We start from the raw sequence: 52511 nt of genomic DNA, 5'->3' as shown, positions 1-52511 counted from the left end.
ACCTTCTCCCTAGGGGAGAAGGCGGGACCCGCGCCGCAGGCGTGGGGGGATGAGGGGTGAAAGCGGTCGACGGGCAGTCCCCTCACCCTCCCATCGCTCCGCGATGGGCACCGCCCTCTCCCGCTGGGAGAGGGTGTCTTTGGACCGCCTCCATCCCCAGGATCGCCGCCTTGCGGGCTAGCCCCCAGTGATACCCCGTGAGCTTGCCGCTCTTGGCGATGGCGCGGTGACAGGGGATCAGCAACGAGATCGGATTGGCGCCGATCGCGCCCCCGGTCGCCTGGAACGCGCGGGGCTTGCCGGCCCAGGACGCCACTTGGCTATAGGTGGCCGTCTCGCCCGCCGGAATGTTCAAGAGCGCCTTCCAGACCTGGATGTGGAACGGCGAGCCGATCAGCACCACCGGCAACGGCCCCTCCCCGCCCGCGAAGGCGCGCAGGGCCATGCCTTGGGCGGTCGCGTCGTCCCGGATCCAGTCGGCGGCGGGGAAGCGGCGGTGCATGTCGGCGAAGGTCGCCGCGTCGTCGCCGTCCGAAAAGGCCAGGCCCGCCAGGCCCCGCTCGGCGATCACGAACAGGCCCCGGCCGAACGGCGTCGGCGCCCAGCCCCAGCGCAATCGCATCCCCGCCCCGCGCCGACGCACCTCGCCGGGCGTCGCCGCCTCCTGGGCGATGAACAGGTCGTGCAGACGCGAAGGCCCCGAGAGGCCCGCGTCGAAAGCCGCGTCCAGCACCGTGCCGCCGGCTTCCAGCGAACGCCGGGCCTCGGCATGGGCGATCGCGGACACGAAGCTCTTCGGGCTGACCCCGGCCCAGCGGGTGAAGATGCGCTGGAAGTGGAACGGCGACAGGCCCACGGCCTGGGCGGCCTCGTCGAGCGAGGGATGTTCGGACCACCGCTCCGCCAGCCAGTCCAGGGCCTTGGCCATGCGGTGATAGTCGACCGAGCGTTCGGCCAGACGGAGCAATTCCTCGCTCGCGGCGGACAGGTTGGGGGCGTCGTAGGCCATGCTCACAGGCTAGGCCCCTTCCAGACTGAACGCCGCCCGGTTCTTGCGGTCATGACCACCGCTCGTTCCGGGCCGCGCGAATGGCCTCCCGCAGGGCGTCGGCGAAGTCCATCCGGTCGTCCGGGCTGAGCGTCCGCCCCACGGTCAGGCGACGGCGGTGGATCATAAGACGCACGCGGGTGTCGTGCTCGCCGGGCTGGTCGACCTCCACCCGGGTGAAGGCGGTCGGCGAGGTCCAGATGGTTCGCGCGCCCTTCTCGTCCTCGCGGCTGACGGTGACGACCTCGGCGGTGACATGGACCCGCTCGATACGCCGCGCGGCGCGGGCGCTGGCCCGCAGCGCCAGCCAGATCCCCAGGACGTCCAGACCCAGGAACGGCAGCACCACGGGCGCGTGCAGAACCAGCAGGAACAGCGCCACCAAGGCATTGAAGGCGATGACGATCCCAAGCACGACCTTCATGCCCCGATCGCTCAGCGACCGGTTCGGGGTGATCTGGGCGTCCATGTAGATCGGCGCGGTCATCGCTCGGGAATTTAGGGATCCGCGCCGCGCTTGGCGAGGCGTCCTTCTTGGCGAGATCGGCGCATCACGGCATGGTCGCGCCGATGGCCAAGTCCCCTGTCCCGAAGAAGAAGCCCGCCGCCAAGCGGATCAGCCCCGCCGAGCGCGAGCGCGTCGAGATCCTGTTCCGCAGGTTCGAAAGCCTGGACCTGCATCCCAAGACCGAGCTCAACTACTCCAACCCCTACGAGCTGGTCACCGCCGTGGCCCTGTCGGCCCAGGCCACCGACGTTCAGGTCAATAAGGCGACTGGCCCGCTGTTCCAGGTCGCCGACAGCGCCGAGAAGATGCTGGCGCTCGGCGAAGAGGGCCTGATCAAATACATCGCCTCGATCGGCCTCTTCCGCACCAAGGCCAAGAACGTCATCGCCGCCGCCCACATCCTGATGAACAAGCACGGCGGCCAGGTCCCGCTGAACCGCGCCGATCTCGAGGCCCTGCCGGGCGTTGGCCGCAAGACCGCGTCCGTCGTGCTGAACGAACTGGACATCGAACCGGCCATCGCCGTCGATACCCACGTCTTCCGCGTCTCGCACCGGCTGAAGCTGTCGAAAGGCAAGACGCCCGACGCGGTCGAGCAGGATCTGATGCGGATCGTGCCCGGCCCCTACCAGACCCGGGCGCACCACTGGCTGATCCTGCACGGGCGCTATGTCTGCGTGGCGCGAAAGCCGAAGTGCGAGGTCTGCAAGATCAGCGATCTTTGCCCGTCGCGGGAGCTGTTTCTGGGGGCGTAGGCCTGCTCGGTTCCTCCCGCGTCGCGGGGGGTGGGCAGCTTGTCTTAACTACCCGATCGCCCGCGCCACCGCTTGGGCGAACGCCGCGCCATGGTCGTGGGCGTGTTCGAGAAAGAGGTCCGGCTCGATGGCCTCCAGCTCCATCAGCTGAGGCGTATGGTCCAGCCCCCGGATCAGGTCGACGCGGGCATAGGTCAGGTCGCCAGGCGCGGCGCTCAGCACCATCTCGGCCGCGCGCAGAGCCTCGGGCTCGGGGGCGATCTCGCTGACCCGACCGCCAAACCGCGGCTGAACGCGGAAATCGCCCTCGACCGCCACCTTGGCCACGGCGTGGCTGAAATGACCGTCGAAATAGAACAGCGACAGCTCGCCCTCTTCGCTCACCGCCGGCAGAAACGGCTGGATCAGCGCCGGACTGCTGGGACAGCCGTCCAGCGCGCCATGACGCTTGATCCGGACGGTGTCGCGCGCGCCGGCCGAGACCTGCGGCTTGACCACCAACTCTTCCACGCCAAAGGCGTCGAAAGCCGCCGCGATCGCCTCGGACGTGAGCTTGTCGTGCGCGTGGGTCGGCACGACCGGCGCGCCCCGCTCGGCCAGTTCGAGCAGATAGGTCTTGGTCGAATTCCAACGCAGCACCGAGACGGGATTGGCGACGCGGACGCCGTCGCGCTCCAGCCGGTCGAGGACGCCTAACCACTCGGCCTCGCGACCGTGATAGCCCCAGGCCAGGGACGGCGTGACCAGCCGCGCGCGGCCCTTGTCGAAAGCGTCCGTCCAGGGCTGGGCCTCGACGGTCAGGCCCCGCGCGCGCAGCGGCGCGGCCAGGCGCTCGAACTGCGGGCGCCAGCTGTCCTCGGGCCGGGGGTCGTCACGGGCGGGGACCAGGATCAGGACGTCCATCATCGGTTTGCTCATGTTGGGCGGGAATTTGCGGCTAGAATGTCGCGGTCCGCGAGGCAAGCCTTGCGTTGCCTTGGACGACCACTTCCTTTAATCGCCTGCTGTTTGCGCCTTTCGGCCCGTTCTTTCAAAGGTTTGCTCCGCTCCATGACCGCGCTTTACGACGTCGCCGGCATCGGCAACGCCATCGTCGATGTCATCGCCCAGTGCGACGACGCCTTCCTGGAGAGGGAGGGCCTGACGAAAGGCGCGATGGCCCTGATCGATCCGGCGCGCGCGGCCAGCCTGTATGAGGCCATGGCGGCGGGCATCGAGGCCTCGGGCGGCAGCGTCGCCAACACCATGGCCGGCATCGCCAGCTTCGGGGGCAAGGCCGCCTATATCGGTAAGGTCGCCGACGACCAGCTCGGCCGGGTCTTCCGCCACGACATGAAGGCGATCGGCTGCGCCTTCACAACGCCGCCGCTGGCCGAGGGACCGGCCACGGCCCAGAGCCTGATCAATGTGACCGCCGACGCCCAGCGCACCATGTCCACCTATCTGGGCGCCTGCGTCGAGCTGACGTCCGCCGACGTCGACCCCGAAATCATCGAGGCGGCCCAGATCTCGTATCTGGAAGGCTATCTGTTCGATCCGCCCGAAGCGCGCCGCGCCTTCGCCAAGGCCGCCGCCCTGGCCCACGGCGCCGGGCGCAAGATCGCCATGACCCTGTCCGACAGTTTCGTGGTCGACCGCCACCGCTCGGCCTTGCTCGGGTTCGTCGAAACCCAGTGCGACATCGTCTTCGCCAACGCGAGCGAGGTCTGCGCGCTGTTCGAGACCACCGACTTCGAAGAGGCCGTCAAGGCTTTGGCCGATCGCTGCGAGATCGCCGCCGTCACCCGCAGCGAAAAGGGCTCGGTGGTGGTCGCCAACGGGCAGTTGCATGAAATCTCGGCCTATCCGGTCGAAAAAGTCGTGGACACGACCGGCGCGGGCGACCAATACGCGGCGGGTTTCCTCTACGGTCTTTCCCAGGGCCGCCCGCTGCCTATCTGTGGCCAGCTGGGCAGTCTGGCCGCCGCCGAGGTGATCGACCACTACGGTCCGCGTCCGCAGGTCTCCCTGCGCGCGCTGGCCCAGAAGAACGGACTTTAGAACTCAGATGGCCCGCACCGCTGAAGTGGTCCGCGAGACGAAGGAGACCCAGATCCGGGTCTGGATCGATCTCGACGGAACCGGCGTCTCGACGATCTCCACCGGCATTGGTTTCTACGACCATATGCTGGAGAGCTTCGCGCGCCACGGCGGCTTCGACCTGAAGGTCGAGACCAAGGGCGACCTGCACATCGACATGCACCACACGGTTGAGGACACCGGCATCGTGCTGGGTCTGGCGGTGAACAAGGCGCTGGACGGCTTCAAGGGCATCCGGCGCTTCGGCTCGGCCTATATCCCGATGGACGAGACCCTGACGCGCTGCGCCATCGACCTCTCGAACCGCCCGTACCTGGTCTGGAAGGTCGAGTTCAAGCGCCCCAAGGTCGGCGAGATGGACACCGAGCTCTTCAAGGAGTTCCACCACGCGTTCGCGATGAACTGCGGGGCGTGCGTGCATCTGGAGACCCTGTACGGCGACAACACCCACCACGTCGCCGAAAGCGGCTTCAAGGCCCTGGCCCGGGCGCTGCGTCAGGCGGTCGAGATCGACCCGAAGACCGGCGGCCAGGCTCCGTCCACCAAGGGCGTGCTGTAAGGATACTCCATGCAGACCGTCGCCCTGATCGACTACGGGTCGGGCAACCTGCGTTCGGCCGAGAAGGCCCTGCGTGAGGCGGCCCGCCGCCGCGCGCTCGACGCCGACATCGTCGTCACCGCCGATCCCGACCTTGTCGCCAAGGCCGATCGTGTCTTCCTGCCCGGCGTCGGGGCCTTTGCCTCCTGCCGCGCCGGCCTGGACGCCACCGGCGTCTACGAGGCGATGAACCAGGCCGTCCACGGCCGCGGCGTCCCGTTCATGGGCATCTGCGTCGGCCACCAGCTGCTGGCCACCGAGGGCCTCGAGTTCGGCGTCACCCCCGGCCTCGACTGGATCCAGGGCCAGGTGAAGAAGCTCGAGCCCGACGATCCGTCGCTGACCATCCCGCACATGGGCTGGAACGCCATCGCGTTCACCCGCGCTCATGCCCTGTTCGCGGGCATCGAGGACGGCGCCCACATGTACTACGCCAATTCGTTCGCCCTGACGCCTTCCAACCCGGAAGATGTCGTCGCGACAACCGACCACGGCGGACCGTTCACGGCCGCGGTGGCCAAGGACAATGTCGCGGGCGTACAGTTTCACCCCGAAAAGTCACAAGCCTCAGGGCTCGCCCTGCTCGCCAACTTCCTGGAATGGCGCCCATGATCCTCTATCCCGCCATCGACCTGAAGGACGGCCAGTGCGTGCGCCTGCTGCACGGCGACATGGAGAAGGCCACGGTCTTCAACACCTCGCCCGCCGACCAGGCCCAGCGCTTCGTCAAGGACGGCTTCTCGTGGCTGCACGTCGTTGACCTGAACGGCGCCATCGAGGGCAAGTCGGTCAACACCGCCGCCGTCGAGCATATCCTGGAGTCGATCTCCATCCCCGTGCAACTGGGCGGCGGCATCCGCACGCTGGAGGGCGTCGAGGCCTGGATCGAGGCGGGCGTCTCGCGCGTCATCCTCGGCACCGTGGCCGTCCACGACCCCGAACTGGTCAAGAAGGCCGCTCGCCTGTGGCCCGAGCAGATCGCCGTGGCCGTCGACGTCCGCGACGGCAAGGTCGCCGTCGACGGCTGGACCGGCCTGTCGGACCTCTCCGCGATCGACCTGTCGCGCCGCTTCGAGGACGCTGGCGTGGCGGCCCTGATCATCACCGACATCAGCCGCGACGGCGCCCTGACCGGCGTCAATGTCGAGGGCGTGGGCGAGCTGGCCGACGCGGTCTCGATCCCGGTCATCGCCTCGGGCGGCGTCGCCTCGGTGGCCGACATCGAGCGGCTGAAGGCCCGCAAGGGCGTCGAGATCGCCGGCGCCATCCTGGGCCGCTCGCTCTACGCCGGCACGATCAAGCCGGCCGAAGCCCTGATCGCGGCGGCCGCCTGATGCTGAAGACCCGGATCATTCCCTGCCTCGACGTGAAGGACGGGCGGGTGGTCAAGGGGGTCAACTTCGTCTCCCTGCGCGACGCCGGCGATCCGGTGGAGCAGGCGAGAGCCTATGACGCCGCCGGCGCCGACGAGCTGATGTTCCTCGACATCACCGCCTCGAGCGAGGGCCGGGGCCTGATCCTGGACGTCATTTCGCGCACCGCCGAGGTCTGCTTCATGCCGGTTTCGGTGGGCGGCGGCGTTCGGCAAGTGCCGGACATGCGCCGCCTGCTGCTGGCCGGCGCCGACAAGGTCTCGGTCAACACCGCGGCCGTCGAGAACCCCGACCTGATCGCCGGGGGCGCCGACGCCTTCGGGGCTCAATGCGTGGTCGTGGCCATCGACGCCAAGGCCCGCGAGGACGGCTCGGGCTGGAACGTCTGGACCTATGGCGGCCGCAAGGACACCGGGATCGACGTGGTCGAATGGGCCGCCAAGGTGGTCGAGCGCGGGGCCGGCGAAATCCTGCTGACCTCGATGGACCGCGACGGCGCCAAGATCGGCTACGACATCCCGCTGCTGAAGGCCGTCACCGCCGAGGTCACCGTGCCGGTGATCGCCTCGGGCGGCGCGGGCAAGACCGAGCACCTGGTCGAAGCCGCCCGCGACGGCCACGCCGCCGCCGTGCTGGCCGCCTCGATCTTCCACTTCGGCGAGATCTCGATCGGCGAGGCCAAACGGGCCATGGCCGAGGCCGGCATCCCCGTGCGTCTCGACGCCCTGAAGGAAGTCGCATGAGCCAGCGCCTGACCGACGTCCTGCAACGCCTGTCCGCCACGATCGAGGCCCGAAAGGGGGGCGATCCGGCGGTGTCCTATACGGCCAAGCTGCTGAACGACCCGGCCCTGGCCGCCAAGAAGCTGGGCGAGGAAGCCGTCGAGACGGTGATCGCCGCCGTGGCCCAGGGCCCGGATGCCTTGGCCGCCGAAAGCGCCGACCTGCTCTACCACTGGCTGGCCCTGATGGCCGCTTCCGGCGTCCCGCTGGACGCCGTGGCCGAGAAGCTGGAAGCTCGCGAGGGAACCTCCGGCATCGCCGAGAAGGCGTCGCGGAAGGGCTAGACCCGCCGCTTCAGCGCCACGTACAGCGCCCCCTCGCCGCCGTGGCGGCGGTCGGCGGTGGAGACGCCGGCGATCATTTCGCGCAGGGACGGGTCGGCCAGCCACTCGGGCGTGCGGGTGCGCAGGACGCCCTGCCCCACCTTGCCCTTGCCGGTGATCACCAGCACCGCCCGGTGGCCCTGGCTGAACGCGCGGCGGATGAAGGCCTCCAGCGTGGCGCGAGCCTGGTCCTGGTCGAGGCCGTGCATGTCTAGCCGCGCGCCGATCGGGTCGCGCTCCTTGACGATCCGCAGCTTGCGATTGGGCTCGATGTGGCCCGCCGGTCCCTTGAGCGGCTTCGGCGCGGGGGCCTTCAGATCCTCCGGATCCAGCCGCAGCGGCGCGATCGAGACCAGGCGCGTCGGCGGATCGGCGGGCAAGGCGGTGTCGGCCTTCAAAGACGGCCGGATCCGCGCCTTGGACCGCATCTTCTCGGGTTTCACCGGCGCGCGCGGCGTCACCGTCGACGCGACGAGCTTCCAGAGCCGCCTGTCGTCGTCCGGACCGGGTGGCGGCTTCCTGGCCACGTCAGGATCGCGGAGTCGGCACGAGCCGATAGAGCCGCAGCGCGTGGCGCACGCGCCCGGCCTCGGCGCCGGCCGCGTCGCCCGTGCCCATATAGAGGTCGGCCCGGACGTCGCCCTTGATCGCGCCGCCGGTGTCCAGCGCCATGGCCAGACGGCGATAGGCCGGGAAGGCGCCCGACAGCTTGGGCGTCGCGGCGTCCAACCAGTAGAGGCCTCCCATCGCGTGGCGGCTGGGATCGACGGCGATGGCGCGGCCAGGCGGCAGCGATACGCCGGCCGAGCCGACCGGCTCCTTGCCGTCGTCCGGCGTTGTCCGGAAGAACACATAACGCGGGTTCAGCCGCATGATCGCGTCGGCCTCGGGGCCGCGATGGGCGGCCAGCCAGGATCGGATCGCCTCGCCCGAGGTGTTGTTGTCGGGCAGCAGGCCCTTGTCGCGCAGGGCGCTGGCGATGCCGACGAACGGCTTGCCATTCGTGCCGGCGAAGACCGCCCGCACCCGGCGCCCGTCCGGCAAGACCAGCACGCCCGAACCCTGGATCTGCAGAAAGAACAGGTCCTCGGGCCGCATCCAGGCCAGGGGCTTTTCGGTCGGGACCGCCTCGATCTCGCCGCGGTCGGGATAGGGGACGAAGGTCGGCCCTTCGACATGGCCGGTGATCTTCTTGCCCACGAACGCCGGATCGAAGGGGCCAAGATCCACAACGGCCAGGTCGGAGGGCAAGCCGCGCATCGGGGCCGAGAACTCGGCGTTGCGCGACATGCGCGCGTCGTAGCGGGGGGCGAAATAGGCGGTCAGCAAGCCCTCGTCGCCGACCGGCTCGGGCCGGAAATTGGCCTCCAGAAACGCCCGCGCGCCCGGCTCGTCCTCAATCACCGTCGCCTTGGCCAAGCGGCAGACCTGGGCCATGGCCGGTTCCTTGGCTACGCCGCAGCCCGCGCGAAAGGCGTTCAAGGCCGCCAGGTGGTCTTCCTCGCTCCAGCCCGTCAGGCCGGAGAACGACAGAGCGGGCGAAGTCGAAGGCGAAGGCGCGGGCGGCGAAACGGTCGCTGGGGGCGGAGCGACGGCTCCCGAGCTCGCGGACGGCGGCGGCGCCGTACTCGCGCAGGCGCTCAGCAGCATGGCCGCCAGGGCCAGCGGCGCGACGGCGCCGGGAACGGCGATACGACGTGTCATTACGCCTCGGCGGCGGCGACGAACGCCAGGCGCCAGTTCGGATTGGCGCTCTTGACCTCGCGCTCGAAGGTCCAGAGCTCCGCCGTGCGACGGTCGTCGACGCCCTCGCCGCGCTCGTCCTTGGTGCGGGTGCGGACCTCGGCCAGGATGCGCACCACGGCCTTGGCGACGTCCCCGATCACATCGACCTTTTCGAGATCCAGGCGCGGCGCGGTCAGGAACTCGACCTTCTCGGCGCGGCCGGCGGTCTCGCGGGCCGCCATGGCCTGCTCGAAATTGTCCATGACTTCCTGGACCAGAAGCGGCTTCAGCGTCTCGCGGTCGCCGGCGGCGTAGGCCGTGACGATCTGCTCGTAGGCCGAGCGCGCGCCGGACAGGAACTTTTCCGGGTCGAAGTCCGGCTGCTTGGCCTTCAACGTGGCCACGCCCTCGATCGCGTGTCCCGGGTTGGCTTGCGGCGCGGGACTGGGCGAGCCCGGAATCGCCCCGGCGGGCGCGTCCTCGGGCTGACGCCCGACCCGGCGGCCCAGGGTGGCGTAGAGCTGGTACAGGACGACGGCGGCGACGGCCGCGAGGAACAGGATCTGGAGCACTTCAGGGTCCGGCGGCGGGCTTTCGAGCCCTTGGGATGGTGTCTATATAGGCGAGAGACGCTCTTCCGTCAGGCGCCTGGCGTTGCGCCAGAACAGCCCGCATGGTAGCAGCGCCCACCTTTTCTCAGGCGTTCTAGCCGCCGATTACGGATTTTATCCTAATGACCGACACCACCGCCCCCAATGGTACCCCTGGGGCGACCCCGGAAGGCGCCGAGGCCGGCCAAGCGGGCATCCGCATCCTGGCCCAGTTCGTCCGCGACTTCTCGTTCGAAAACCCCCTGGCGCCCGACAGCCTGCGGGCCGGCGCGACCCAGCCGGCCATCGACATGGGCGTTGAGATGAACGCCCGGGGCCGTCCAGACGGTCTCTTCGAAGTGGACCTGAAGCTGTCGGCCCGCGCCCTGCGCGAGGAGCAGGCGGTGTTCCACGTCGAGGTGGTCTATGGCGGTCTGTTCCACATCGAAGGCGTCAGCCAGGAAGATCTGGAGCCGGTGCTGCTGATCGAGTGCCCCCGCTTCCTGTTCCCCTATGCCCGTCGTCTGATTTCGGACGTCACGGCCGAGGGCGGCTTCCCGCCGTTCCTGATCGACCCGATCGACTTCGCCGGCGTCTACGCCGCGCGCAAGGCCCAGGCCGAAAACGGCGGCGTGGTCGGCAACGCCTGAGGCGTTGGACCAAGGTGATCCAAGAGGGGCTCGGCCGAAAGGCTGGGCCCTTTTCTTTTCTTTCCAAGCCTAAGGCTGCAGCCTGTACCCGCCCATCTCGGTGATCAGAATCCGCGCCACGGCCGGATCGGGCTCGATCTTCTGACGCAGACGGTAGACGTGGGTCTCCAACGTATGGGTGGTGACGCCCGCGTTGTAGCCCCAGACCTCGGTCAGCAGCTCCTCGCGCGACACGGGCTTGGAGCCCGCGCGGTAGAGGTACTTGAGGATGTTGGTTTCCTTCTCGGTCAGCCGCACCTTCTTCTGCTTCTCGTCGATCAGCAGCTTGGCCGAGGGGCGGAACTCGTAGGGGCCGATGCGGAACAGCGCGTCTTCCGAAGCCTCGTAGACCCGCAGCTGGGCGCGGATGCGGGCCAGCAGCACGCCAAAGCGGAAGGGCTTGGTGACATAGTCGTTGGCGCCGGACTCCAGGCCCAGGATCGTGTCGCTGTCGCTGGCCGCGGCCGTCAGCATGATCACCGGGGCGGTGACGCCGTTCTTGCGCATCAGGCGGCAGGCCTCGCGGCCGTCCATGTCGGGCAAGTCCACGTCCAGCAGGATCAGGTCGGGCTTGATCTCGCGCGACATCCGCACGCCTTCGCCGGCGCTGGCGGCCTCGGCGACCGCGAACTCCTCGTGAAGGGCCAGTTGCTCGGCCAGGGCGCCGCGCAGGTCGTCGTCGTCATCAATGAGCAATAGGGTCTTGCGTTGCGCCATAAGGGGAAACATGCACCGCTGCGCCCCTTCGGGACAAGCCCGAGCAAGGCCTTAAGTCCGGGAGTCGACCGATCATGCCGTTTCGCGCCCATGCCGATGGCCGTTTCGAGCTGGAAGGCCGCGTCGTGCGCTGCGCGATCGGCAAGGCCGGCGTCATCGCCGCCGCCGACAAGCGCGAGGGCGATAACAGGAGCCCGCTCGGCGTCTGGGTCATGCGGGAGGTCTGGTACCGACCGGACGTCTATCCCGAGGGTCCCCAGACCGCCCTGCCCCGCCGCGCCACGCGACCCGACGACGGCTGGTGCGACACGCCGGGCGACCCCCGCTATAACCGCCCCGTCACCCTGCCCTATCCGGCCAGCGTCGAGCGGATGTGGCGCGACGACGATGTATACGACCTAGTGGTGATCCTGGGCCACAATGACGACCCGCCGGTTCCGGGCCTGGGCTCCGCGATCTTCATGCATCTGGCGCGGGAGGGGTATCCCGGCACCGAGGGCTGCGTGGCGCTGGCGCGAGCGGATATCGAGGCGGTTCTGGCCGCCGCGAAGCCGGGAGATGCGGTAGAGATCGCGCTCTAAGCGTAGGCGCGCCGCCCGAAGAGCGCCGAACCGACCCGCACCGAGGTCGCGCCCTCCGCGATCGCGATCTCGAAATCGTCGCTCATGCCCATGGACAGCTTGGCGACGCCGTTGCGCTGGGCGATGGCTCTCAGCTTGGCGAAATGCGGCGCGGGGTCCGCATCGACCGGCGGAATGCACATCAGCCCCTCGACCGGCAATCCATAAGTCTCCCGGCAGGCGGCGATGAAGGCGTCCGCCTCGTCCGGCGCGATGCCGGCCTTCTGGGGCTCCTCGCCGATATTGACCTGGACATAGAGGCGCGGAGCCTTGCCCGCCTTTTGAATCTCATCGGCCAGGACGCGCGCCAGCTTCTCGCGATCGACCGTCTCGATCACGTCGAAGAAGGCGACCGCCTCACGCGCCTTGTTGGTCTGCAGGGGCCCGATCAGGCGCAATTCCAGGCCTTCGCGGCGCTGACTCCAGCGCTCCATGGCCTCCTGGACGCGGTTCTCGCCGAACACTTTCTGCCCCGCGTCCAGCACCGGCGCGATATGCTCCCAAGGCTGGGTCTTGGACACCGCCACCAGCGTCACGTCGCCGGCGGGACGACCGGCGCGGGCCTCGGCGGCGGCGATGCGGCCTTGGATCTCGGCGAGGGCTTGCGACATGGGGAGCTCGATCTTGCGGACGGAAAGCGAACTGGAGGTCCTGTCTAGGACGGCGAGCGGGTTTTCGCCAAGGATCGCGCGCGGTCGGGTTCTGCCGAACCTGCTGTTCTTCACGGACCCGGCCAGGGTGGCCGATCCGGAGGCCGTCGCCCTGCGGCTGCCCCGCGGGGCGGGGATCGTGTTGCGAGCCTTCGGCGCGCCGGAGGCGGTCGACCAGGGCCGGCGGCTGCGGGCGATCGCCGACGCGCGGGGCTTGATCCTGTTGGCCGGCGCCCACCCCCGGCTCGCCGAGGACATCGGCGCCGATGGTCTGCACATGCCCGAACGTCTGTCCGGAGAAATCCCCCGTCTGCGCGTCGAACATCCCGACTGGCTGATCACCGTGGCAGCCCATGACCGTCCCGCGCTGACCGCCGCCGAGCGTGTCGAGGCCGACGCGGTCGTGGTCTCGCCGGTATTTCCAAGCAACAGTCCCTCGGCGGGCGTGCCCCTGGGGATCGAGGGCCTGAACGCGCTGGTCTCCGCCACCGCCCTTCCGGTCTATGCGCTGGGGGGCGTGCGCGCGAACACCGCCGGACGTCTGTCCGGCAGCGGCGTCGTGGGAATCGCGGCGGTGGAAGCGCTGGCCGGCTCTAAATCAAATGTTTAGAGCGCGAGATAAGCTGAAGCCGGTTCCGACCTTCAGCCTCACGCTCTAGAACTTGAACGCGGTTTCCAGGCGAACGCGCGGGGCGGGATCGCTCTGCTGCGCGCGGCGAGCGGCCAAGGCCGGATTGGACTCGCCCAGGCTGACGGCGCCGCCGACCCGGATCGACGGGGTCACCTTGAAATAGGCGCCGGCCTGAACGTCCTGCATTTCCATTTCACGGTTGGTCGGCTGGTCGAGGTCCAGCTTCAGGCCCCAGCGGCCCTTCTTGGCGTCCCAGCGCAGGGTGCGCTTGTCGTCCTGAGGGTACTGCACGCCGGCGGGGGCGCCGCTGGTGAAGTCGTTCTTGGCGGTGAAATCAGGGGCGACGGCATGAGGCTTGGCCTGGGCGAACGCCATCGACGCCGATCCCGAAAGGATCAGCGCGGCGGCTCCCGCCAGAAAGAAACGCGTCGCGACCATCGCTACTCGCCGCCTATACTCTGTTGTCCCCACCCATCCCATATAGGGAAGGGTCCTTGAAAATGCGATTAAAGGCTTGGGCTAAACGCGGTCAACCTCACTGTCGTCGCACTTTCGCCGGTCTTGTACGATTCAATCGTCTCGTGTGGCGATGAGGTCACGCGATTCCTGTTTTGAGGCAGCGCAGCCGTGCTATAGACCGGCTCCCGGCCGCGGGGGCGCGCCTGGAAGCGCGAAGCCGCGCCGGCAAGAATTTGGAGCGAGGTAATATGGCGTTTGAGCGTGGGTCTGTGATGCGCGGCGTCGCCGCGGGTGTCCTGGCTCTGTCGATGCTGGGCATGACGGCGTGCGCCAGCAACAAGGCCCCCAAGACTTTCGCCGCCGAAGGCCAGAAGAAAGGCTTCCTGGGCCTGGGTCACGCGAAGAAGGCTCAGACCCCGGACGCCGCCATCGGCGTCAACGGCTATCTGTGGCGCGCCAGCCTCGACACCCTCGCCTTCATGCCCCTGGCCTCGGCCGACCCCTATGGCGGCGTGATCATCACCGACTGGTACGTGAACCCCGAGACTCCCGCCGAGCGTTTCAAGGCCACGGTCTATATCCTCGACACCCGCCTGCGCGCCGACGGCCTGAACGTCACCGTGTTCAAGCAGTCGAAGGACGCGAACGGCGCCTGGGTCGACGCTCCGGTTTCCGACCAGACGGCCACCGACATCGAAAACGCGATCCTGACGCGCGCGCGCCAGCTTCGCCTGTCGAACATCAAGGGCTAAGGCCCGGCGGGGTCCTCCTTCGAGCGAAGAGGACCCCGAACACCCATATTCCTGCGCGCTCCGGCCGCGAAACCGCCTAGTCTTGCGCGGCGTCGCCTTACGGGGCGCCTTTTCGCATCCAAGACCTGGTTTCCGATGGCCCGCTACAATCCCAAAGACACCGAGCCCAAGTGGCGTGACGCCTGGGCGAAGGCCGACGTCTTCAAGACCGGCGAGATCAACGACGGCCGTCCGAAATACTACGTGCTCGAGATGTTCCCGTACCCGTCGGGTCGCATCCACATGGGCCACGTCCGCAACTACGCCATGGGCGACGTGGTGGCCCGCTACAAGCGCGCCCAGGGCTTCAACGTCCTGCACCCGATGGGCTGGGACGCCTTCGGGATGCCAGCCGAGAACGCGGCCATGGAGCGCGGCGTCCACCCCAAGGGCTGGACCTACGACAACATCGCCGCCATGCGCGAGCAGCTGAAGGCGCTGGGCATCTCGGTCGACTGGTCGCGCGAGTTCGCCACCTGCGACCCGGAATACTATGGCAAGCAGCAGGCTTGGTTCCTGCGCCTGCTGAAGCGCGGTCTGGTCTATCGCAAGGAAGCCTCGGTCAACTGGGACCCGGTCGACATGACCGTCCTGGCCAACGAGCAGGTGATCGACGGCAAGGGCTGGCGCTCGGGCGCGACGGTCGAGAAGCGCAAGCTGACCCAGTGGTTCCTGCGCATCACCGACTATGCCGACGCCCTGATCGACGGCCTGAAGACCCTGGACCGCTGGCCCGATAAGGTTCGCCTGATGCAGGAGAACTGGATCGGCCGCTCCAAGGGCCTGCGCTTCAAGTTCCAGTTCGCCAATTCCAATGGGGGCGAAGCGCCGGACGGCTTGGCCGAGGGCCTGGAGGTCTACACCACCCGTCCCGACACCCTGTTCGGCGCCAGCTTCGTCGGCATCGCCCCCGAGCATCCTCTGGCCGAGCAGCTGGCGGCCGAGAACCCGCAGATCCAGGCCTTCATCGCCGACTGCCGCAAGGGCGGCACCTCGGAAGCCGAGATCGAGAGCGCCGAAAAGCTGGGCTACGACACCGGCCTGCGGGTCACGCACCCGCTGGACCCGTCGATCACCCTGCCCGTCTGGATCGCCAACTTCATCCTGATGGACTACGGCACCGGGGCGATCTTCGCCTGCCCGGCCCACGACCAGCGCGACCTGGACTTCGCCCGCAAGTACGGCCTGCCGGTGAAGCCGGTGGTGCTGCCCAACGGGGAGGATCCGGCGACCTTCACGGTCGGCAAGGAGGCCTATGTCGGCCCCGGCAAGATCTTCAATTCCGAATTCCTGGACGGCATGGACGTCGAGACCGCCAAGGCCGAGGCCGTGGCGCGCATCGAGGCGGCCGGCCAGGGCCAAGGCGCCACCGTCTATCGCCTGCGCGACTGGGGCGTCTCGCGCCAGCGCTACTGGGGCTGCCCGATCCCGGTCATCCACTGCGAGACCTGCGGCGTCGTGCCCGTCCCGGAAGACCAGCTGCCCGTCGCCCTGCCCGACGACGTCACCTTCGACAAGCCGGGTAACCCGCTGCTGCGTCACCCGACCTGGCGCCACACGACCTGCCCGTCCTGCGGCGGCAAGGCCGAGCGCGAGACCGACACGCTGGACACCTTCATCGACAGCAGCTGGTACTTCGCCCGCTTCGCCGACACGCAAGCCGCCGAGCCGGTCGGCAAGGCCGCGGCCGACTACTGGCTGCCGGTCGACCAGTATATCGGCGGGGTCGAGCACGCGATCCTGCACCTGCTGTACGCCCGCTTCATCACCCGCGCCCTGAAGGACGAGGGCCTGGTCTCGGTGGAAGAACCGTTCGCGGGCCTGTTCACGCAAGGCATGGTCACCCACGAGGCCTACAAGAACGAGGCCGGCGAATGGGTCGAACCTTCCGACGTGGTGATCAAGGTCGAAGGCAATAGCCGCTCGGCCACGCACGCCAAGACCGGCGCGCCGATCGTCATCGGCGACATCGAGAAGATGTCGAAGTCGAAGAAGAACGTCGTGGCGCCCGAGGACATCTTCGAGGCCTACGGCGTCGATAGCGCCCGCCTGTTCGTGATGTCCGACAGCCCGCCCGAGCGCGATGTTCAATGGACCAACGCCGGCGTCGAGGGCAGCTGGCGCTTCACGCACCGCCTGTGGAACGAGTTCGACAGCCAGCCCGCCGGCGACTTCGCCCACGACGACAGCGATGAGGCGGCTCTGGCGTTGCGCAAGGCCGCCCACAAGCTGATCGGCTTCGTCACCGACAGCATCGAGGGCTTCCGCTTCAACAGCGGCGTGGCGCGCCTGTACGAGTTCCTGAACGCCCTGAAGGCCGCTCCGGCCGAAGGCGCTTCGGACGCTGTCCTGGCGGCCCGGGCCGAGGCCCTGAACATCCTGGCCCGGCTGGTCGCCCCGTTCACCCCGCACCTGGCCGAGGAGGCCTGGGCGAAGATCGGCGGCGAAGGCATGGTCGTCAACGCTCCCTGGCCCAAGGCCGACCCGGCCCTGGCCGCGGACGACGAACGCGTCCTGCCGATCCAGATCAACGGCAAGCGTCGCGGCGAGGTGAAGGTCAAGGCCGGCGCCCCGGACGACGAAGTGACCAAAATCGCGCTGGCGGATCCCAACGTCATGGCTCACCTTGAGGGCGTCACGGTCCGCAAGGTGATCGTGGTGAAGGACCGCATCGTCAACATCGTGGCCAATTGAGACTCCAAGCGACAACGATGAAACGCACCCTGGCAGCCGCCACAATCGCGCTTTCGGCCATGGCCCTGTCGGGCTGCGGCTTCACCCCCCTCTACGCCCGTCCCGGCGTCGAGGGTGGCCTCTCCAGCATCGAGGCCGTGGCGTCCGAGGGTCGCGCCGGCTACCTGCTACGGGAAGCCTTGGACGACGCCCTGGCGCATCACCAGGGGACTCAGCCGGCCTATCGGCTGACCTATTGGATCAGCGAGCGTCGCTTCCCTCGCGGCGTGCGCCTCGACAACGTGGCCAACCGCTACGAGCTGCAGATGACCGTCACCTGGCGCCTCGTCGACGCCAAGACAGCCGCCGAGGTCCACAAGGGCGTCACGCCCGTATCGGTCACCTATGACTCGGCCGACCAGCCCTATGCCGCGATCGCCGCCCAGGAAGATGGCCAGCAGCGGGCCGCGACCGAGGCCGCGCGCCGAATCCAGCTGGACCTGGCCGCCTGGCTGGCGGGCAAGGCCCCGGCGTAAGGCCTCGGGATGATCCTCTCCAAGCGTCCGGACGTCGAGCGCTTCCTGAAAGAGCCGACCCCGGACATTCGGGCCGTGATCATCTACGGCAAGGACCGAGGCGTGGTGCGCGATCGCGCCAACGCCCTGGCCAAACGCGTCGTCGCGCGCCCCGACGACCCCTTCGACACCGCCCAGCTCACCGAAGGCGATCTGGACAGCGATCCGGCCAAGCTGGAGGACGAGCTGTCGGCCCTCTCGCTGATGGGCGGCCGCCGCCTGGTGCGCCTGCGCCTGACCGGCGAAAAGGCCGGTCCGGACAAGGCCGCCGCCGAGGCCGTCACCCGCCACGTCGAGGGCCTGCTCAATCCCGACGCCTTCTTCCTGATCGAGGCTGGGGCGCTGGGTCGCGACTCCCAGCTGCGCAAGATTGGCGAGAAGGCCAATGGCTGCGCCGTCATCCCCTGCTACGAGGACGAGGCCGGCGACCTGGCCCGCCTGACCCGCGACACCCTGGCCAATGACCGGGTCGGCCTGAACAGCGAGGCGCTGGAGCTCTTCGTCTCGCGGCTGCCCAAGGAACGCGGCGTCGCCCGGGCGGAGATCGAACGTCTGGCGCTGTATCTTGGCCCAGGCAGCGGCATCAACGCGACGGCCGCTGACCTGACGGACTTTCTGGGCGTCGAGCCCGAAGCCTCGCTGAGCGACGCCGCCGCCGATGCGTTCGGCGGCCGGGCCGGCGCGGCCCAGACCGCCCTGCGCCGCGCCGCCGCCGAAGGCGAAGGCGGCCCCGCCGCCGTCCGGGCCATCAGCTTCTATCTGGGCCGTCTGCGCCGGGTGTTGACCCTGCACAAGAACGGCGTCGACCTGCAGGCCGCCGCCAAGGCCGCTGGAATCTTCTGGAAGCAGGAGCGCGAATTCCTGCGCCAGGCGCGCGCTTGGAACCTGGAAGCGATCCTGGACATCCAGGGCGAGGTCCTCGCGGCGGATCGGGCCTGCAAGAGCTCCGGTTCGCCCGACCAGCTGATCGCCGAGCGTCTGGCTTTGATGATCGCGGGCCGCGCCCGCCGTCTGGGGCTGTAGAGCTCCGAAAACCGCCCCAAAAGCATTGTTTGCGCGGCTGTGGACGACTTTCCAGAAATCCTTTCGCCAGAAGGGTTTGTTGCCAAAAGCACCCCGGATCGCCCTCCGCTCACGAAAACGGCGCCTCCCCTAGTACGGAAACGCGCCGCTCCATGCGCGACAGAGGCGATTTTCGGACGCTGCGAAAAGCGCCCGCACGCACGCTTTTATGTGCAAGCGGTCAGACCCCGCGCGTCAGACGATTGCAGAGATCGTCCAGCTGCTCGAGCGTCGCATAGCTAATGGTCAGGGTTCCGGTCGACCCACGATGATCGATCGAAACGTCCAGGCCAAGCACCGACGACAAGTCGGCTTCCAGCGCCTGGGTGTCGGTATCCTTGACGCGAGGCGGGCGACCGCCCTTGTTCTTCGACGGCGTCGCGGTCGGGGCCTTGCGGGCCAGGGCCTCGGTCTCGCGCACCGACAGCCCCCCTTCGATGATTTGCTTGGCCAGGGCCACCGGATCGGCCGCAGCGGCGATGGCCCGCGCGTGACCGGCCGACAGCTCGCCGCTGACCAGGTAGGACTGCACTTCGTCCGGTAGGGCCAGCAGACGCATCGTGTTGGCGACGTGGCTGCGGCTCTTGCCGATGGTCTGGGCGATTGCTTCCTGGGTGCGATCGAACTTCTCCACCAAGACCTTGTAGGACAGGGCCTCTTCCAGAACGTTCAGATCGGCGCGCTGGACGTTCTCGATGATGCCGATCTCCAGCACCGCCAGGTCGTCCAGTTCCCGCACCATGATCGGCACGCTGCGCAGGCCGGCGCGCTGAGCCGCGCGCCAACGGCGTTCACCGGCGACGATCTGGTATTCTCCGGGCGAGCCCGGCGCGGGACGGACCAGGATCGGCTGCAGGACGCCCTTCTCGCGGATCGAGTTGGACAGGTCCTCCAGATCTTCCTCGCGGAAGGTGCGGCGCGGCTGGTCCGGGTTGCGCTTCAGGATCTCGATCGGCGCTTCGCGCGAACCGCCGGTATTGGCCCCCGGCGCTTGGGCCGGCGCCGCCTCGACCTCGCCCAGCAGAGCGGACAGACCACGACCCAGACCACGCCGGCCCTCGGAACTACCGGGCTCACCCACCACTACGGACTCCATCATCTTCTCGGTCAAACTCGGTATCGGTACTTGGAAACTCGGGATCAGGCCGCCTGGGCCTGGCGATCGCGCTCGCGGCTGATCACCTCGCGCGCCAGCTTCAGATAAGCCTGACTGCCGGCGCATTTGAGATCATACAGCAGGACAGGCTTGCCGAACGACGGGGCCTCGGAGACGCGCACATTGCGCGGAATGATCGCGTCATAGACCTTGTCGCCGAAGTACTCGCGGACATCCCGGGCGACCTGCTCGGACAGGCTGTTGCGCCGGTCGTACATGGTCAGCACGACGCCCTGGATTTCGAGGCGCGGATTGAGGCTGCCGCGAATGCGTTCGATGGTCCGCATCAGCTGAGTCAGCCCTTCGAGGGCGAAGAACTCGCACTGCAAGGGCACGAACACCGCGTCGGCGGCGGTCATGGCGTTGACGGTCAGCACGTTCAAGGACGGCGGGCAGTCGATCAGCACATAGGTGTAAGGGCCGTTAGCGCGGATCGGCTCCAGGGCGTCGCGCAGCCGGTAGGACCGACGGGCGGTCTGACCCAGCTCGATCTCGATGCCCGAGAGATCGGCGTCTGCCGGTATGACGTCCAGGCCGGGCAGCTCGGTCTTCACGGCCGCGTCGACCACGGGCGCCTCACCCATCAACACGTCATAGAGGGTAGTTCGGCGCGCGGTGCGGCCGATCCCCAGCCCCGTGGAACAATTGCCTTGGGGGTCGGCGTCGATCAGCAGTACACGCTCGCCGCACGCGGCCAGGGCGGTGCCGAGGTTGATGGCGGTGGTGGTCTTGCCCACCCCGCCCTTCTGGTTGGCGATGGCGAAAACGCGGAGAGGATTAGCGGACACGGGAAAACCTCTTCACTTGAACGATACGGCCCCGGGGGTCGCTTTGACTGGGATGCAGATCACTCTCGAAGTTCCAGGCCTTCTGGGCCTCCGAGAGCTCGGTCGCGACGTCCTGGCCTTTCAGGAAAAGACCGGTCGCGCCCCTGCGCAGATAGGGTTCGGCGAAGCCGAGCAGCTTGGTCATCGGCGCGCAGGCCCGGGCCGTCACGACGTCGACCTTCAGGCTCAGATCCTCCGCGCGCGCATTGTGGATCTGGACCGGCAGATCGAGATCCTTCGCCACCACCTCCAGAAAACGGCAGCGCTTGGTCATCGATTCCACCAGATGCACCCGCGCCCCGGCCCTACCCTTCAGGAGTACGGCCAGCACCACGCCAGGCAGGCCGGCGCCGGCGCCCAGATCCGCCCAGGTCAGAGCGTCCGGCGCGAAGGCCAGAAGCTGGGCGCTGTCCAGCGCGTGACGGGTCCAGTAGGTGGCGATGGTCAGCGGGCCGACCAGGTTCATCACCTCATTCCACTCGGCCAGCAGCGTTTGATAGCGCGCGAGATCGGCGAGCTGGGCGTCCGACGCGCCCGTCATGGCTTGATAGCCCGCCGCGTCCAGGACGGGCGGTTCGACGAGCACGGCTTCAGGCTGCACGGCCGCGCCTCACATAGGCGAGCAACGCGGTCAGCGCCCCAGGGGTCACGCCTTCGATGCGGGCCGCTTGGCCCAGGGTCAGCGGCCGGACCCGCGCCAGCTTTTCCCGCACTTCGTTCGACAGGCCGCCAATTTCCCCGTAGTCGAGATCGGCGGGCAGGCGCAGGTCCTCGTCCTTGCGCAGCGACTCGGCGTCGGCCCGCTGGCGATCCAGATAACCGGCATAGGCGGCCTCGATCTCGATCTGCTCGCGGACATCGGTGTTCCACGTGAAAACCTCGGGCCACACCCGGCCCAGGTCGTCGAGGGTCACATCGGGATAGGCCAGCATGGCGAACACGTCACGTCGCACGCCGTCGCTATTGACCTTGAAGCCCGCCTTTACCGCCTCGTTCGGGGTCAGGCTGACCGAACGCGCAAAACCGCGCGCCGCTTCCAGACGGGCTTTCTTGTCTGCCCAAGCGGCCGCCCGCCGCGCGCCGACGACACCCAAGGCGATCCCGCGATCGGTCAGCCTCTGGTCGGCGTTATCGGCGCGAAGGGTCAGGCGGAATTCGGCACGGCTGGTAAACATTCTATAGGGCTCGGTCACGCCCCGCGTGACGAGGTCGTCGATCATCACCCCGATATAGGCCTCATCCCGAGCGAAGATCGCCGGCGACCTCCCCTGCACGGCCAGGGCCGCGTTCAGACCGGCCACCAAGCCCTGGGCGCCCGCCTCTTCATAGCCGGTGGTGCCGTTGATCTGGCCCGCCAGATAGAGCCCGGGCAGACGCTTGGTCTCCAGCGTGGCGTACAGCTCGCGCGGGTCGACATAGTCGTATTCGATCGCATAGCCGTAGCGGATCACCTCGACCTTCTCCAGGCCAGGGATCGTGCGCAGGAACAGCAGCTGGGTTTCTTCCGAAACCGACGTGGAAATGCCGTTGGGATAAACGGTGTTGTCGTCGAGGCCTTCGGGCTCGAGAAAAATCTGATGGCTGGTCTTGTCCGCGAACCGGACGACCTTGTCCTCGATCGAGGGACAATAGCGGGGCCCAACGCCCGAGGCGCGGCCGCTATAGACCAGGGACTCCCCGATCCGCTCGGCGATGATCCGATGGGTTTCCTCGGTCGTGAAGGTGATCCCGCAAGCGATCTGAGGAACGTCAATCTTGTCGGTCAGGGACGAGAATGGGATCGGCGAGTCGTCAGCGGCTTGGCTCTCCAGCCGGTCCCAGGCGATCGTCCTGCCATCCAGGCGCGCCGGCGTTCCGGTCTTCAGCCGGCCCATCTGGAAGTCTAAGGCGTAAAGCCGGTCGGCCAAACCGATCGAGGGCTGATCGCCGACCCGACCTGCGGGAATGCGATCCTCGCCGCGATGGATCACGCCCTTCAAGAAGGTGCCGGTAGTCAGGATTACACGTGAAGCGCGGTAGGCGCGGCCCCCAGCGTCGATCACGCCCGCGACCGCGCCGGCCTCCACGATCAGGTCCTCGGCGGCCGCGGCGATGATGTCGAGGTTCGGCGTCGACGCCAGTTCGGCTTGCATGGCCTCGCGATAGAGACGGCGATCGATCTGCGACCGTGGGCCTCGCACCGCCGGTCCCTTCGACCGGTTCAGCATCCGAAACTGAATGCCGGACCTGTCGGCAATACGGCCCATGACGCCGTCCAGGGCGTCGATCTCGCGGACAAGATGCCCCTTGCCCAGCCCCCCGATGGCCGGATTGCAGGACATTTCGCCGATGGTTTCGAGCTTATGCGTCAGTAACAAGGTGCGCGCGCCCGCACGCGCGGACGCGGTCGCCGCTTCGCAGCCGGCGTGGCCGCCGCCAATGACAATGACATCCCAGGAGTTGGACAAGAGACTCGGCCTCAATGCGAACGCCCCCGACGGGCGGGGGCGTTGGACTCGACATATACGCCAATCAGGCGATCAGGTCGATGTGACTCGTCGGCGTTCCACGTGAAACGCTCTAACCGCAGCTGTGAGCAGCCTGTGGATAGTCGGCGCGTGTTTCACGTGGAACATCACTTGCCGATGCAAAAGGTCGAGAAGACACGACCCAGAACATCCTCGGGGTCGACCCGGCCCGTGATCTTTTCCAGGGCCCGAGCCGCCAAGCGAACGTCCTCGGCCGCCAGCTCGACTTCCAGGCCGGCGTCGGATAGCGCGCGGGCCAGATAGCTCTGGGCTTCCCGAAGCCTTTCGGCATGACGCAAACACGTCGCGGCGGGAAAGTCGGCGCCGGACAACGCGTCGGCCACGGCAGCCGCAAGCCTGCTTCGAAGATCATCCAGCGCCGAAGCCGATCGCGCGGACAGACGAACAACCTCAAGCCCCTCCCCTCGAGCCCAGCGCTCCGCTTCGTCGAGCGTCAGGGTTTGGGCGATATCCACCTTGTTCAGCACCAGCCAGTCGCCGGGCCGAACGGCGTCCTCAAGCTCCACGCGATGTTTCACGTGAAACCCGTCGACGACCCAAAGCCTTAGGTCAGCATCCTCGGCCCAGGCCCGCGCCCGTCGCACGCCCTCGGCCTCGATGGCGTCCGACGTATCCCGAATCCCCGCCGTATCGGCGAGAAGAACCTTATAGCCTCCGAGCACCAACGGAACTTCAATGACATCCCGAGTCGTACCGGGTGTGTCCGTAACGATCGCCGCCTCCCGCTCGGTAAGACCGTTGAGCAGCGTGCTCTTCCCGGCGTTCGGCGCCCCGATCAAGGCGATCCGGAAGCCATCCCGAACCCGGCGGCCACGGGCGACGTCGGCGAGCGCCAGATCGAGTTCGGCTTTCAAGGTTCTCAAGGCCGGCCGAGCGCGCTCCGCGACGGCCTCGGGAAGGTCCTCATCGGGGAAGTCGACCGCCGCTTCGAGCATCGCCTGGGACTGAACCAGCAGGTCGCGCCAGCGATCGTAGCGCTGGCTCAAGGCGCCGCCCAATTGACCCAGGGCCTGTCGTCGCTGCGCCTCGGTCTCAGCGTCGATGAGGTCGGCCACGCCCTCGGCCTGGGCCAGGTCCAGCTTGCCGTTTTCAAACGCGCGACGAGTGAACTCCCCGGGTTCGGCCAGGCGTAGGCCAAGATCGCTCAGGGCCGACAGCAGAGACTCCACGACGGCTCGACCGCCGTGCACGTGAAACTCCGCGCTGTCCTCTCCGGTATAGCTGGCCGGACCTTCGAACCTCAAAACCAGCGCCTCATCCAGCGCCACGCCCTCGTGGCGCAAGGTCCTGAGCGCCGCCAAGCGTGGGCTCGGCGCGGACCCGCACAGCGCTTTGACAGTAGACAGCGTCGCCGGACCCGAGACCCGCACCACGGCCACGGCCGATCGTCCCGGCGCGGTGGCCAGGGCGAAGATCGTATCGGTCATGGTCTCAGTCGCGTTTGCCGGCGGCCGCGCCGGCGGCGGCCGTCATCAACTTCCGGAACTGTTCCTGCGCCCCGGCGCCGAACGCCATCCAGTTCTTCAACAGTTCGTCCGGCGCCAGCATCGCCATATTGGCGTCCATCCGGTTCTGCATCTCCTTGACGAGGTGCTCGTTCAAACCGCTGACATCCGGAAGCCCTAAAAAGGCTCGCGCCTCGACGGGCGTGCAATCGATCTCGATGGTCATCTTCATCGGGTGGTTCCCTTCAGTCAGGGCACGATATTGTTATGGGGCAAGCCCGTCGGCGCAGGTTAGAGCGCTTTGGTCGAAAGTCACATCGACCAGTATGGACGGAGAGCTGCGATGAGCGAGACCCTCACGATCACCACGCCGGACGGCGATTTCTCGGCCTATGTGGCGCGCCCGGAGGCGGACAAGGCTCCCGCCATCCTCGTGATCCAGGAGATCTTCGGCGTCAATAAGGTGATGCGCGACATCTGTGACGGCCTGGCCGCGCAAGGCTATGTCGCCGTGTGCCCCGATCTGTTCTGGCGGATCGAGCCCGGCATCGACATCACCGACCAGTCCGAAGCCGAATGGAAGCGCGCCTTCGAGCTGTTCAATGCCTTCGATGTGGACACGGGTGTCAACGACATCGCCGCCACCATCGCCGCGATCCGCGCGATGCCCGGCGTCGAGGGCAAGGTCGGCGCTGTCGGCTATTGCCTCGGCGGCCTGCTCGCCTTCCTGACCGCGACGCGCACGGACGCCGACGCCGCGGTCTCGTACTATGGCGTGGGTATCGAAAAGCACGTTGGCGAAGCCGAGAAGCTCAACCATCCGCTGCTGATGCATATCGCGGAGAAGGATCAGTTCGTGCCGCCGGAAGCCCAGCAGGTGATCCTGCAGGCGCTGAAGGACCATCCCCAGATCGAAATCCACACCTATCCTGGCCGAGACCACGCGTTCGCCCGCGAGGGCGGCGCGCACTACGACACCGGTGACGCGGCCAAGGCCAACGCCCTGAGCCTGGCTTTCTTCAAGAAGGCGCTGGGCTGATGCTGGCCGTCCAGGCGGTTCACACAGGCGGACCCGAAGTGCTGAAGGCCGTCGAGGTCGAGGTTCCCTCGCCGGCGGCCGGGCAGATTCTGATCAAGCACCACGCCATCGGTCTGAACTATATCGACACCTATCATCGCTCCGGGCTCTATCCGGTGAAGCTGCCGGCCGTGATCGGACTGGAGGCGGCGGGCGTCGTCGAGGCGATCGGCGAGACTGTCACGCGGTTCAGGCCGGGCGACCGCGTGGCGTACAATGGAACGCTCGGAGCCTATGCCCAGGCGGCCGTGGTCCCGGCCGACCGAGCCGTGAAGGTTCCGGATGGCGTAAGCCTGGAGACGGCGGCGGCGGCGATGCTCAAGGGCATGACCGCGGAGTTTCTGGTCCGCCGATGTTTCCACGTGAAACCCGGTGATCACGTGCTGATCCACGCGGCCGCCGGCGGCGTCGGCCAGATCCTGGTGCAATGGTGCAAGGCCTTGGGCGCGACGGTGATCGCCACCGCCGGCTCGAAGGCCAAACTGGCCGTGGCCAGGGACCTGGGCGCCGATCACCTAATCGACTACAGCGACGAAGACATCGCGGCCCGGGTCGCCGAGATTACTAGCGGCCAAGGCGTCGCGGTCGTTTATGACGGCGTGGGGAAAGACACCTGGGACGCCAGCCTGAAAAGTCTGTCCCGTCGAGGGACGCTCGTGACCTTCGGCAACGCCTCGGGTCCAGTCCCGCCCTTCGCGCCGCTGGACCTAGGGGCCAAGTCGCTGTTCGTGACCCGCCCTCGCCTGTTCGACTATATCGCCACGACCGAGGAGTTGGATGAAAGCGCCGCGGCGCTGTTCGCCCTCCTCGCCTCCGGCGCGGTGAAAATCGACATCGGCCAGACCTTCCCCTTGGCCCAGGCCCGCGCCGCGCACGAGGCCCTGGAAGGCCGAAAGACCACGGGCGCGACCTTGCTGGTCCCGTAGAGGCGAGATGCTCCCCCGCAACGCGGGGAGCTGCCGCGGAGCGGCTGAGGGGGCTCATGCGGCATAAGTTCAGGTGACCCCCTCCGGCCCTCTGGGCCACCTCCCCCGTGATGCGGGGGAGGAACTTCAAAAGAAAAAGGCCCCGGTAATACCCAGGGCCTTTCTCTTTCCGAACGAGTCCGGCTAGACTCAGGTGTTCATCGACTGGAAGAAATCGCCGTTGGTCTTCGACTGACGCAGCTTGTCGAGCAGGAACTCGATCGCGTCCGACGCGCCCATCGGGTTGAGGATGCGGCGCAGGACGTAGGTCTTCTGCAGCTGGTCCTTCGGCGTGATGAGCTCTTCCTTGCGGGTGCCGGACTTGAGCACGTCGATGGCCGGGAAGATGCGCTTGTCGGCCACCTTGCGGTCCAGGACGATTTCCGAGTTACCGGTGCCCTTGAACTCTTCGAAGATGACTTCGTCCATGCGGCTGCCGGTGTCGATCAGGGCCGTGGCGATGATCGACAGCGAACCGCCCTCTTCCACGTTACGCGCGGCGCCGAAGAAGCGCTTCGGACGCTGCAGGGCGTTGGCGTCGACACCGCCGGTCAGCACCTTGCCCGACGACGGGACCGTGGTGTTGTAGGCGCGGCCCAGGCGGGTGACCGAGTCCAGCAGGATGACGACGTCGCGCTTGTGCTCGACCAGGCGCTTGGCCTTCTCGATGACCATCTCGGCCACCTGGACGTGACGGGTCGCCGGCTCGTCGAAGGTCGAGGCGATCACCTCGCCCTTCACCGTGCGCTGCATGTCGGTGACTTCTTCCGGACGCTCGTCGATCAAGAGGACGATGAGGTAGCACTCGGGATGGTTGGTCTCGATCGACTTGGCGATGTTCTGCAGCATCACCGTCTTACCCACGCGCGGCGGGGCGACGATCAGGCAGCGCTGGCCCTTCCCCAGCGGGGCGACGATATCGATGACGCGGCCCGAGCGATCCTTGATCGTCGGGTCCGGCAGCTCCATGTGCAGGCGCTCTTCGGGATAGAGCGGCGTCAAGTTGTCGAAGTGCACCTTGTGGCGCACGTTCTCTGGGCTTTCGAAGTTGATCTTCGAGACGCTGGTCAGGGCGAAGTAGCGCTCGCCTTCGCGTGGCGAGCGGATCGCGCCCTCCACGCTGTCGCCGGTGCGCAGGCCATACTTCCGGATCTGCGACGGCGAGACATAGATGTCGTCCGGACCCGGAAGATAGTTGGCTTCCGGCGAGCGCAGGAAGCCGAAGCCGTCCTGCAGCACTTCCATGGTGCCCGAACCCGAGATCTCCACGCCTTCCTCGGCGAGGGTCTTCAGGATCGCGAACATCATGTCCTGCTTGCGCATGGAGTTGGCGTTCTCGACCTCGAAGGTCTCGGCGAACGCCAGCAGGTCGGCCGGGGACTTCTCCTTCAGCTCCTGCAGAGACATGGACTTCAGGCCCAGGGCCGCGACGGCGTCGGCGATGCTGGAGCCTTCGTCCTCGCCTTCCGCTTCGGCTTCGACCGAAGCTTCGGTGGCGACGTCGGCGGTGTCCGCGACGGTCTCTTCGATGGTCGCCTCTTCGGCGCCCAGGCTTTCGTTTTCGGTTTCTTCGGTCATGACAAGACTCAAGAGTGGGCGCGGGCCCCACGACGGAGTCCGGCCGGTAGAACTTCATGGGTCATGCCCGGTAAGGCCGGGACATGCGCGTCGATTGACGATGACGCGGATCGTTCGGGGAACGGACCTTGGAGCGGAAGGCTCGCGGGGCGCGCCAGGACGGGCGCCGGTCCGTGAAGGAGGCGGTCCGCCGATAGCGGACCTATCGCCGATGCAAATCACGCGGCGGACGGCGGGTCAAGCGCCCGCCGCCGTTTAGTGGTTCAGGAACTTGGTCGTCACCGAGACGACGATCACGATGGCCAGCACGAACGGGATCTCGTTGACCATCCGCCAGAACTTTTCCGAGCGGGGATATTCGCCCTTCTCGAATTTCTTGCGCGAGGCCGACAGGAAACCGTGGAAGCCGTAGAGCCCGACCAGCGCGACCAGCTTGGTGGCCATCCACGGCTCGGCCAGGAAACTCCAGCCGCGGATCTGGCTGTCAGCCAGGATCAGGCCCAGGCCGAACAGGGCCGTGGCGATCGAGGCCGGATTGATGATCCCGCGCAGCAGACGGCGTTCCATGACCGTGAAGGTCTCGGCCATCTCCGAGCCCGGCGCGGCCTTGCTGTGATAAACGAACAGGCGCGGCAGGTAGAGCATCCCGGCCATGAAGGCGATGACCGACAGGATGTGAAGCCCGCGCACCAGGTTGAAGTGCGCCACCAGGAAATCCATCACACCGCGGCTCCCTCTCGGCACGGGCACTTCGACCATTCAGGACCGCAGCGCCAGCCGCAGGCCGGGGCGACCGAACCGGCGCGTTCAGCCAGAGCGCTGCGAACGGCGCTAGCCAAGCCGTCGATAAACTCCGGCGCGCCGCCCAGGGCCGGGACGCGAACGTAGGGCGCGGCGCCGACCTCTTTCGCCAGCTCGGCGTATTCGTGGTCGAGTTCGACCAGGGTCTCGACGTGCTCGGAGACGAAAGCGATCGGGGTGATCATCACGCCCTTGCCCTCGGCGCCGGCGCGGCGGATCTCCTCGTCGGTCGACGGGCCGATCCATTTCAGCGGTCCGACCCGGCTCTGGTAGCAGACGGTCCAGTCGATCCCCGCCGGCAGCTTGGCGGCGACGGCGGCGGCCGTGGCCTCGATCTGCTTCTGGTAGGGGTCGCCGGCCAGAATGACCTTTTCCGGAAGCCCGTGGGCCGAGAACAGCAGGCGGATATTGCTCGGCGAGCCGGCCTTCTCCCAGGTCTCGCGGATCATCCGGGCGTGGGCCTCGATCAGTCCCGCCTCGGTCGGGTAGCAGCAGACGGTCGTCTCGGCGCCCGAGCCCTTGTAGGCCTTGCGCCACGCCTTGAGCGACGAGCCAGTCGTCGTGGTCGAGAACTGCGGATAGAGCGGCAGCAGCACGACCTCGTCCGGGGCGAAGGCCGCGACCTGACGCGCGGTCTCGTCGGTCAGCGGATGCCAGTAGCGCATGGCGATGAAACACTTGGCCTCGACGCCGGGCAGAGCGACCGCGAGGGCCTGCTCGAGCGCTTCCGCCTGATTCTTGGTTTCCGGCAGCAAGGGCGAACCGCCGCCCATGATCGCGTAGTTGGCCTTGGCCATCTTCTCGCGGGTCGTGGAGATCAGGGCCGCCAGCGGATAGCGGATCAGCGCCGGGGCGCCGATGATCGCCGGGTCGCGGAACAGGTTGAACAGGAACGGCCGGACGGCGCGCGGACCATCGGGTCCACCGAGATTGAACAAGACGACGGCGAGCTTCTGGCTCACTTGACCACCTTCTGTCCGGTCACCCGCTCCAGCACCGCCTCGACGTGCGCGATCGGCGTGTCCGGCAGGATCCCGTGCCCCAGGTTGAAGATATAGGGACCCTGGTTCCACTGTTCGAGCAGTTCGTCCACCCGCTTCAGCAGCGCATCGCCACCGGCCCGCAGCAGCAGCGGGTCCAGCGCGCCCTGGATCGTCTTGGTCTTCTGGATCGCTTGGCCAAGCTTGGCGCTGGCCTGGGTGTCGAGCGCCACGCCCTGAACCGGGACCTGGGCGGCATAGCCCTCGACCAGGGCGCCGGCCCCGCGCGGGAAGCCGATGATCGGCACGGTGACGCCCCGGGCGCGCAGGCCCTCGACGATCTTCTTGTGCGGCTGGGTGACCAGCCGATCGAACAGCGGCTCGGACAAGCCCTCGGCCCAGCTCTCGAACAGCTTCAGAGCTTGCGCGCCCGCATCGACCTGCATGGCCAGGTAATCGACGGTCGAGTCGACCAGCACCTGGATCAGGGCGTCGGTGGTTTCCGGATTCTGATAGGCGAAGGTCCGCGCGCCGCTGCGATCGCTGGAGCCCTTCTCGATCATGTAGGTCGCCACGGTCCAGGGCGCGCCGGCGAAGCCGATCAGGGCCTTAGACGGATCAAGCGCCGAGCGAACCTTCGTCAGCGTCTCCCCGACGAGCGATAGGGCCTTGCCCGCCTCTCCGGCCTTTTCGGCCATGGAATCGACCGACGGCATCTCGCCCAGCTTTGGGCCCTCCCCGGCCTCGAACCAGACCTTCTGGCCCAGAGCGCCCGGGATCAGCAGGATGTCGGCGAAGACGATGGCCGCGTCGAACGGGAAGCGCCGCATCGGCTGCAGCGTGACCTCGGCCGCCTTTTCCGGATCGAAGCAGAAGCTGATGAAGTCCGGCGCCGTGGCGCGCACCGCGCGATACTCCGGCAGATACCGCCCCGCCTGGCGCATGAACCAGATCGGCGGATGGGCGTGTGTCTCGCCCGAAAGCGCCGAGAGAAATTTAACCGTTTGTTGGGACTTTGGGGCCGAAGACGTCATGTCCGCGTTAAAGCCCGGCGAGAGCCAGCGCTCAAGCCCGTAAGTCCCTTAAGACCCTCCTATCATTTCTTAATAAGAAATTAAGATTGAAAGAGGTCGAGGCAGGGCAACCGCAAAGCGGGGAAAACGCCCTTTTGGCGCGTGACTCGCACAGTCCATCCGCTTCCGCCCCCAGGCCTTCCCACATGTGGTTAAGGCTTTGTTAATCGTGTGGACAGCTAGACAGCTCGTTGAATTTCTTAACGAACGCTTAACGCATCGAAGGGTGCGATAAAGACCGCGCTCGATTCCGTCCTCTGGTTTGGACAAGCCCTATCCCCTTATCGGGGGATGCGGCGCGAGCTTGGGGATGGTAGGCGGGAAATGCGACCGTTGATCACAGCGGCGCCGTGTCACGACGTTCGGCGGACCATTCGGCCCCCGGTCGTCCCCAGGGGCAGGACAAGTGGTTAAACAACCGTTAACGGATGATCCACAGGAGAGTCTGGCTCATGGCGGCGAGAGCGAGCGGCTCCCGCCGCGCTTCGCCACCTATTTCCATATCCATCTGGTGTCGGACTCCACCGGCGAAACCCTGAACGCGATGGCCCGCGCCGTCTGCGCGCGGTTCACCGATATTCTGCCGATCGAACATATCTATGCCCTGGTCCGGTCCACGCGGCAGCTGGATCGGGCGCTGGAGGAGATCGCCGGCGCGCCGGGCGTGGTGATGCATACGATCGTCGATCCGGGCCTGCGCGCCGCGCTCGAGGAAGGCTGCCGCAAGCTGGAAATGCCTTGCATCGCGGCCCTGGATCCGGTGATCAGCGCCATGTCGCGCTATCTGGGCGCGCGGATTTCGACACGCGTCGGCGCCCAACACGCCCTGACCAACGACTATTTCGACCGTATCGAGGCTTTGGACTACGCCATCGCCCACGACGATGGCCAAGGCGGCCAGGACTTGACCCAGGCGGACGTCATCCTGGTCGGCGTGTCGCGGACTTCGAAGACCCCGACCTGCATCTATCTGGCCCATCGCGGCGTGCGCGCCGCCAATGTGCCGCTGGTGCCGGGCCGGCCACCGCCGCAGGACCTGTTCGAGCTGAAGAACACCCTGATCGTCGGCCTGATCACCTCGCCCGACCGCCTGATCCAGATCCGCCGTAACCGGCTGCTGTCGCTGAAGGAGAACCGCGAGAGCGACTATGTCGACGCCGACGCGGTGCGGCAGGAGATTATCGCTGCCCGGCGCCTGTTCGAGCGGATGAACTGGCCGGTCATCGACATAACCCGGCGCTCGGTCGAGGAAACGGCGGCGGCGATCATCAATCTGCTGTCGGGCGGCCGCGGCAAGGTCGAGGTCCTGGGATGACCCCCGTCACCCTCGCCTCGCAGAGCGCCGCGCGACAGATGATCCTGAAGAACGCCGGCGTCGCCTTCGAGGCGGTGAGCCCCGGCGTCGACGAGGACGCGGCCAAGGCCGCCTTGCTCGCCGAACAGGTCGCGCCGCGCGACATCGCCGACGCCCTGGCCGAGATGAAGGCGGTCAAGGTCTCGACCAAGCGTCCGGGCCTGGTGATCGGCGCCGACCAGACGCTCGACCTCCGTGGCAAGCTGTTCGACAAGGCCGAGACGCTGGCCCAGGCGCGCGAGCATCTTCTGGAACTGCGCGGCCAGACCCACAAGCTGCACGCGGCCGTCGTCGTCGCCCGCGACGGCCAGCCGATCTGGCGCGTGGTCGAGAGCGCCGCGCTGACGGTGCGCCCGTTCAGCGAAGCCTGGCTGGACGCCTACATAGAGCGTCGCGGCGAGGCCCTGCTGTGGTCGGTCGGCTGCTACGAGCTGGAAAGCGAGGGCGTTCAGCTGTTCAGCCAGGTCGATGGCGATTACTTCACGATCCTGGGCCTGCCGCTGATCGGCCTGCTCGATTTCCTGCGTCTTCACGGAGCGCTCGCCGCATGACGATCTCTGGAGCCGCGATCGTCGGCGGCGTCTGCGGCCAGCCGATCCGCCATTCGATGAGCCCGATCCTGCACAACGCCTGGATCCAGGCGGCGGGCCTGGACGCGGCCTATGTTCCTTTCGCGCCGGCGGCCGACCGGTTCGAGACGTTTATAGACGGCCTGCGAGGCGGGGCGGTGCGCGGTCTCAACGTGACCATTCCGTTCAAGGAACGGGCGCTGGCTCGCGCCGACACCGCCAGCGATCTGGCCCGGATGGCCGGTGCGGCCAATCTGTTGATCTTCAACCCGGACGGCTCGGTCCATGCCGACAATACCGACGGGCCGGGTCTCTTGAGCGCGATCGCCATCCAGGCGCCAGGCTTCGACGTCGCGGCCGCGCCGGTGGTGATCCTCGGCGCGGGGGGCGCGGCGCGGGGCGCCGTGGCCGCGCTACTTCTGGCTGGCGCGCTCCGGGTGACGGTGGTCAACCGGACCCTGGCCAGGGCCCAGGACTTGGTCGACGCCTTCGGGACCAAGGTCTTCGCCGCGGCGGAAGCCGCCCTCCCCCACTTGCTGGCGGAGGCGGGCCTGGTGATCAACGCCACTTCGCTGGGCCTGGGCGGCGGCGACGGCCCGGCGGCCGACCTTTCCCGGACTCCGGAGACGGCGGTGGTGATGGACATGGTCTATAAGCCGCTGCGCACCGAATTCCTGCAACGCGCTCGGTCGACCGGGCGCCGGGCGGTCGATGGTCTGGAGATGCTGTTGCGCCAGGCCGAACCAAGTTTCGAGGCGATCTACGGCGTCGCGCCGCCCGCCGACGTCGATGTGCGGGCCATCGCGCTGAAACTGTTGGGCGAGGACTGAGCCATGCTGGTGCTGGGGCTGACCGGGTCGATCGGCATGGGCAAGTCGACCACCGCGACCTTGTTTCAGGCCGAGGGCGTGCCCGTCTACGACTCCGACGCGGCGGTGCACGCGCTTTACGCGACCGGAGGCGCGGCAGTGGCCCCTGTCGAGGCGGCGTTTCCGGGCGTGGTCGTCAATGGCGCCATCGACCGGGCCAAGCTCAGCGCCCAGGTGGTCGGCGATTCCGAGGCCCTGGCCAAGCTGGAACGGATCGTTCACCCGCTGGTCGGCGCCCATCGCATCGGCTTTTTCGAGAAGGCCCAGGCCGAGGGTCACGAGATCGTCGTGCTGGACGTGCCGCTGCTGTTCGAGACTGGCGGCGAGAAGAAGGTCGACAAGGTGGTGGTGGTTTCCGCGCCGGCCGACGTCCAACGTCAGCGCGTTCTGGCGCGCCCGGACATGACGCCCGAGAAGTTCGAGGCGATCCTGGCGCGTCAGACGCCGGACGCCGAGAAGCGCGCGCGGGCCGACTTCGTCATTGATACGAGCCAGGGAGTGGACCACGCCCGCGATCAGGTCCGCGACCTTCTGACTCTGTTGAGAACCTCCCGCTCCGCTTGAAGCCGGCCGCGAACGGTCGCATGGAGGGATCATGGCCCGGGAAATCATCCTCGACACCGAAACCACCGGCTTCGATCCCAAGACGGGCGACCGCCTGGTCGAAATCGGTTGCATCGAGGTGGTGGACTTCATGCCCACCGGCCGCTCATTCCATGAATATTGCGACCCCCTCCGCGACATGCCGGCGGAGGCCGAGAAGGTCCACGGTCTGTCCAGCGCCTTCCTGACCGGCAAACCCAAGTTCCATGAGATCGCCGATAGGTTTATCGACTTTGTCGGGGACAGCGTCGTGGTCGCCCACAACGCGGCGTTCGACCGCCAGTTCGTCAATTTCGAACTTGAGAAGTGCGGCAAGACGCCGATCCACGAGGAGCGCTGGATCGACACTCTGGCCATGGCCAAAAAGCGCTTCCCGGGCATGTACAACTCGCTGGACGCGCTGTGTAAGCGGTTCAAGATCAGCCTGGACAGCCGCGAAAAGCACGGGGCGCTGATCGACGCCCATCTGCTGGCTGAGGTCTATCTGGAACTGCAGGGCGGCAAGGAGCGCGCCCTGGAGCTGACCCACGCCGTCGAGGTCCTGGCCGTCTCCGCCGCGCGACAAGGATCGTATGGCGCTCGCCAACGTCCGCTGGCGCCGCGCTCGACCGATGCCGAGCGGGAGGTTCACGCCGCTTGGGTTCGCAAGAACCTCAAGGACCAGGCGCTGTGGATCAAGCATGGCGTGGTGTCGGCCGAGGGTTGATCCCACGATCGCCAGCCTCCCGCAGGCGCGCGCCACGGCGTGTCCCTTGACGCCCCCTCGCCAAGACCCCAGAAGCCGGACGTGACCGACGCCGCCCAGCCCCCCGCCGCCGACGCCCCCGCCCCCAAGAAGGGCGGGCTGCTGAAGTCTTCGATGATCTATTCCGGCCTGACCCTGGTCAGCCGGTTCATGGGCTTCGCGCGGGACCTCGCGGTCTCTTATCGGATGGGGGCCAGCCTGACGCCGGCCGCCGACGCCTATAACGCCGCCCTGGCCTTCCCCAACCTGTTCCGCCGGTTCTTCGCGGAGGGCGCTTTCGCGGCCGCCTTCGTGCCGGCCTACGCCAAGTCGCTGCAGACCGATGGCGAGGAGGTCGCCGACATTCTGGCCGCCGACGCCATGGCGTCGCTGGCGGCGGCGACCATCATCATCACCGTGGTCTGCCAGCTGGCCATGCCCTGGCTGATGATGCTGATCAGCCCCGGCTTTGCCGCCGATCCGGCCAAGTACAAGCTGGCCGTGCTGCTGACCCAGATCACCATGCCCTATCTGCCGTGCATGGCGATCGTGGCGCACCTGTCGGGCGTGTTGAACGCCCGCGACCGCTTCATCCTGTCGGCCGGCGCGCCGATCCTGCTCAACCTGTTCACCCTGGCCTTCATCCTGCCGCAGACCACGGCGATCGGCGCGGCGAAGTCCGGCTCGGTCGGGGTCATCGCCGCCGGCGTCGCTCAGGCGGCGCTGCTGACCTGGGGCGTCAACAAGTCCGGGGCCAAGGTCCACTGGCGGCTGCCGCGCCTGACGCCCGAGGTGCGCGCGCTGATCGGCAAAGCTATCCCCGGCGCCCTGGCGGCCAGTGCGACCCAGGTCAACATCTTCATTTCCGGCAATCTGGCCAGCCACGTGGCGGGCGGGCGGACCTGGCTGGCGACGGCCGACCGGCTCTACCAGCTGCCGCTGGGCCTTGTGGGCGTGGCCATCGGCGTGGCCTTGCTGCCGCGTTTGTCGCGCGCCGTGCACTCGGGCGACCGCGAAGACGCCCAGAGCGCCATGGACCAGGCCATCACCCTGGCCATGGCCCTGACCCTGCCAGCCGCCGCCGCTTTGGTCGCCATGCCCGGCTTCCTTTCGGACGGCCTCTACACGCGCGGCCAGTTCACCGCCTTCGACGCCAGCCAGACGGCGGCGGCGCTGTTCTTCTACGGCCTGGGCACGCCGGCCTTCGTGCTGCAGCAGCTCTATTCGCGCGCCTTTTTCGCGCGTGGCGACACCAAGAGCCCGATGCGTTTCGCCCTGATCTCGGTGGCCGTGAACATCGCGTTCGGCGTGGTGCTTTTCCATCTGGTGGGCGTGAAGGGCATCGCCGCGGCGACGGCCATCGCCTCGTGGCTCAATGTCGGCCAGATGGCTTTCGTCCTGGCGCGAAAGGGCGAGTACGGCCCCTCGGGCCAGACCTGGTCGCGTCTGATCCGCACCCTGCTGGCCAGTCTGGGCATGGGTCTTCTGCTGGCGACGGCCTCGCACTATCGCGACGTCATCGAGGCGCCGCTGCGCGCCGTCGGTCTGCATGGCCGCGCCCTGGGAGCCAAGGAGGTCGCCCTGGCCCTGACCTGCCTCGCGGGTCTCGCCGTCTATCCGCCGCTGCTGTTCCTGTTCGGCGGCGTCAGGCCGGCCGAACTGAAGACGGTGCTGAGGCGCGGCAAGGCTTGATCCCTGCCCGCGAGGAGGCTAACCAGCGGGCATGGCTCCGATCGGTCCCCTCGCGCCGCGATGGCGCGGCTCCAACTGACCTCGATCCTCGCGTTTCGACGCGATGCGCTTCCACGCGCCCGAGCCATTCCAGTCGAATTCGACAGCCCAAAATTTTCTCAGCAAGGCTGAACCCATGACCGACCAAGCTCCCGTCACCTATACGGGTCCGTCCCGCGTGCTTTCGGGCGTGCAGCCCTCCGGCGCCCTGCACCTGGGCAACTATCTCGGCGCCTTGGTGAAGTTCGCCCGCCTGCAGCACGAGATCGACACCTTCATCTTCGTGGCGGACATGCACGCCATCACCGTCTGGCAGGACCCGGCGGCGCTGGCCCAGCAGACCCGCGAGATCGCGGCGGCCTACATCGCCTCGGGCCTGGATCCGGACAAGGCGACGATCTTCCCGCAGTCGGCGGTGCGCGAGCACGCCGAGCTGGCCTGGATCTTCAACTGCGTCGCCCGCCTCGGCTGGCTGGACCGCATGACCCAGTTCAAGGAAAAGAGCGGCAAGCACAAGGAGCGCAGCTCGGTGGGTCTCTACACCTATCCGGTGCTGCAGGCCGCCGACATCCTGATCTACAAGGCCACCCACGTGCCGGTCGGCGAGGACCAGAAGCAGCACCTGGAGCTGACCCGCGACATCGCGGCCAAGTTCAATCACGACTTCGGCGCCCCTGGGGGAGCTTCCGCGTTCTTCCCGCAGCCCGAACCGCTGATCCAGGGGCCGGGCGCGCGGGTGATGAGCCTTCGCGACGGCTCGGCGAAGATGAGCAAATCGGATCCGTCGGACTATTCGCGGATCAACCTGACCGACGACGCCGACGCGATCGCCCAAAAGATCAAGAAGGCCCGCACCGATCCGGAACCGCTGCCCGAAACCCTGGACGAACTGAGCGCCCGCGCCGAGGCCGACAATTTGGTCGGGATCTTCGCGGCGCTCTCTGGCCAGACGAAGGCCGAGGTGCTGGCCGAGTACGCCGGCAAGGGCTTTGGGACCTTCAAGCCGGCCCTGGCCGAGCTGGCCGTCGAGAAGCTGGCCCCGGTCGGCGAGAAGATGCGCGGCCTGCTGGGCGATCCGGCGGTGCTGGACGCGATCCTGGCCAAGGGCGCGGAGAAGGCTCGCGAAGCCGCCGCCCCGACCCTGTCCGAGGTCAAGAAGCTGGTCGGTTTCTGGGGGGCTTAGGGCGCGTTAGGTTTAAGTGTGAGCGGTTAAACCGCTCGAACGCGCTCTAAATATTTGAATTTAGAGCCTGTTTATCCGCTTCAAATGATTCCATTTGAAGCGGACAGGTTCTAGGCGCCTTGGCGCCCTAAGGTCCCGATACGAAAACGCCGCGCCAGCCTCTGACTGGCGCGGCGAATCTTTTTTGGGAGGGCGGCGCGGCCTAGATCCGCTCGGGGATCCGCACCATCATCCGCTCGTAGCCCTTCACGAAGGTCGAGTACACGCGCTTGGGCTCTTCCAGCACCTCGATCTTGGGGAAGCGCTTGAGCACCTCTTCCCAGACGATCTTCAACTGCATCTCGGCCAAGCGGTTGCCGACGCAGCGGTGAATGCCGAAGCCGAACGACAGGTGGCGGCGGGCCTGCGGGCGGTCGATGATGAATTGGTCGGCGTTCTCGATCACCGTGTCGTCGCGGTTGCCCGAGACGTACCACATGACGACCTTGTCGCCCTTCTTGATGGTCTTGCCGTTCAGCTCGTAGTCGGCCAGCGCCGTGCGGCGCATGTGGGCCAGGGGCGTTTGCCAGCGGATGATCTCCGAGACCATGTTCGGGATCAGGCTGGGATCGGCGCGCAGCTTGGCTTCTTCCTGGGGATTTTTCGACAGGGCGTAGAGGCCGCCGGTGATCGAGTTACGGGTGGTGTCATTGCCGCCGACGATCAGCAGGATGATGTTCCCCAGATACTCCATCGGCGGCATGTCGCGGGTGGCCTCGCCGTGGGCCAGCATCGAGATCAGGTCGTTGCCCGGCTCGGTCAGGTTCACCCGCTCGTTCCAGAGATTGGTGAAATAACCCAGGCACTCCATCAACTCGGCGCGGCGGGCCTCCTCGCTTTCGATGATGCCGCTCTCGGGCGAGGCGGTGGCGATGTCCGACCAGCGCGTCAGCTTGCGGCGCTCTTCCCAGGGGAAGTCGAACAGGGTGGCCAGCATCTGGGTGGTCAGCTCGATAGACACTCGATCGACCCAGTCGAAGGGCTCGTCGATGGGCAGGCTGTCGAGAATGCGCTGGACCCGCTCGCGAATGATCCCTTCAAGCTTGGCCAGATTGGTCGGCGAGACGATCGGACTGACCGTCTTGCGCTGGATATCGTGCTTGGGCTGGTCCATGGCGATGAACATCGGCAGGACGAAGTCCTCGTCGAAGTTCCGGATGGTGATGCCGCCCAGATGCGCGTCCGACGAGAAGACCTGGTGGGTCGTGTCGACGGTCATGATGTCTTCGTAGCGGGTGATCGACCAATAAGGCCCGGTCTCTTCATCCCCCTTGGAGAAGTGGACGGGGTCCTCCTTCCGCAGCCGCTCGAAAAAGGGCCACATCGCATCGGCCTGGAACAGGGCCGGCCGGGCCACGTGAAACTCCTCCAGCGGCGTCGCATAGGCTTCGGCGCGCGCGGCGTCCTTCAGGTCGATCGAACCATCGCTCATCTCGGATCCTCCCGCGGATCATTGTTCTTTCGTCCATACCGCCAGAAAATGACGCCAGTGTCACTTTCAAAATTCGATGACCTTGTCCTTGGAGCGCCGTGGCGGCCGGTCTTGCGTCAACACGTCGCGAGGTCCATCTGGAGGCCATGTTCATTCAGACCGAAACCACGCCCAATCCCGAGGTCCTGAAGTTCCTCCCCGGCCGAGAGGTTCTGGGCGAGGGCGCGCGGGAATTCCGCACCCCGGAGGAGGGCGACGCCTCGCCCCTGGCCAAGGCGCTATTCGAGCTCGGCGACGTGACGCGGGTGTTCTTCGGCCCCGACTTCCTGACCGTGACCAAGGGCGAGGACGCCCAGTGGCCGCATCTGAAGGCGCCGATCCTGGCGGCGATCATGGATCACTTCACCAGCGGTCGTCCGCTGCTGCTGGACGCGGTCGAGGCCGGAGGCCATGACGACGGAGACTATGACGAGGACGCCTCGCAGATCGTCGCCGAGATCAAGGAGCTTCTCGACACGCGCATCCGCCCGGCCGTGGCCCAGGACGGCGGCGACATCGTCTTCTCGCGCTTCGAGCCGAAGACCGGCGTGGTCTGGCTGCACATGCGCGGCGCCTGCTCGGGCTGCCCGTCCTCTTCGGCGACCCTGAAGTCGGGCGTCGAGAACATGCTCAAGCACTATGTGCCGGAAGTGACCCGGGTCGAGCAGACGCTCTGATTTTCACCGGATCGGTGGCCGCGGGTGTTGCCCGTCTCGGCTCCAAGGTTATATTGTAACCATAAGAGTTGCGAATAGACCTTGTAAGGATCGCTCATGGCCAAGCTCGAAGACGCCTCGCTCGCCCAGCTGTTCACCGAAGCCCGCACCCGCAACGGCTGGGATCCGACGCCGCTGCCGGAGAGCGTGCTGCGCGAACTCTATGAGCTGACCAAGTTCGGTCCGACGGCCGCCAACTCGAGCCCGGCGCGCTTCTACTTCCTCACCTCGGAAGAGGCCAAGGAGCGTTTGGCCAAGCTGTCCTCGGGCTCGAACGCCGCGAAAATCCGTCAAGCGCCGTGCACCGTGATTGTCGGCTACGACCTCGACTTCCCCGAGACCCTGCCGAAGCTGTTCCCGCACGCCCCGGGCGCCAAGGACTGGTTCAACGACCTGGCCGCCCGCGAATGGGGCGCGCTGCGCAACAGCTCGCTGCAGGGCGGCTACTTCATCCTGGCCGCGCGGGCCCTGGGCCTGGACGTCGGCCCGATGTCGGGCTTCGACAACGCCGGCGTCGACGCCGAGTTCTTCGCGGGCACGAACATCAAGAGCAACTTCATCGCCTCGATTGGCCACGGCACGGAAGAAGGTCTGTTCCCGCGCAATCCGCGCCTCGACTTCGACGAAGCCGCGAAGATCCTCTGACCCGCGAACGTCTCTAACGATCAAAAGCCCGTCGCCCGAAAATGGCGACGGGCTTTTGTGCATCGGGCGCGGATTCGCTAGAAGCTCTTTATGACCTTTCGTCCCGCGCTTCTCGCCCTGCCGCTCCTGCTGCTCGCCGCCTGCGGCCAGGGGGAAAAGACGCCCGCCGCCCATGACGCCAGCCCGTCCGAGGCGGCGCCCAAAGGTCCCGTCCGCGTCGCGGTCGCGCCCTATACGGGCGGCGTGCTGAAGATCACCAAGGACGGGGTCGGGCCGATCAATGGCGCCACCGCCTTCGACCTGGCCACGCTGAAGGTTCTCTTCCCCAAGGCCAAGGTCGAACAGGCCTTCCTGCATTTCGGCGAGGGTCCCGCCCAGCCGATCATCAATGTCGAGCAGGATAAGGTCCCGCTGCTGGAGATCGGCAAGACCGACGAGGGCGAGATCGCCTATGTCCGCGCCGCCGCCGGCGACGTGCGCGGTCCCAAGGACGAAGCGCTGCTGGCCAAGTGGCGCGACCTGGGCTTCACGCTGGATCATTGCCGGGCCGGCGAGGGGCGCGAGGTCAACCAGACCATCTGCGTGCGTCCCGAGGCGCCGACCGTGTCCTATGTCTTCGGCGTGCCTGGCTATACGGGCAAGGGTCTGCAGTCGGAGGCGGCCCTGAAGGCCAAGGGTCAGCTGAACGAGCTGGTCTGGCGGCCCGCCGAGGGCGCCAACGTGGCCTCGGCCTAGCTCATGATCCTTTCGATCGACACCTGCCTGGGCGCCAGCTCGGTCGCCGTCCTGGACGGCGAACGCGTCCTGGCGGCGCGCAGCGAGCCGATGACTCGCGGCCATCAGGAGTGGATCGGGCCCATCGCGCGCGAGACCGTCGCCGAGGCCGGCGTGGCTTTCGCGGATCTCAAGCGTATCGGCGTCACCGTCGGACCCGGCTCGTTCACGGGCCTGCGTGTCGGCCTGGCCTTCGCCAAGGGGTTGGCCACGGCGTTGTCGATCCCCTGCGTGGGCGTCAACACGCTGGAGAGTCTGGCTTTCGGAACCCAGGGCTTCGTCGCGGCCGTTCTGGATGCGCGGATGGAGCAGGTCTACATCCAGGTCTTCTCAGACGGCGTCTCGCTGATGGCGCCCGACGCCCTGGGCCTGGGCGAGGCCGCCGCGCGCCTCGCCGAGCTCTATTCGGGCGGGCCGGCGACCTTGGTCGGCTCGGGCGCGCCGTTGCTGGCCAATGTGCTGCCGGACGCCGCCGTGCTGACGCCCGTCGCGCCCGATCCCGTCGCCGTCGCTCGCCTGGCGGACCGAAAGCCGGTTCCGACCCATTCCCCCCGGCCGCTCTATCTGCGCGCGCCCTACGCCACCTTGCCCGCCGCATGAACCTGCGCCCTGTCGGCTCCGAAGCCGCCTTCGACCTCGCCGATCTGCACGACAAGGCCTTCGACCGGCCCTGGACGGCGGTGGAGTTCGACGACTTGCTGAAATCCCCGGGCGCCTTCGCCGTGCTGGGCGAGGCTGGAGAGCCCGCGGTGTCCAAGGGCTTCATCCTGTGCCGCTCGATCGCGGGCGAGGCCGAGATCCTGACCATCGCCGTCGATCCGGCCGCCCGCCGACGCGGCTGGGGCGCGGCCCTGGTCGAGATGGCCGCCGGAATCGCCGCCGAAACCCGGGCCGAAGCGATGTTCCTGGAGGTCGCGGCCGACAACGCGCCGGCCATCGGGCTCTATCAGTCGGCCGGTTTCGCCCGGGTCGGGCTCCGCAAGGGCTATTATCCTCACCCAGATGGGGCCAAGGACGCGCTGGTCATGCGCCGGGCGCTTAACACTTAAGGGCTGATTGCCTATCTTGCCGGCGACTCAGACGGAGGGTCCGCCTTGGATCGACTCGAAAAGGCCTGCATCGAAAAGGGCATGCGCATGACGGACCAGCGCCGCGTGATCGCGCGCGTGCTGTCGTCGGCCGAGGACCATCCCGATGTCGAGGAGCTGCACCGCCGCGCCCACGCCATCGACCCGCATATCTCGATCGCCACGGTCTACCGCACCGTCCGCCTGTTCGAGGAAAGCGGCATCATCGAGCGTCACGACTTCCGCGACGGCCGCTCCCGCTACGAGGAGACGCCCGATCATCACCACGACCACCTGATCGACATGAAGACCGGCAAGGTCGTCGAGTTCGTGGACGAGGAGATCGAGGCGCTGCAGAACGCCATCGCCAGGAAGCTGGGCTACAAGCTGATCGATCACCGGCTCGAGCTTTACGGGATGCCGCTGGAGGACTGATCCTGGGCGGGTTCTCGCGGCGCCGGGGAGGATCCCGCCCTTGCGGAACGGGCCTCTCGACCCCATAACCTCGCCGGATGAGCGAGACCCCGCGCAAGCGCCTCTTTATCAAGACCTACGGCTGTCAGATGAACGTCTATGACAGCGAGCGCATGGCCGACGTCCTGCGCCCGCTGGGCTATGGCGTCGTCGACGATCCCGAGGGGGCGGACCTGGTGGTGCTGAACACCTGCCACATCCGCGAGAAGGCCACCGAGAAGGTCTATTCCGAACTCGGCTACATCAAGCAGATGAAGGACCGGAAGGCGCAGGACGGCGGTCGCATGACCATCGCCGTGGCCGGCTGCGTGGCCCAGGCCGAAGGCAAGGAGATCATGAACCGCCAGAAGGCGGTCGATCTGGTCGTCGGCCCGCAGGCCTATCACCAGCTGCCCGAGCTGATCGCCCGCGCCCACCGCGCGACGGGCGAGCGCCTGGCCGCCGACTTTGCCGCCGACGAGAAGTTCGACGCCCTGCCGGCCGAGCGCCACGTGACCGGGGTGACCGCGTTTCTCACCGTGCAGGAAGGCTGCGACAAGTTCTGCACCTTCTGCGTCGTGCCCTACACCCGCGGCGGCGAGTGGTCGCGGCCGGTGAACGACATCGTCGAGGAGGCCAAGCGCCTGGCCGACCAGGGCGTGCGCGAGGTCACGCTGCTGGGCCAGAACGTCAACGCCTATGACGGCGACGGCCAGACCCTGGCCAAGCTAGTCCGCCAACTGGCCAAGATCGATGGCCTAGACCGCATCCGCTATACGACCAGCCACCCGCGCGACATGGGCGAGGACCTGATCGAGGCCCACGGCGAATTGCCGGAGCTGATGCCCTATCTGCACCTGCCGGTGCAGGCGGGCAGTGACAAGATCCTCAAGGCCATGAACCGCGACCACACGGCCGAGAGCTATGTGCGCCTGATCGAGCGCATCCGCGCCGCGCGTCCGGATATCGCCATGAGCGGCGATTTCATCGTCGGCTTCCCCGGCGAGCGGGACGGCGACTTCGAGAAGACCTTGGATCTTGTCCGCAAGGTCGGCTTCGCCAGCGCCTTCTCGTTCAAATATTCGCGTCGTCCGGGCACGCCGGCCTCCGCCATGCCGGGCCAGGTCGAGGAAGAGGTCAAGGCCGAGCGCCTGGAACGCCTGAACCAGCTGCTCGACGAGCAACAGCGCGCCTTCAACGCCGCCCAGGTCGGCAAGGTGCTGCCCGTGCTATTTGAAAAGCCCGGCCGCCACCCGGGCCAGGTGGTGGGACGCAGTCCCTATCTGCAAGCCGTCCACGCCGAGGGCGGGGAGCAACTGATCGGGAAGATCGTTCCCGTTCGTATCGAGAGCGCCGCCAAGATGAGCCTGGCGGGCGTGCTCGAACCTGTTCTGGAGACCGCGTGAGCCGCACGCCCGAGTTCCTGCCGCTGTCCGACGACGCGGTTCACGCCGTGTCGGGCCCGTCCGGCCGTCACGCGGCCCTGATCGAAGACGCCTTCAAGGTGCTGATCGAGACCCCCGGCGGCGGCGTCACCATCACCGGCGACGCGCGGGGACGCACCGGCGCCAAGCGCGCTCTGAGCGCCCTGGCCGCCCGCGCCGACGCCGGCGAGGAAGTGGTCGAGGCCGATGTCCGCATCGCCATCGGCGGCGCTCACGAAACGGGCGGCCAGGCCTCGCCCCGCGCGGTGCGCAAGGGCAATGTCTCGCCAAAGACCAAGAGCCAGGCTCAGTACCTTGAGAAGATGGCGACCCACCCGCTGGTCTTCGGTCTGGGTCCGGCCGGCACCGGCAAGACCTTCCTGGCCGTCGCCCATGGCGCGGGGATGCTGCTGCGCGGCGAGGTCGATCGACTGATCGTCACCCGCCCCGCCGTCGAGGCCGGCGAGAAGCTGGGCTTCCTGCCGGGCGACCTGAACGAGAAGGTCGATCCCTACATGGCCCCGGTCTGGGAGGCCCTGACCGACATCATGGGCGCCGACCAGCTGCGTCGCCGTCGGGAAAAGCTGGAGATCGAGGTCGCGCCGATCGCCTTCATGCGCGGCCGCACCCTGGCGCACGCCTTCGTCATCGTCGACGAGGCCCAGAACTGCTCGCGGCTGCAGATGAAGATGGTGCTGACCCGGATCGGCGAGGGCGCGCGCATGGTGGTCACCGGCGACCCGACCCAGGTCGACCTGCTGAACCCTCGGGATTCGGGCCTGGCCCACGCCGTCTCGATCCTGGAAGGCGTCGAGGGCGTGGCAGTTTCGCGCTTCACCGCGTCGGACGTGGTGCGGCACCCGCTCGTCGAGCGCATCGTCAAGGCCTATGACGCGGACGCGGCGCAGAGTACTCCCCGCTAAATGACCATTACCGTCGATATCGAGATCGAGGATCAGGCCTGGCTGGCCGCCGCCGAGGACGCCGAGGTCCTGGTCTGGCGCGCCGCGCAGGCCGTGCTGGACGCGCACGAGGACATCGTGGGGCAGGGGATCGTGATCCTGCTGACCGACGACGACAGCGTTCAGGTCCTGAACCGCGACTTCCGCCAGAAGGACTATGCGACCAACGTCCTGTCCTTCCCCGCGCCGCGAGATCCCCTCGTCAATCCGGAGGGCCAAATCGGCGACATAGCCCTGGCCTATGGGGTTTGCGCCCGCGAGGCGGCCGAGCAGGGCAAGCCTCTGGCCCACCATCTGCAACATCTGGTGGCGCATGGCGTGCTTCATCTCCTAGGATATGACCACGAGAGCGACGACGAGGCTGAAGCCATGGAGGCGCTCGAACGCGAAATCCTGGCGGGTCTGGACGTTCCCGACCCTTATGCTGGCGATGAAGAGGGGCGCTGACAGGGGCCATGCCCAGCGACGAGCCTAGTCAACAGCCCGCCGTTCCGGTTCGACGAAGCCGGGGCGTGCGGGCGTTCCTTCGACGTATGCGCCGCCGCCTGATTGGCGGCGACGAGCCGCAGCGGCCGCCCGAGCCGCCGCCGGCCAGCGGCGCGGTCGACATCGTCGACCAGGCCGAGGCCTTCCAGACTCTCCGGGTCGCCGACGTCATGACGCCGCGCGCCGACGTCGTCGCCGTCGAGCTGTCGACCCCGTTCGAGGCGGTGGTGGCCCAGTTCGCCGAGGCCGAGCATTCGCGGATGCCGATCTATCGCGAGACGCTGGACGACCCGGTGGGCGTCGTCCACGTCAAGGACATCTTCCATCTGCTGGCCGATGACGAGAAACATCCGGCCCCCGGCGACCTGGTCCTGAGCAAGCTGCGCCGCGACGCCCTCTATGTGCCGGCCTCGATGAAGGCCGCCGATCTGCTGCTGCGCATGCGCACCAGCCGCATCCATATGGCTCTGGTCATCGACGAGTTCGGCGGCACCGACGGTTTGGTCTCGATGGAGGACCTGATCGAGGCGGTGGTCGGCGAGATCGACGACGAGCACGACGACGCGGCCGCCGTCTCGGTGGTGGCGCGTCCGGGCGGGGTCTATGACGCCGACGCCCGCGCGCCGCTCGAGGAGCTTGAGGTCGCGCTGGGACGCGAATTGGCGCCGTCGGAAATGGAAGAAGACATCGACACCGTCGCCGGCCTCGTCGTCGCCCTGGCCGGCCGCGTGCCGCAGCGGGGCGAGGTCATCGCCCATCCCGACGGCTACGAGTTCGAGGTCGTCGAGGCCGATCCGCGTCGGGTGCGCCGCGTGCGCGTGCGTGGCGGTCCCGCGCCGGAGGCCGCAGCGGATGGCGCCTCACAGAGCGTTCCGGCTTCGTGACCGTCTGGACCCGTCTCCGGGATCATCGGCTTTGGTCCGGCCCCTGGCCAGCGCTGGCGGCGGGACTCGCGGCCGCCTTGGCCCACCCGCCGTTTGGCGTCCTGCCGGGTCTGCTCGGCTATGCGCTGCTTCTGCGTCAGCTGGACGGCGCCAGTCCAGAACGACCTCTGCGGTCCGCCTTCTGGCGAGGTTGGCTGGCGGGCGTGGCCTATTTCGGTCTTGGCACTTGGTGGATCGCCGAGGCCTTCATGGTCGACGCCGCCAACCAAGGCTGGATGGCGCCGTTCGCCGTCGCCGCCATGGCGGGGGGGCTGGCGCTCTTCTGGGGCGCGGCGGGCCTGGTCTATCGCGCCATTGGCCGCAAGGGACCCTGGCGCGTCCTGGTGTTCGCCGGAACCTTCGCGGCCCTGGAATGGACGCGCGGCCACATCCTGACGGGGTTTCCCTGGAACCTGCCTGGCGAGACCTGGCGGGCCGGGTCATGGCCGTCTCAGGCGGCGGCCCTGGTCGGGGCCTATGGCCTGACCTGGATCACCCTGGCCATCGCCGCCGCGCCGGCGGTCTGGCGCGAGGGCCGGGGCGGGCGTATCGTTCTAGGCGCCGCGGCCGCTGGCCTTGTCGCCCTTTACGGCTACGGCGCGGCGGTCGAGTCGCGGCCCCTGCCGGAAGGATCGCCGGTCGCCGTGCGCCTCGTCCAGGCCGACATCCAGCAGGACGCCAAGTGGGACGCCACGCGCTTCGCCCGGATCGTTCAGTCCTATGTTTCGCTGACGGCCAAGCCCTACGCCGGCAAGCCCGCCGACCTCGTCATCTGGCCCGAGGGCGCCTTGCCCGCCGCCGTCAACGACTATCTGGCCCCGGGAACCTGGGTTCGCGAGGCGATCGTCGACAGCCTGAAGCCGGGTCAGATCCTGTTGATCGGCGGCTATCGCTATGAGGGTCCGGTCCAGGCGCCGGTCTACTACAACAGCCTGATCGCCTTGCGCCGCACGGCGACCGATCTCGAGCCGATCGGAGTCTATGACAAACACCGGCTGGTGCCGTTCGGCGAGTACCTGCCAGCCGAAAAGTTGCTGACCGCCATCGGCTTCAAGAGCCTCGCCCATCTCGGGGACGGCTTCGCCACCGGACCCCGTCCCGCGCCGTTGCGCCTGTCGCCCGACCTGCTGGTCCAGCCGCTGATCTGCTACGAGAGTCTTTTCCCGGGTCTGGCGCGCCGCGATCCCGAGGTGCGGGCGCTGATCAATGTCTCGAATGACGCCTGGTTCGGCGTGACGTCCGGCCCGCTGCAACATCTGAACCTGGCCAGCTACCGGGCGATCGAGAGCGCCCGCCCGATCCTTCGGGCCACCCCGACCGGCGTCACCGCCGTGATCGACGCTCGCGGCCGAATCAGGCCCGGAGCGAGTTTGTCCTTAGGACAAAGTGGAGTCGTCGACGCCTCAATACCAGCGATGGGAGAGGTTACGCCCTTCGACCACTTGCGAAATGGCGCGTTTTGGGTCCTTCTACTGATATCTATGGTTGCGTCAGCTCGTGTTTGGTCAGGTAAAACCTCTTCGTCTATTGCGCGGCTGAAAGAGTTAGGCTGAATTAAAACCGCAATTTCAGCTATCAAGCGTGGGCATGAGCCAGCTCTTGGAAACCGAACGCCGCCCCAATCCCGTCGACCTTCATGTTGGCGCGCGTATTCGAATGCGCCGGAAGCTTCTGGGCGTCAGCCAGGAGCGGCTGGCCGAGGATCTGGGCCTGACCTTCCAGCAGGTCCAGAAATACGAGCGCGGCGCCAATCGCGTCAGCGCCAGCAAGCTCTACGAGATCGCCCGTAGTCTGCAGTCGTCGGTCGGCTATTTCTTCGAAGGCCTGGCCCAGACGACGAGCGAAGGGGTCGCCGAGGACGGAGAGCCCTTCGTCCACGACTTCCTGATGACCCCCGAAGGGCTGGAACTGGCCACGCTGTTCCCGCGCATCGGTCGCCAGAAGGTGCGCAAGCGCATCCTTGAGCTGGTCCGGTCGATGGCCGAGGAAGAAGGCGCGGGCGACGAGGAGGACTGACGCCCTCTTCAGACAAGCTCGCCTTGATCGCATAAACATATCTTTATATGGTTCCGGTCTAATTGGACGCCGAACTGGGCGCCCCAAGCGCCCGCGCGCATCCTCAAGGCCGGAGCTGTCTCTTGAACCGTTCGTCCTACATCTTCACCAGCGAGAGCGTCTCCGAAGGCCACCCCGACAAGGTCGCGGACCGCATCAGCGACACGGTCGTCGACGCCTTCCTGACGGCCGATCCCGAGGCGCGCGTCGCCTGCGAGACCCTGGTGACGACCAATCGCATCGTGCTGGCCGGCGAGGTCCGCGCCGGCAAGCCCGACGGCGACAAGAAGGCCAACAAGCAGCTGACCAAGGACATCATCGCCTCGCTGGAGCCCAAGGTTCGCGCGGCGATCAAGGACATCGGCTACGAGCAGAAGGGCTTCCACTGGCAGAAGGCGAAGTATTCGAACTTCCTGCACGGTCAGTCGGCGCATATCGCCCAGGGCGTGGACGCCACCGACAAGAAGGACGAAGGCGCCGGCGACCAGGGCATCATGTTCGGCTACGCCAGCACCGAGACCCCCGAGCTGATGCCGGCCACGCTGCAATACAGCCACAACATCCTCAAGCGTCTGGCCGAGTTGCGCCACTCGGGAGAGCTTTCGGAACTCGAGCCGGACGCCAAGAGCCAGGTGACCCTGGAATATGACGGCCACGGCCGCCCGCAGCGCGTCGTCTCGATCGTTGTCAGCCACCAGCACAAGAAGAAGATCGACGGCAAGGCCGCGACCTCCAAGCGCGTTCTGGACCTGATCAAGCCGCACATCCTGCCGATCTTCCCGGATGGTCTGATCACCAAGAAGACCCAATGGCTGGTCAATCCGACCGGCCGCTTCGAGATCGGCGGTCCGGACGGCGACGCCGGCCTCACCGGCCGCAAGATCATCGTCGACACCTACGGCGGCGCGGCCCCCCACGGCGGCGGCGCCTTCTCGGGCAAGGACCCGACCAAGGTCGACCGCTCGGCGGCCTATGCCTGCCGTTACCTGGCCAAGAACGTCGTGGCCGCCGGCCTGGCCGACCGCTGCACCATCCAGATCGCATACGCGATCGGCGTGGCTCAGCCGGTCTCGTTCCACGTCGACCTGCATGGCACCGGCAAGGTGGATCCGGCGGTGCTGGAAAAGACCCTTCCGCAGCTGATCGGCGGCGCGACGCCCCGCGCCATCCGCGAGCACCTGCAGCTGAACCGCCCGATCTACGCCCGCACCGCCGCCTATGGCCACTTCGGCCGAACGCCGGACAACGAAGGCGGCTTCTCCTGGGAAAAGACCGATCTGGTCGGCGAGCTGAAGGGCCTGGCGTAAGCCTCATCCCGCGATCCGCGAGGCGGGCTCCGATCCTGGTGGGTCGGAGCCCGTTTTCATTTCCAGCACAGGGCTTTAAGACCCCGCTCCATGACCAACCCGCAACAACCCCACGGGCCGCTGCGCTCTTTCGGCCGTTTGAAATCGCGCCCGGTGAAGCCGCGCCAGCAGGCCCTGCTCGACACCCTGTTGCCCGAGATCGCCGTGCCTCAAGGTCCGTTCCGGCCGCTGGACCTGATGCCGGACGCCGAGGCTGTATGGCTGGAGATCGGCTTCGGGGGCGGCGAGCACATGGCGACCCAGGCCGGCCGCAATCCCAACGCCCTGGTGATCGGCGCCGAGCCGTTCGTCAACGGCGTGGCCAGCGCGGTCCGTCACGTGGAGGAACAGGCGCTTAAGAACGTGCGCATCCACGAGGGCGACGCACGCGACGTCGTCGATTGGTTGCCCGACGCGTGTCTGGACCGGGTGTTCATCATGTTTCCCGATCCCTGGCACAAGGCCCGCCACAACAAGCGCCGCCTGATCCAGCCGCAATTCGTCGCCAGGCTGGCCCGTGTGATGAAGCCCGGCGCGGGCTTGCGTTTCGTCACCGACTGGGCCGACTACGCCGAGTGGACGACCGAGCGCGTGCTGGCCGATCCGAGCTTCAGGTTCGCTGACGAGGCCGCCGATCGCAACGTGATCCCGGCCGACCACGTCACCACGCGCTATGAGGAAAAGAAGCTCGGCGACTGCGCGCCGGTGTTCCTGGATTTCGTCAGGGCCTGACCCGGCTCCAGCCAGACAACAGCGGAACAGTGGCGAACGCCGCGCCGCCATCTTTCGCGCGTCCGGCTATGGTTGCTTGCAGGATATCCCCAGCGATGACGCCGGGCGGTAAGTCCCGCAGATAGATCTTGATCCGCCGCTGCCCGGGGGCCTGGACATCGCCCGCCGCCTGTCCAGAAGCGATGTAGACGAAGCGGCCTCGGCTGTCCGCGCGCACAAAGCCGCCGCCGGGGCGCGGCCCTTCCGGCGTAGGCGTCAGCGTAATGGGAATATCGAAGGAAAGATCGCCGTCGGCCGCCCGGACCGGATCGATCGGCCGACTTTTGGCGTCGTGCTTCGCGAAGACGACGCCAGATGGCGGGTTGGCCAAGATGATCCGAAGCGTCAGATCAATCCTGGCCGCCACGGTTAGTACGTCTCGTTGTGGCGCTTGATCGCCGCGCGGATGATGTCGGCGGTCTCCTCGATGTCGGCCCAGCCGGTGATCTTGGTCGACTTGCCCTTTTCCAGATCCTTGTAGTGCTGGAAGAAGTGGGCGATCTGCTCGGTCAGGATGGTCGGCAGGTCGCGCCAGCTCGACACGCCCGTATAGAACGGGTGCAGCTTGTCGACCGGCACGGCCAGGATCTTCTCGTCCGAGCCGGCTTCGTCGACCATCATCAGGGTGCCGATCGGGCGGCAGCGAATGATCGCGCCCGGCACGACCGGGGTCGGACCCACGACCATGATATCGGCCGGGTCGCCGTCGTCGGCCAGGGTGTGCGGGATGAAGCCGTAATTGGCCGGATAGAACATCGCCGTGTGCAGGAAGCGGTCGACCATCAGGGCGCCGCTTTCCTTGTCGATCTCGTATTTCACCGGCTCGCCGCCCTGCGGGATCTCGATAATGGCGTTCAGGTCATACGGCGGGTTGGCCCCGGTCGGGATCTTGGAGAGGTCCATCGTGACTCTTTTGATGTTCTTGAGGTCCGCGGGGAGGCGGCCTGCGCGGGGCGCTTATAGGCGCAAATGGTCGCGGCGCGGAAGAGGTGTGCGCCGACGGAGTCGACAGCGTCCGGCAATTCGCCTATAAAGCGCTCTACATCGTCCGTTAGCGCTAGATGGCGCTTTCGAGCGGCGGCCCGAAAGGCTGCCGCTTTTTGTTTGGCCGAAGCAGGCCGGAGAGTTTGAGTGCGCGGCAAGACGCAGGAAGACCGTGATCTGATCGAGATGCTCGATCCCGTCGCCGAGAGCCTCGGCTACGAGATCGTCCGGCTGCGCCTGATGGGCGGGACCGAGCAGCGTCGACTGCAGATCATGGCCGAAC

Annotated in this window: 61 protein-coding genes (1 of these 61 only partly in view); 39 read left to right on the top strand and 22 right to left on the bottom strand. The window is 67.3% G+C overall.

Going from position 1 to position 52511, the window contains the following annotated elements; translation table 11 throughout:
- Positions 1-82: 82 nt before the first annotated feature.
- Both OR37_RS08675 and OR37_RS08670 read right to left on the bottom strand, forming a co-directional pair.
- A complete protein-coding gene (locus OR37_RS08675; RefSeq protein ID WP_054508531.1) occupies positions 83-1015 on the bottom strand; it encodes a methylated-DNA--[protein]-cysteine S-methyltransferase in 933 nt (310 codons plus the stop codon).
- Between the two features lie 43 nt (positions 1016-1058).
- Entirely contained in the window at positions 1059-1535 is a 477-nt protein-coding gene (locus OR37_RS08670; protein WP_004618218.1) for a DUF2244 domain-containing protein, read from the bottom strand.
- Between the two features lie 71 nt (positions 1536-1606).
- Here OR37_RS08670 and nth point away from each other — a divergent pair, with 71 nt between their 5' ends.
- Complete coding sequence (gene nth, locus OR37_RS08665; RefSeq protein ID WP_035017112.1) at positions 1607-2311, top strand: endonuclease III; 705 nt, start codon at positions 1607-1609, stop codon at positions 2309-2311.
- 48 nt (positions 2312-2359) lie between these two features.
- On the opposite strand, the gene OR37_RS08660 is transcribed toward nth, so the two are convergent.
- A complete protein-coding gene (locus OR37_RS08660) occupies positions 2360-3217 on the bottom strand; it encodes an ATP-grasp domain-containing protein (protein ID WP_004618213.1) in 858 nt (285 codons plus the stop codon).
- A gap of 144 nt (positions 3218-3361) precedes the next feature.
- Here OR37_RS08660 and OR37_RS08655 point away from each other — a divergent pair, with 144 nt between their 5' ends.
- The 6 genes from OR37_RS08655 to OR37_RS08630 are packed head-to-tail and all read left to right on the top strand — an operon-like array spanning position 3362 to position 7427.
- Positions 3362-4351, top strand: a complete 990-nt coding sequence (locus OR37_RS08655) for an adenosine kinase (RefSeq protein WP_004618211.1) — start codon at positions 3362-3364, stop codon at positions 4349-4351.
- Positions 4352-4358: 7 nt separating this feature from the next.
- Complete coding sequence (gene hisB, locus OR37_RS08650; protein WP_004618209.1) at positions 4359-4949, top strand: imidazoleglycerol-phosphate dehydratase HisB; 591 nt, start codon at positions 4359-4361, stop codon at positions 4947-4949.
- 9 nt (positions 4950-4958) lie between these two features.
- The gene (gene hisH, locus OR37_RS08645) at positions 4959-5600 is read left to right on the top strand and encodes an imidazole glycerol phosphate synthase subunit HisH (RefSeq protein WP_004618208.1); all 642 of its coding nucleotides are present in this window, start codon (positions 4959-4961) and stop codon (positions 5598-5600) included.
- Positions 5588-6322, top strand: a complete 735-nt coding sequence (gene hisA, locus OR37_RS08640) for a 1-(5-phosphoribosyl)-5-[(5-phosphoribosylamino)methylideneamino]imidazole-4-carboxamide isomerase (protein WP_165570588.1) — start codon at positions 5588-5590, stop codon at positions 6320-6322. Before hisH ends, hisA begins: the two co-directional genes overlap by 13 nt.
- Complete coding sequence (hisF, locus tag OR37_RS08635; protein WP_004618206.1) at positions 6322-7104, top strand: imidazole glycerol phosphate synthase subunit HisF; 783 nt, start codon at positions 6322-6324, stop codon at positions 7102-7104. The genes hisA and hisF overlap by 1 nt, the downstream gene beginning before the upstream one ends.
- Positions 7101-7427, top strand: a complete 327-nt coding sequence (locus OR37_RS08630) for a phosphoribosyl-ATP diphosphatase (protein WP_004618205.1) — start codon at positions 7101-7103, stop codon at positions 7425-7427. The genes hisF and OR37_RS08630 overlap by 4 nt, the downstream gene beginning before the upstream one ends.
- Here the strand turns inward: OR37_RS08630 and OR37_RS08625 are convergent.
- From OR37_RS08625 to timA, 3 genes are read right to left on the bottom strand one after another with little or no spacing between them, the layout of a single operon-like run.
- Complete coding sequence (locus tag OR37_RS08625; protein ID WP_035017109.1) at positions 7424-7993, bottom strand: Smr/MutS family protein; 570 nt, start codon at positions 7991-7993, stop codon at positions 7424-7426. The two genes, OR37_RS08630 and OR37_RS08625, sit on opposite strands and share 4 nt — an antisense overlap.
- A gap of 1 nt (position 7994) precedes the next feature.
- Positions 7995-9170, bottom strand: a complete 1176-nt coding sequence (gene mltA, locus OR37_RS08620; RefSeq protein WP_004618203.1) for a murein transglycosylase A — start codon at positions 9168-9170, stop codon at positions 7995-7997.
- On the bottom strand, positions 9170-9763 hold the full coding sequence (timA, locus tag OR37_RS08615; RefSeq protein WP_004618202.1) for a TIM44-related membrane protein TimA: 594 nt from the start codon (positions 9761-9763) through the stop codon (positions 9170-9172). The genes mltA and timA overlap by 1 nt, the downstream gene beginning before the upstream one ends.
- A 161-nt stretch (positions 9764-9924) precedes the next feature.
- Here timA and secB point away from each other — a divergent pair, with 161 nt between their 5' ends.
- Positions 9925-10431 (top strand): protein-export chaperone SecB, encoded by a 507-nt coding sequence (gene secB / locus OR37_RS08610; RefSeq protein WP_004618201.1) that lies wholly within the window; start codon positions 9925-9927, stop codon positions 10429-10431.
- Positions 10432-10500: 69 nt separating this feature from the next.
- Here secB and OR37_RS08605 read toward each other — a convergent pair whose 3' ends face one another.
- Complete coding sequence (locus OR37_RS08605; protein WP_035017107.1) at positions 10501-11187, bottom strand: response regulator transcription factor; 687 nt, start codon at positions 11185-11187, stop codon at positions 10501-10503.
- Positions 11188-11261: 74 nt separating this feature from the next.
- On the opposite strand from OR37_RS08605, the gene OR37_RS08600 reads away from it, so the two are divergent.
- On the top strand, positions 11262-11768 hold the full coding sequence (locus OR37_RS08600) for a L,D-transpeptidase family protein (protein WP_004618199.1): 507 nt from the start codon (positions 11262-11264) through the stop codon (positions 11766-11768).
- On the opposite strand, the gene OR37_RS08595 is transcribed toward OR37_RS08600, so the two are convergent.
- A complete protein-coding gene (locus OR37_RS08595; RefSeq protein ID WP_004618198.1) occupies positions 11765-12418 on the bottom strand; it encodes a YggS family pyridoxal phosphate-dependent enzyme in 654 nt (217 codons plus the stop codon). The two genes, OR37_RS08600 and OR37_RS08595, sit on opposite strands and share 4 nt — an antisense overlap.
- Positions 12419-12431: 13 nt before the next feature.
- Between OR37_RS08595 and OR37_RS08590 the strand changes: the two genes are divergently transcribed.
- Entirely contained in the window at positions 12432-13067 is a 636-nt protein-coding gene (locus OR37_RS08590; RefSeq protein WP_004618197.1) for a thiamine phosphate synthase, read from the top strand.
- A 45-nt stretch (positions 13068-13112) separates the two neighbouring features.
- On the opposite strand, the gene OR37_RS08585 is transcribed toward OR37_RS08590, so the two are convergent.
- Positions 13113-13526, bottom strand: a complete 414-nt coding sequence (locus OR37_RS08585) for an NtrZ family periplasmic regulatory protein (protein ID WP_004618196.1) — start codon at positions 13524-13526, stop codon at positions 13113-13115.
- Positions 13527-13780: 254 nt separating this feature from the next.
- On the opposite strand from OR37_RS08585, the gene OR37_RS08580 reads away from it, so the two are divergent.
- The 4 genes from OR37_RS08580 to holA all read left to right on the top strand — a co-directional run bounded on the left by OR37_RS08580 (position 13781) and on the right by holA (position 18609).
- Positions 13781-14299 carry a DUF3576 domain-containing protein gene (locus OR37_RS08580; RefSeq protein ID WP_081612904.1) on the top strand — a complete coding sequence of 173 codons (519 nt, stop codon included), beginning with the start codon at positions 13781-13783 and terminating at the stop codon, positions 14297-14299.
- Positions 14300-14434: 135 nt separating this feature from the next.
- Entirely contained in the window at positions 14435-17032 is a 2598-nt protein-coding gene (leuS, locus tag OR37_RS08575) for a leucine--tRNA ligase (protein WP_004618194.1), read from the top strand.
- Positions 17033-17049: 17 nt separating this feature from the next.
- Positions 17050-17547: an LPS assembly lipoprotein LptE gene (gene lptE, locus OR37_RS08570; RefSeq protein WP_004618193.1), complete on the top strand. Its 498-nt coding sequence runs from the start codon at positions 17050-17052 to the stop codon at positions 17545-17547.
- A gap of 9 nt (positions 17548-17556) precedes the next feature.
- Positions 17557-18609, top strand: a complete 1053-nt coding sequence (gene holA, locus OR37_RS08565; RefSeq protein ID WP_004618192.1) for a DNA polymerase III subunit delta — start codon at positions 17557-17559, stop codon at positions 18607-18609.
- 220 nt (positions 18610-18829) lie between these two features.
- On the opposite strand, the gene OR37_RS08560 is transcribed toward holA, so the two are convergent.
- The 6 genes from OR37_RS08560 to OR37_RS08535 all read right to left on the bottom strand — a co-directional run bounded on the left by OR37_RS08560 (position 18830) and on the right by OR37_RS08535 (position 24836).
- A complete protein-coding gene (locus OR37_RS08560; protein ID WP_004618191.1) occupies positions 18830-19744 on the bottom strand; it encodes a ParB/RepB/Spo0J family partition protein in 915 nt (304 codons plus the stop codon).
- 44 nt (positions 19745-19788) lie between these two features.
- Positions 19789-20592 (bottom strand): ParA family protein, encoded by an 804-nt coding sequence (locus tag OR37_RS08555; protein ID WP_004618190.1) that lies wholly within the window; start codon positions 20590-20592, stop codon positions 19789-19791.
- Positions 20582-21172: a 16S rRNA (guanine(527)-N(7))-methyltransferase RsmG gene (gene rsmG / locus OR37_RS08550; RefSeq protein WP_035017120.1), complete on the bottom strand. Its 591-nt coding sequence runs from the start codon at positions 21170-21172 to the stop codon at positions 20582-20584. Before rsmG ends, OR37_RS08555 begins: the two co-directional genes overlap by 11 nt.
- 49 nt (positions 21173-21221) lie before the next feature.
- Positions 21222-23078 (bottom strand): tRNA uridine-5-carboxymethylaminomethyl(34) synthesis enzyme MnmG, encoded by a 1857-nt coding sequence (gene mnmG / locus OR37_RS08545; protein ID WP_004618188.1) that lies wholly within the window; start codon positions 23076-23078, stop codon positions 21222-21224.
- 167 nt (positions 23079-23245) lie between these two features.
- Positions 23246-24586, bottom strand: a complete 1341-nt coding sequence (gene mnmE / locus OR37_RS08540; RefSeq protein WP_004618187.1) for a tRNA uridine-5-carboxymethylaminomethyl(34) synthesis GTPase MnmE — start codon at positions 24584-24586, stop codon at positions 23246-23248.
- Positions 24587-24590: 4 nt separating this feature from the next.
- Positions 24591-24836, bottom strand: a complete 246-nt coding sequence (locus OR37_RS08535; RefSeq protein WP_004618186.1) for a DUF6489 family protein — start codon at positions 24834-24836, stop codon at positions 24591-24593.
- Positions 24837-24947: 111 nt separating this feature from the next.
- Between OR37_RS08535 and OR37_RS08530 the strand changes: the two genes are divergently transcribed.
- Both OR37_RS08530 and OR37_RS08525 read left to right on the top strand, forming a co-directional pair.
- Positions 24948-25643 carry a dienelactone hydrolase family protein gene (locus OR37_RS08530; RefSeq protein WP_004618185.1) on the top strand — a complete coding sequence of 232 codons (696 nt, stop codon included), beginning with the start codon at positions 24948-24950 and terminating at the stop codon, positions 25641-25643.
- Positions 25643-26608: a quinone oxidoreductase family protein gene (locus tag OR37_RS08525; RefSeq protein WP_004618184.1), complete on the top strand. Its 966-nt coding sequence runs from the start codon at positions 25643-25645 to the stop codon at positions 26606-26608. The genes OR37_RS08530 and OR37_RS08525 overlap by 1 nt, the downstream gene beginning before the upstream one ends.
- Positions 26609-26797: 189 nt before the next feature.
- Here OR37_RS08525 and rho read toward each other — a convergent pair whose 3' ends face one another.
- The 4 genes from rho to hemE form a co-directional block, all read right to left on the bottom strand.
- Positions 26798-28225, bottom strand: a complete 1428-nt coding sequence (gene rho, locus OR37_RS08520; RefSeq protein ID WP_004618183.1) for a transcription termination factor Rho — start codon at positions 28223-28225, stop codon at positions 26798-26800.
- Positions 28226-28480: 255 nt separating this feature from the next.
- Positions 28481-28984: a CopD family protein gene (locus tag OR37_RS08515; RefSeq protein WP_165570587.1), complete on the bottom strand. Its 504-nt coding sequence runs from the start codon at positions 28982-28984 to the stop codon at positions 28481-28483.
- Positions 28945-29988, bottom strand: a complete 1044-nt coding sequence (gene hemH / locus OR37_RS08510) for a ferrochelatase (RefSeq protein WP_004618181.1) — start codon at positions 29986-29988, stop codon at positions 28945-28947. Before hemH ends, OR37_RS08515 begins: the two co-directional genes overlap by 40 nt.
- The gene (gene hemE, locus OR37_RS08505) at positions 29985-31040 is read right to left on the bottom strand and encodes a uroporphyrinogen decarboxylase (RefSeq protein ID WP_035017105.1); all 1056 of its coding nucleotides are present in this window, start codon (positions 31038-31040) and stop codon (positions 29985-29987) included. The genes hemH and hemE overlap by 4 nt, the downstream gene beginning before the upstream one ends.
- 445 nt (positions 31041-31485) lie before the next feature.
- Between hemE and OR37_RS08500 the strand changes: the two genes are divergently transcribed.
- From OR37_RS08500 to trpS, 8 genes are all read left to right on the top strand, one after another.
- Positions 31486-32394 (top strand): pyruvate, water dikinase regulatory protein, encoded by a 909-nt coding sequence (locus OR37_RS08500; protein WP_004618179.1) that lies wholly within the window; start codon positions 31486-31488, stop codon positions 32392-32394.
- Complete coding sequence (locus OR37_RS08495; RefSeq protein WP_004618178.1) at positions 32391-32984, top strand: Maf family protein; 594 nt, start codon at positions 32391-32393, stop codon at positions 32982-32984. Before OR37_RS08500 ends, OR37_RS08495 begins: the two co-directional genes overlap by 4 nt.
- Positions 32981-33832 (top strand): shikimate dehydrogenase, encoded by an 852-nt coding sequence (aroE, locus tag OR37_RS08490; protein ID WP_004618177.1) that lies wholly within the window; start codon positions 32981-32983, stop codon positions 33830-33832. The genes OR37_RS08495 and aroE overlap by 4 nt, the downstream gene beginning before the upstream one ends.
- A 3-nt stretch (positions 33833-33835) precedes the next feature.
- Entirely contained in the window at positions 33836-34435 is a 600-nt protein-coding gene (coaE, locus tag OR37_RS08485; protein WP_004618176.1) for a dephospho-CoA kinase, read from the top strand.
- A 31-nt stretch (positions 34436-34466) separates the two neighbouring features.
- Complete coding sequence (gene dnaQ, locus OR37_RS08480) at positions 34467-35180, top strand: DNA polymerase III subunit epsilon (RefSeq protein ID WP_004618175.1); 714 nt, start codon at positions 34467-34469, stop codon at positions 35178-35180.
- A gap of 81 nt (positions 35181-35261) precedes the next feature.
- Complete coding sequence (murJ, locus tag OR37_RS08475; RefSeq protein WP_004618172.1) at positions 35262-36890, top strand: murein biosynthesis integral membrane protein MurJ; 1629 nt, start codon at positions 35262-35264, stop codon at positions 36888-36890.
- Positions 36891-36921: 31 nt separating this feature from the next.
- Positions 36922-36969, top strand: coding sequence for a hypothetical protein (locus OR37_RS22400; RefSeq protein ID WP_419144079.1), 48 nt, complete (start codon positions 36922-36924; stop codon positions 36967-36969).
- A 96-nt stretch (positions 36970-37065) separates the two neighbouring features.
- A complete protein-coding gene (gene trpS, locus OR37_RS08470; RefSeq protein WP_004618170.1) occupies positions 37066-38112 on the top strand; it encodes a tryptophan--tRNA ligase in 1047 nt (348 codons plus the stop codon).
- Positions 38113-38314: 202 nt separating this feature from the next.
- Here trpS and OR37_RS08465 read toward each other — a convergent pair whose 3' ends face one another.
- Positions 38315-39583, bottom strand: coding sequence for a cytochrome P450 (locus OR37_RS08465; RefSeq protein WP_004618167.1), 1269 nt, complete (start codon positions 39581-39583; stop codon positions 38315-38317).
- A 146-nt stretch (positions 39584-39729) separates the two neighbouring features.
- Here OR37_RS08465 and OR37_RS08460 point away from each other — a divergent pair, with 146 nt between their 5' ends.
- From OR37_RS08460 to trmB, 14 genes are all read left to right on the top strand, one after another.
- Complete coding sequence (locus tag OR37_RS08460; RefSeq protein WP_004618165.1) at positions 39730-40299, top strand: NifU family protein; 570 nt, start codon at positions 39730-39732, stop codon at positions 40297-40299.
- 96 nt (positions 40300-40395) lie between these two features.
- Complete coding sequence (locus OR37_RS08455; RefSeq protein WP_004618163.1) at positions 40396-40983, top strand: malonic semialdehyde reductase; 588 nt, start codon at positions 40396-40398, stop codon at positions 40981-40983.
- Between the two features lie 90 nt (positions 40984-41073).
- Positions 41074-41718, top strand: a complete 645-nt coding sequence (locus OR37_RS08450) for a DUF1131 family protein (RefSeq protein WP_004618162.1) — start codon at positions 41074-41076, stop codon at positions 41716-41718.
- A gap of 3 nt (positions 41719-41721) precedes the next feature.
- Positions 41722-42357 (top strand): tRNA (adenosine(37)-N6)-threonylcarbamoyltransferase complex dimerization subunit type 1 TsaB, encoded by a 636-nt coding sequence (gene tsaB / locus OR37_RS08445; RefSeq protein WP_004618160.1) that lies wholly within the window; start codon positions 41722-41724, stop codon positions 42355-42357.
- Positions 42354-42806, top strand: coding sequence for a ribosomal protein S18-alanine N-acetyltransferase (gene rimI, locus OR37_RS08440; protein ID WP_004618158.1), 453 nt, complete (start codon positions 42354-42356; stop codon positions 42804-42806). Before tsaB ends, rimI begins: the two co-directional genes overlap by 4 nt.
- 45 nt (positions 42807-42851) lie before the next feature.
- On the top strand, positions 42852-43259 hold the full coding sequence (locus OR37_RS08435; RefSeq protein ID WP_004618156.1) for a Fur family transcriptional regulator: 408 nt from the start codon (positions 42852-42854) through the stop codon (positions 43257-43259).
- A 77-nt stretch (positions 43260-43336) separates the two neighbouring features.
- On the top strand, positions 43337-44683 hold the full coding sequence (miaB, locus tag OR37_RS08430; RefSeq protein ID WP_004618154.1) for a tRNA (N6-isopentenyl adenosine(37)-C2)-methylthiotransferase MiaB: 1347 nt from the start codon (positions 43337-43339) through the stop codon (positions 44681-44683).
- Positions 44680-45624, top strand: a complete 945-nt coding sequence (locus OR37_RS08425; RefSeq protein ID WP_004618152.1) for a PhoH family protein — start codon at positions 44680-44682, stop codon at positions 45622-45624. Before miaB ends, OR37_RS08425 begins: the two co-directional genes overlap by 4 nt.
- A gap of 18 nt (positions 45625-45642) precedes the next feature.
- Positions 45643-46110 (top strand): rRNA maturation RNase YbeY, encoded by a 468-nt coding sequence (gene ybeY / locus OR37_RS08420; protein ID WP_165570590.1) that lies wholly within the window; start codon positions 45643-45645, stop codon positions 46108-46110.
- Between the two features lie 8 nt (positions 46111-46118).
- Positions 46119-47033: a hemolysin family protein gene (locus tag OR37_RS08415; protein WP_035017104.1), complete on the top strand. Its 915-nt coding sequence runs from the start codon at positions 46119-46121 to the stop codon at positions 47031-47033.
- On the top strand, positions 47030-48625 hold the full coding sequence (lnt, locus tag OR37_RS08410; protein WP_004618146.1) for an apolipoprotein N-acyltransferase: 1596 nt from the start codon (positions 47030-47032) through the stop codon (positions 48623-48625). Before OR37_RS08415 ends, lnt begins: the two co-directional genes overlap by 4 nt.
- Before the next feature lie 34 nt (positions 48626-48659).
- Positions 48660-49088 (top strand): helix-turn-helix domain-containing protein, encoded by a 429-nt coding sequence (locus tag OR37_RS08405; protein WP_004618144.1) that lies wholly within the window; start codon positions 48660-48662, stop codon positions 49086-49088.
- A gap of 122 nt (positions 49089-49210) precedes the next feature.
- Positions 49211-50434 carry a methionine adenosyltransferase gene (gene metK, locus OR37_RS08400; protein ID WP_004618142.1) on the top strand — a complete coding sequence of 408 codons (1224 nt, stop codon included), beginning with the start codon at positions 49211-49213 and terminating at the stop codon, positions 50432-50434.
- 90 nt (positions 50435-50524) lie between these two features.
- Entirely contained in the window at positions 50525-51205 is a 681-nt protein-coding gene (gene trmB, locus OR37_RS08395) for a tRNA (guanosine(46)-N7)-methyltransferase TrmB (RefSeq protein ID WP_004618139.1), read from the top strand.
- Here the strand turns inward: trmB and OR37_RS08390 are convergent.
- Complete coding sequence (locus OR37_RS08390; protein ID WP_054508529.1) at positions 51195-51611, bottom strand: DUF5990 family protein; 417 nt, start codon at positions 51609-51611, stop codon at positions 51195-51197. The genes trmB and OR37_RS08390 overlap by 11 nt on opposite strands.
- Positions 51612-51613: 2 nt before the next feature.
- The gene (gene ppa / locus OR37_RS08385) at positions 51614-52147 is read right to left on the bottom strand and encodes an inorganic diphosphatase (RefSeq protein ID WP_004618138.1); all 534 of its coding nucleotides are present in this window, start codon (positions 52145-52147) and stop codon (positions 51614-51616) included.
- A gap of 228 nt (positions 52148-52375) precedes the next feature.
- On the opposite strand from ppa, the gene rimP reads away from it, so the two are divergent.
- On the top strand, positions 52376-52511 hold the 5' end (the start) of the coding sequence (rimP, locus tag OR37_RS08380) for a ribosome maturation factor RimP (RefSeq protein ID WP_004618136.1). The gene runs 455 nt beyond the window's last position; 136 of the gene's 591 nt are visible here — the first part of the coding sequence; its start codon is at positions 52376-52378; its stop codon lies off the right edge, out of view.

It is taken from the genome of Caulobacter vibrioides OR37 (assembly GCF_000372645.1).
GTDB lineage: Bacteria > Pseudomonadota > Alphaproteobacteria > Caulobacterales > Caulobacteraceae > Caulobacter > Caulobacter vibrioides_E.
The sequence above is the reverse complement of the archived record's forward strand: the minus strand, read 5'-3'. Positions and strand labels throughout refer to the sequence as shown.

Excerpts from the sequence above, each read along its gene's own strand:
- OR37_RS08670 (WP_004618218.1), bottom strand. The coding sequence starts at position 1,535 with ATGACCGCGCCGATCTACATGGACGCCCAGATCACCCCGAACCGGTCG.
- nth (WP_035017112.1), top strand. The coding sequence starts at position 1,607 with ATGGTCGCGCCGATGGCCAAGTCCCCTGTCCCGAAGAAGAAGCCCGCC.
- OR37_RS08660 (WP_004618213.1), bottom strand. The coding sequence starts at position 3,217 with ATGATGGACGTCCTGATCCTGGTCCCCGCCCGTGACGACCCCCGGCCC.
- OR37_RS08655 (WP_004618211.1), top strand. The coding sequence starts at position 3,362 with ATGACCGCGCTTTACGACGTCGCCGGCATCGGCAACGCCATCGTCGAT.
- hisB (WP_004618209.1), top strand. The coding sequence starts at position 4,359 with ATGGCCCGCACCGCTGAAGTGGTCCGCGAGACGAAGGAGACCCAGATC.
- hisH (WP_004618208.1), top strand. The coding sequence starts at position 4,959 with ATGCAGACCGTCGCCCTGATCGACTACGGGTCGGGCAACCTGCGTTCG.
- hisA (WP_165570588.1), top strand. The coding sequence starts at position 5,588 with ATGGCGCCCATGATCCTCTATCCCGCCATCGACCTGAAGGACGGCCAG.
- hisF (WP_004618206.1), top strand. The coding sequence starts at position 6,322 with ATGCTGAAGACCCGGATCATTCCCTGCCTCGACGTGAAGGACGGGCGG.
- OR37_RS08630 (WP_004618205.1), top strand. The coding sequence starts at position 7,101 with ATGAGCCAGCGCCTGACCGACGTCCTGCAACGCCTGTCCGCCACGATC.
- mltA (WP_004618203.1), bottom strand. The coding sequence starts at position 9,170 with ATGACACGTCGTATCGCCGTTCCCGGCGCCGTCGCGCCGCTGGCCCTG.
- secB (WP_004618201.1), top strand. The coding sequence starts at position 9,925 with ATGACCGACACCACCGCCCCCAATGGTACCCCTGGGGCGACCCCGGAA.
- OR37_RS08605 (WP_035017107.1), bottom strand. The coding sequence starts at position 11,187 with ATGGCGCAACGCAAGACCCTATTGCTCATTGATGACGACGACGACCTG.
- OR37_RS08600 (WP_004618199.1), top strand. The coding sequence starts at position 11,262 with ATGCCGTTTCGCGCCCATGCCGATGGCCGTTTCGAGCTGGAAGGCCGC.
- OR37_RS08595 (WP_004618198.1), bottom strand. The coding sequence starts at position 12,418 with ATGTCGCAAGCCCTCGCCGAGATCCAAGGCCGCATCGCCGCCGCCGAG.
- OR37_RS08585 (WP_004618196.1), bottom strand. The coding sequence starts at position 13,526 with ATGGTCGCGACGCGTTTCTTTCTGGCGGGAGCCGCCGCGCTGATCCTT.
- leuS (WP_004618194.1), top strand. The coding sequence starts at position 14,435 with ATGGCCCGCTACAATCCCAAAGACACCGAGCCCAAGTGGCGTGACGCC.
- lptE (WP_004618193.1), top strand. The coding sequence starts at position 17,050 with ATGAAACGCACCCTGGCAGCCGCCACAATCGCGCTTTCGGCCATGGCC.
- holA (WP_004618192.1), top strand. The coding sequence starts at position 17,557 with ATGATCCTCTCCAAGCGTCCGGACGTCGAGCGCTTCCTGAAAGAGCCG.
- OR37_RS08560 (WP_004618191.1), bottom strand. The coding sequence starts at position 19,744 with ATGGAGTCCGTAGTGGTGGGTGAGCCCGGTAGTTCCGAGGGCCGGCGT.
- rsmG (WP_035017120.1), bottom strand. The coding sequence starts at position 21,172 with ATGACGGGCGCGTCGGACGCCCAGCTCGCCGATCTCGCGCGCTATCAA.
- mnmE (WP_004618187.1), bottom strand. The coding sequence starts at position 24,586 with ATGACCGATACGATCTTCGCCCTGGCCACCGCGCCGGGACGATCGGCC.
- OR37_RS08535 (WP_004618186.1), bottom strand. The coding sequence starts at position 24,836 with ATGAAGATGACCATCGAGATCGATTGCACGCCCGTCGAGGCGCGAGCC.
- OR37_RS08530 (WP_004618185.1), top strand. The coding sequence starts at position 24,948 with ATGAGCGAGACCCTCACGATCACCACGCCGGACGGCGATTTCTCGGCC.
- OR37_RS08525 (WP_004618184.1), top strand. The coding sequence starts at position 25,643 with ATGCTGGCCGTCCAGGCGGTTCACACAGGCGGACCCGAAGTGCTGAAG.
- rho (WP_004618183.1), bottom strand. The coding sequence starts at position 28,225 with ATGACCGAAGAAACCGAAAACGAAAGCCTGGGCGCCGAAGAGGCGACC.
- OR37_RS08515 (WP_165570587.1), bottom strand. The coding sequence starts at position 28,984 with ATGGTCGAAGTGCCCGTGCCGAGAGGGAGCCGCGGTGTGATGGATTTC.
- hemE (WP_035017105.1), bottom strand. The coding sequence starts at position 31,040 with ATGACGTCTTCGGCCCCAAAGTCCCAACAAACGGTTAAATTTCTCTCG.
- OR37_RS08495 (WP_004618178.1), top strand. The coding sequence starts at position 32,391 with ATGACCCCCGTCACCCTCGCCTCGCAGAGCGCCGCGCGACAGATGATC.
- aroE (WP_004618177.1), top strand. The coding sequence starts at position 32,981 with ATGACGATCTCTGGAGCCGCGATCGTCGGCGGCGTCTGCGGCCAGCCG.
- coaE (WP_004618176.1), top strand. The coding sequence starts at position 33,836 with ATGCTGGTGCTGGGGCTGACCGGGTCGATCGGCATGGGCAAGTCGACC.
- dnaQ (WP_004618175.1), top strand. The coding sequence starts at position 34,467 with ATGGCCCGGGAAATCATCCTCGACACCGAAACCACCGGCTTCGATCCC.
- trpS (WP_004618170.1), top strand. The coding sequence starts at position 37,066 with ATGACCGACCAAGCTCCCGTCACCTATACGGGTCCGTCCCGCGTGCTT.
- OR37_RS08465 (WP_004618167.1), bottom strand. The coding sequence starts at position 39,583 with ATGAGCGATGGTTCGATCGACCTGAAGGACGCCGCGCGCGCCGAAGCC.
- OR37_RS08460 (WP_004618165.1), top strand. The coding sequence starts at position 39,730 with ATGTTCATTCAGACCGAAACCACGCCCAATCCCGAGGTCCTGAAGTTC.
- OR37_RS08455 (WP_004618163.1), top strand. The coding sequence starts at position 40,396 with ATGGCCAAGCTCGAAGACGCCTCGCTCGCCCAGCTGTTCACCGAAGCC.
- OR37_RS08450 (WP_004618162.1), top strand. The coding sequence starts at position 41,074 with ATGACCTTTCGTCCCGCGCTTCTCGCCCTGCCGCTCCTGCTGCTCGCC.
- tsaB (WP_004618160.1), top strand. The coding sequence starts at position 41,722 with ATGATCCTTTCGATCGACACCTGCCTGGGCGCCAGCTCGGTCGCCGTC.
- rimI (WP_004618158.1), top strand. The coding sequence starts at position 42,354 with ATGAACCTGCGCCCTGTCGGCTCCGAAGCCGCCTTCGACCTCGCCGAT.
- miaB (WP_004618154.1), top strand. The coding sequence starts at position 43,337 with ATGAGCGAGACCCCGCGCAAGCGCCTCTTTATCAAGACCTACGGCTGT.
- OR37_RS08415 (WP_035017104.1), top strand. The coding sequence starts at position 46,119 with ATGCCCAGCGACGAGCCTAGTCAACAGCCCGCCGTTCCGGTTCGACGA.
- OR37_RS08405 (WP_004618144.1), top strand. The coding sequence starts at position 48,660 with ATGAGCCAGCTCTTGGAAACCGAACGCCGCCCCAATCCCGTCGACCTT.
- trmB (WP_004618139.1), top strand. The coding sequence starts at position 50,525 with ATGACCAACCCGCAACAACCCCACGGGCCGCTGCGCTCTTTCGGCCGT.
- ppa (WP_004618138.1), bottom strand. The coding sequence starts at position 52,147 with ATGGACCTCTCCAAGATCCCGACCGGGGCCAACCCGCCGTATGACCTG.